Below are 57,406 nucleotides of genomic sequence, written 5' to 3'. Positions count from 1 at the left end.
CCACCCGCTGGCCGGGCAGACCGGCGAGCCGCTCATGGGCACGCCCGCGTACTTCGCCCCGGAACGGTTGTCCGCGGGGCCACCCGACCCGGCCAGCGACGTGTACGCCCTCGGCGCGCTGCTCTACCGCACGCTCGCCGGGCGGGCGCCGCTGCCCGTGCAGAGCTGGGAGGACGCCCTCGAGGTCCACGAGCGGCGTACGCCGGTGCCGCCACTGCGGATCGCCGGCCTGCCCGCCGACATCGCCGACCTCACGCTCGCCTGCCTGGCCGCCGACCCCGCCCGCCGGCCCACCGCCGCCCAGCTCGCCACCCGGTTCGGCGCCGTCGGGCCGGCCGACCCGCCCACCACCGTCGTGCCGCCCCGGCCGGCCGGGCGTGCGGCCGTCGCACCGCCGCAGCCGCCCACCCTCGTCGACCGCGCGCCGGTCACCCCGCGGCCGGCCGTCGTGCCCCGCCGCCCGCGCCGGCGGTCCCGTGGCCCGATCGCCGCGCTGGTGGCCGCCGGTCTGGTGCTCCTCGTCGGTCTCGGTGTGATGCTGAACCTCGGCGACCAGGGCGGGGGCACGCCGTCGGTGGCCGGCCCGACGACGGGGACGTGGACCCCGCCGCCCTCGACCGCGGCGCCCGACACCCCGCCCCCGACCAGCGCGGCACCGTCACCGACCACCGCGGAGCCCGGCCCGATCAGTCTGCAGCAGCTCGCCACCCAGTTCGTCGCGATCCTCGCGCAGGCCCAGGCGCAGGACGAGATCGACCGGCGCACCGTCGAGGACCTGCGGAACGACCTCACCGACCTGTTCCGGGGCAAGCCGAAGGACCGGGACAAGCGGGTCGAGGACCTGCGCGAGCGCATCGCCGAGGCCGTCGAGCGGGACCGCCTCTCGTCGGACGTCGGCGAGCGACTCGACGACCTCCTGGACCGTCTGGACGTCTCCTCAAGCCGCAACAACGGCTGACCCCGTTGCCCCGCCCCGGCCCGCCCCGCCCCCGGCTGCGTCGATCATGCAGTTGTGGTGCCCCGCAAAGGCCGTGGACGCGGACAGAACGGCCACCACGACTGCATGATCGGCGACGGGGTGGGGTTTTCCGCACCCCGCGCGCTGCGGTCTCGCCGTCGGACCGGGAGGACGGCCTCATGGTCGCCTCCCAGGTTCGGTTCGTAGCGTGGGGCCCATGATTCGTACCGCTCACGTCCTCCTCGCCATGGGTAACCTCCCCACGGGAAGCCTCGCGGCGGACGCCGAACCGCCGCAGGGCGGAGTGGTCGGCTACGTCACCGACCTGGTCGAGAGACTGGGTGGGCCGGGAGCCGGCCTCGCCGTGGCGCTGGAGAACCTCTTCCCGCCGATCCCGAGCGAGGTGATCCTGCCGTTGGCCGGGTTCGTCGCCGGTCAGGGGCGGATGAGCGTGGTCGGCGCGATCTTCTGGACCACCCTCGGTTCCCTCCTGGGGGCCCTGGCCCTCTACGGCATCGGCGCGACGCTGGGCCGCGACCGGATGCGGGCCGTCGTGTCCCGGCTGCCGCTGGTGAAGCTCAGCGACGTGGACCGGACCGAGGCGTGGTTCGTCCGGCACGGCGTCAAGGCCGTCTTCTTCGGGCGGATGATTCCGATCTTCCGGAGCCTGATCTCCATACCGGCCGGCGTGGAGCGCATGCCACTCGGCATCTTCGCCCTCTACACCACGCTCGGCAGCCTGATCTGGAACACCACGTTCGTACTCGCCGGCTACCTGCTCGGCGACAACTGGCACCTCGTCGAGGGGTACGTCGGCACGTTGCAGAACGTCGTCATCGTCGTCTGCGTGGCGGCCGTCGGCTGGTTCGTGATCTCCCGCCTGCGCCGGGCCCGCCGGGCCGCCGGGGGAGCGGAGCAGCCCACCGGACCCGGCGAGACCGGCACGATGGTCGGGCCGGACCCGAGCGGGCGGGGCACCCTCTACCGGAGTGGTGGCTGGGGCGACGACCACGGCGGGGCGCGTTGACCCTGCCCACCGGACGCGTCGTCCTCGGCGTCGCCCTCGGGGTCCTCACCGCCCTCGCCGACCTGGTCTTCCTGCTCGTCGCCGCCGTCGCCGGCGCCGGGGCCGCGCTCGTGCCGCCGGCCCGGCGCCGGCTTGGCGCCGCCGTCAGGGGGTACGCCGCGACGCTCGTCCGGCTCGAACGCCGCCGGCTCGCCCGGCTGCTGGGCGCCGGCGACGAACTGCCGCCGGGGCGTACGACCGGGGGGCGCGAGGTCGGCTACCTGGCGGCCCGGCTACTGCCCGGCCTGCTCGGGGCACTGGCGTTCGGGGTGCTGGCGATCGGCGTGGTGCTCGCCTGGATCCTGCTGTCCGCCGCGCTGCGCGGTGACGTGACCGTGACGGACTTCCTGCTCCAGGTGCTCATCGGCGCGATCCTGCTGCTGCTCAACGTGCAGGCCATCGCCAGCGTGGGCGCCCTGGACCTCCGGCTCGCCCGGTCACTGCTCGGCCGGGGCACCCGCGCGGCGCTGGAGGCGCGCGTCCGGGAACTGGCCACCACACGGGCCGGGGTCATCGCCGCCGTGGACGCCGAGCGCCAGCGGATCGAGCGCGACCTGCACGACGGGCTGCAACAGCGGCTGGTCGCACTCGGCATGCTCCTCGGGCGGGCCCGGCGCAGCCGGGACACCGAGCGGACGTACGCCCTCATCACCCAGGCCCACGAAGACGTCCAGCGGGCGGTCGAGGAACTCCGGGAGGTGGCCTTCCGGGTCTACCCGTCCGCGCTGGAGGACAGCGAACTCGGAGAGGTGCTCGGCATGGTGGCGCAGCGTTCCGCCGTGCCGGTGCGGATCCGGTGCGACCTGCCGACCCGCCCCGACCGGCAGACCGAGACGGTGCTCTACTTCGTGGCCTGCGAGGCGCTCACCAACGCCGCGAAACACGCCGCCGCTACCCTCGTCACCATCGAGATCGAGGCGGGGGAGGGGCAGGTCCGGATGCGGGTGCGCGACGACGGCGCCGGCGGCGCCGACCTCTCCGGGCGGGGCCTGTCCGGTCTGGCTCGCCGTGTCGCCGCGCTCGACGGTCGGCTCCACGTGGACAGCCCGGTCGGCGGACCCACGACCGTGACGGCGGAGCTGCCGTGCGGATAACGCTCGCCGAAGACTCGACGCTGCTGCGGGAAGGGCTGGTCCGGCTGCTCGCCGACGAGGGCCACCAGGTTGTGGCCGCCGTCGGCACCGCCGACGACCTCGTCGAGGCCGTCGACCGGGAGCCACCCGACGTTGTCGTCACCGACGTACGGATGCCGCCCACCCACACCGACGACGGTCTGCGCGCGGCGCTCGAGATCCGCCGCCGCCGGCCCGACGTCGGCGTCCTCGTGCTGTCCCAGTACGTCGAGAAGAGGTACGCGAGCCGACTGCTCGCCGACCGGCCGGAAGGCGTCGGCTACCTGCTCAAGGACCGGGTCGCGCAGGTCGACGACTTCCTCGACGCGCTGGACCGGGTGGCCGCCGGGTCCACCGCCCTCGACCCGGAGGTGGTCCGCCAGGTGGTCGCGGGCTCCGACCGTACGGACCCACTCACCCGGCTCACGCCGCGCGAACGGGACGTCCTGCACCACATGGCGCAGGGCCACACGAACGCGGCGATCGCCGAGCGGCTGCACGTGTCGCTCAGCGCCGTGGAGAAGCACGTCAACGCCATCTTCGACAAGCTCGACCTGTCGTATGCGGTGGGCTACAGCCGCCGGGTGCTCGCGATCCTCCGCTACCTGGGCACCTGAGACGTACGAGGTCACGCCCTCGCGCGCTTGATCGACTCCGTTTCGCCGATACGCCCGGGTCGAGGCGGCTGGGACACCGCCATATCGGCGATCTGGTGGGGATCATGCCTTTCATGGCCGGCCCCCGGCCTCCCTGCGCGCTTCGGCTCGTCTGCGCGCGCCGGCATGTATGCGCGCCGGCCTGCATGCGCCCCGCCGCTGTGGGCGCCCCGGCTCGCCGGCTCGCCCGGGGGTTCGCTGGGGGCCGGCCGGCTGCGTGAGGGCCATGATCGACACGGGTTGCGTGTATGTCGCGGTGTCCGGATGCGGTGGACACCGCGACTTCCAGGATGTCGAGTCGATCACCGGTTCCGTGCGGCGGGTTTGGGGCGTGTGCCCGGTTAGCGCGCCGACGGCGAGGCATCTCCGGCCGTGAGGCGATGCCTCAGAGGCATATGTATGCCTCTGAGGCATCACGCTCGTGAGGAGATCGGCGGCCGCGCGCGTGCGACCTGGGCGCGGCGGGCGGGCCGATTGCCGGTCGGTGGCTCGTGGCGGGCTGGGTGGTGTGGGTGGTTTGTGGGTGTGACCGGTGGCATCCCGGGGCCGGAATCGTCGGCGGGTCGGGGGCGTTGACTATGCCCGACGGCTGAGGAACCACCCCGCCAGGACGCCGGGCCGAGCACATGGCCCCGGGAATGATGGCGGGCCGCCGGTCGTTAGACACGGACCCGGCCGCATGAGGGCCTGCGGAATGATCGCGGAGCCCCGGTCGTTAAACGTGGACCCGGCCGGAGTGCATGGCCCCGGGAATGATGGTGGGCCGCCGGTCGTTGCAGACGGACCCGGCGCGGTGGAGCACCCGCCCACCCGTTGCGCCGGAACCCCCGGGCGCAGGCCAACCCCCCTATGGCCGCCCCGGAACCCCCAAGACCTTTCCCCCCTTTTCGTTTGGGCGCCTGTTGGTGCTCGCACCCGCTCGCCGTCCCCCGACGGCGTGGCGGGTGTCTCACCCCCGAGGAGCTTTCGATGAACACCATGCTGCGTAAGAGCGTGCTCGGTATCGCTGGTCTGGCGTTCGCCGGTGGTGTCGCCTCCGGCCCCATCGCCGCCCACGCCGCCACCCCCACCCACGACCTGAAGCCCGTTGCCGTCGTGCAGTCGGACAAGCCGACCGTGGACAAGGCCAAGCTCATCCCCCACGGCACGCAGGGCAACCAGTCGCACATCACCCTGAACGACGAGCAGACCGCGAACGTCAAGGCGATCATCGCGGCGACGAAGAAGTCGGGCCTGGACGAGCGGGCCGCGGTCATCTCGATCGCCACGAGCCTGCAGGAGTCGAAGCTGGAGAACCTGGGTCACCTGGGTGACGCCAACGACCACGACTCGCTGGGCCTGTTCCAGCAGCGCCCGAGCTCGGGCTGGGGCACCCCGGAGCAGATCACCGACCCGATCTACTCGACCATGGCGTTCCAGAAGGGCCTCAAGCAGGTCGACGGCTGGCAGAACATGCCGCTGACCGACGCCGCGCAGACGGTGCAGGTGTCGGCCTACCCCGACGCGTACGCGCAGTGGGAGCAGCAGGCCGCCGACCTGGTCGCCCAGCACTGGAACAGCTGACAACCACACACATGAACAACACGCTGGCCGGCACCCCACACACGGGGTGCCGGCCAGCGGCGTATCCGGGCCCGGCTTGAGGTGGGAACAAGGCGGTACGCGGGTACGTTGTGTGGGGTGTCGGTGTGTCCAGTGTCCCCGGGCCTCACCTATAACTGCCGTCGCGGAATACCGTTCGGCTGGAGCCGCGTCGCGCCACTCGCCGAGAGGCGACCTGCACACCGACACCCCAGCGCCGCCCCCGGCCACCCGGCCGGGGGCGGCGCTGTTTGTGTGGAAGCCGGAGCGGCCGGACAGACAAGGGGCCGGACAGACAAGGGCCCGCACCGGCAGAATGCCGGGATGAGCGCGGAGTCGTCCTGGGCGGAGCAGCCTGGTGTGGTCGTCCTTCCGAGCGGCGCGACGGTACGGGGTCGACGGATCGCTGATGCGTCGTCTCCGGCCGACTTCGCACTGTTGCTGGCGCCCGGCCCGGAGCCAACCTGGCCGCACCGGCGGATCCGGTGGCCGGACTTCTGGGTCCCCGTGGACCGCGACGACGCGCTGGACGCCCTCCGCGAGGCCCTGCAACGGGCGCGGGCCGGCGAGCGGGTCGAGGTGGCGTGCCGTGGCGGGCAGGGCCGGACCGGGACGGCGCTGGCCGCTCTCGCCGTGCTCGACGGGATGCCCGCCGAGCGGGCGGTCAGCTGGGTGCGCTCCAGCTACCGGCCGCGCGCCGTGGAGACGCCCTGGCAGCGGTGGTGGCTGCGGCGCCTGCCGGTCTGACCCGCCTCACCCGATCGGCAGGGCAGCGCCAGCCGGCCCGCGAGACGTCACCCGCCCGCGGGACCGGCCCGGCTGCCGGCGGTGGTCAGCCGCCGACGTACTCGCGCAGGTGCCGCGCGGTGAGGGTGTCGCCGCGCGCGACCAGCTCGGACGGCGTACCGGTGAAGACGACCTGACCGCCGTCGTGCCCGGCGCCGGGCCCGAGGTCGATCAGCCAGTCGGCGTGTGCCATCACCGCCTGGTGGTGCTCGATGACGATCACCGTGTTGCCGGAGTCGACGAGGCGGTCGAGCAGCGCGAGCAGTTGGTCGACGTCGGCGAGGTGCAGGCCGGTGGTCGGCTCGTCCAGGACGTACGTGCTGGTCTTATCGGCCATGTGGATGGCGAGCTTGAGCCGCTGCCGTTCCCCGCCGGAGAGTGTGGTGAGCGGCTGGCCGAGGCTCAGGTAGCCCAGCCCGACGTCGGACAGCCGGCCGAGGATCACGTGGGCGGGCCCGCCGGGGAAGAACTCGTACGCCTCGGTGACCGACATGGCGAGCACCTCGCTGATGTTCTTCCCGCGCAGCGTGTAGCGCAGCACCTCCGGGGTGAAGCGCCGCCCCTCGCACTTTTCGCAGACGGTGGCCACGCCGGCCATCATGGCCAGGTCGGTGTAGATCAGGCCGATCCCCTTGCAGGCCGGGCAGGCGCCCTCGGAGTTGGCGCTGAACAGGGCCGGCTTCACCCCGTTGGCCTTCGCGAAGGCCGCCCGGATCGGGTCGAGCAGCCCGCTGTAGGTGGCCGGGTTGCTGCGCCGCGAGCCGCGGATGGCGGACTGGTCCACGATCACCACCCCGTCGCGCCGGCGCAGGGAGCTGTGGATCAGTGAGCTCTTGCCCGAGCCGGCGACGCCGGTGACCACGGTCAGCACGCCGAGCGGGATGTCGACGCTCACGTCGCGCAGGTTGTGCAGGTCGGCGTTGCGGATGGGCAGGTGGCCGGCCGGTGTGCGTACCGCGGAGCGGAGGGCGACCCGGTGGTCGAGGTGCCGGCCGGTGAGGGTGCCGGAGCGGCGCAGGCCGGGGACGTCTCCCGTGTAGCAGACACGCCCGCCGGCCGCCCCGGCGCCCGGCCCGAGGTCGACCACGTGGTCGGCGATGGCGATGGTCTCCGGCTTGTGCTCGACCACCAGCACCGTGTTGCCCTTGTCGCGCAGGCGCAGCAGCAGGCCGTTCATCCGGGCGATGTCGTGCGGATGCAGGCCGACCGTGGGTTCGTCGAAGACGTACGTGATGTCGGAGAGGCTGGAGCCGAGGTGCCGGACCATCTTCACCCGCTGCGCCTCACCGCCGGAGAGCGAAGCGCTCTCGCGGTCGAGGCTGAGGTAGCCGAGGCCGATCTCGACGAGTGAGTCGAGCAGGTCGCGCAGGTTGCCGATCAGTGGCGCCACCGAGGGGTCCTCGATGCCGCGGACGAACGCGGCGAGGTCACTGATCTGCATGGCGGAGCACTCGGCGATCGTCCGGCCGTCGATCCGCGAGGAGAGGGCGGCCTCGTTGAGGCGGGTGCCGCCGCAGGCCGCGCAGGTGGTGAACGTGACGGCCCGGTCGACGAACGCTCGGATGTGCGGCTGCATCGACTCCCGGTCCTTGGCGAGGAACAGCCGCCGGACCTTCACCGCGAGGCCCTCGTACGTCCAGTTGTTGCTGCCCATCTTGATCTTCGTGGCCGGCTTGTGGAGGAAGTCCTCCCACTGCTGGGGTGTGTAGTCCTGCAGTTTGGCGGCCGGGTCGAACAGGCCGGACCCGACGATGGTCTGCCAGTACCAGGAGTCGACGGCGAAGTTGGGCACCTTGATGGCGCCGTCGTTGAGGGAGCGTTCGACGTCGACCAGCTCGTGCACGTCGAGGTCGGACACCCTGCCCAGCCCTTCGCACGTCGGGCACATGCCCTCGGCGAGGTTGAAGCTGAATGCTCCCGCACCGCCCACGTACGGGGTGCCGAGCCGGCTGAACACGATCCGCAGCATGGCGTACGCGTCGGTGGCGGTGCCCACGGTGGAGCGGGAGTTGACGCCCATCCGCTCCTGGTCGACCACGATGGCGGCGCTCAGGTTGCGCAGCGAGTCCACGTCGGGCCGGTTGAGGCTCGGCATGAAGGACTGGAGGAACGCACTGTAGGTCTCGTTGATGAGGCGCTGCGACTCGGCGGCGATGGTGCCGAAGACCAGTGACGACTTCCCCGAGCCGGAGACACCGGTGAAGACGGTGAGCCGGCGCTTGGGGATGTCGACCGAGACGGAGGCGAGGTTGTTCTCCCGGGCCCCCCGTACCTCGATCATGTCGTGACTGTCGGCGGCGGACCGTGCTGGCTGCGACATGCGAACCCTTCGCGAGATCGTGGGCAGGCGTACGCCCACCCTGGCACCGAGGTCTGACACCTTCAATTCTCCCATTCACGTCCCTATGGAGTGTTTCGCGAAAATGGAAGCGAGGCAGCGGGGGAAAGGGGCGGGAAAGTCTCAAACGACGTGTCAACCGGTACGGTGGTCGTCGTGGCAACGGGTGAGCGGCTGCGCGCGGTCGACCTCGCGGCGACCGCGGGGATGTCGGTGCAGCAGGTCCGCAACTACGTGGACCTCGGCGTGCTCCCTCCGGTGCGCCGCACGGACAGCGGCTACCGGATCTTCACGACCGAGCACGCCCGGGCGCTGGCCGTGGCGCGGCGGATGGCCGAGGGACACGGCTGGGTACGTACCCGCGAGATCATGGCCGCGGTGCACCGCGGCGACCTGCCGGCGGCGCTGGCGGCGCTCGACGGCGGCCACGCCGAACTGGACCGTGAACGCGCCGACATCCAGCGGGCACTCGGCGCCTTCGAGACCGTGGTCGCGAGCCCGGCCGCGGCCGGGCCGGCGCCGCGTCGCCCGGCCCGGATCGGGGAGGTCGCGCGCCTGGTCGGTGTCCGCACGTCCCAGCTGCGGATCTGGGAGGCGCGCGGGCTGCTGAGGCCGGAGCGGGCACGCGGCACCGGCTACCGCGTGTACGACGAGGCCGAGCAACGGGCCGCGCAGGTGGTGGCGCTGCTGCGCCGCGGTGCGTACCCGTTCGACATCATCGCCGCGGTGCTCGCCGAGCTGCGCACCACCGGCAGCCCGCAGCGGGTCCGGGCTGAGCTGGCCCGCCGCGAGCAGGACCTGCACCGGCGTAGCCTGCGCCGGCTACGGGCCTCCGCGGCCCTCCACGACTACCTGCGCCACCGCGAGTCGCTCGACTGACCGAGCGGGACGGGCCGTCAGCGCAGCGCGAGCAGGTCGAGGTGGTGGACGACGGGCCGACGGTCAGCCGGGTCGGGGAGGGCGCCGGCGTCCGTGCCCGGGGCGCTTCCGGCCCCGACTAGGGTGCGGGGAATGAGAGATCGGCTGCTGGCCGCGACGGCGGCCGCCGTCCTGCTCGCGACGGGCGCCGCGGTCCCGGCGTCGGCGGCGTCCGGCCCGGGGCGTACGGCCCGGACGGGCGCGGCGACCGTGCCGTGCCCGCGGGTGGCGGCCCCGAAGGTCTCCCGACCACCACGTCCGTCACCGCCGCCCGTGGGGCCGGAGGAACGGACAGTGGGCGGCCCCGACCTGGCCACCCCTGGTCTCGTGATACCGCCCGGCGTGCCCGCGCCGCCCGGGATCACGGCCACCTCGTGGATCGTCGCCGACCTGGACACGGGACAGGTGCTCGGCGGCTGCGGCCCGCACGAGCCCGGCACCCCGGCGAGCGTGCAGAAGCTGCTGCTGGCCGCCACCATGCTTCCCCGGCTGGACCCGAAGCAGGTCGTCACGGTCACCGCCGAGGACATGGACATCGAGCCGGGCTCGTCGGCCGTCGGCCTGGTGGAGGGCGGCCGGTACACCGTCGAGACGGTCTGGCTCGGGCTGCTGCTCAACTCCGGCAACGAGGCGGCCAATGTGCTGGCCCGGCTCGGTGGTGGCGCCGACGGCGCGGCCGGAGGGGTCCGCGCCATGAACGAGTACGCCCACCGGCTCGGCGCGCTGCAGACGCACGCCGTCACGCCGTCCGGCCTCGACGGGCCGGGGCAGTTCACGAGCGCGTACGACCTGGCGCTGATCGCCCGGGGCTGCTTCGCCGATCCCACCTTCCGCCGGTACGCGCTGACCGAGGCGACCCAGATCCCCGCCCAGCCGGGCCGGAAGACCAAGGGCTTCCAGATCCAGAACGAGAACCAGCTCATCTACCGCTATCCGGGCGCGCTGGGCGGCAAGACCGGCTTCACCGACCTGGCGCGGCACACGTACGTGGGCGCGGCGGAACGGGGTGGCCGGCGGCTGGTGGCCACACTGCTCGGGGCCGAGCCGCAGCCGATGCGAGGCTGGGAGCAGGGGGCCGCGCTGCTGGACTGGGGCTTCTCGCTGCCCCGCTCGGCCAGCGTCGGCCGCCTCGTCGAGCCGGGGGAGCTGACGGCCACTCCGACGGCCAGCCCGTCTCCGCCGGAGGCCTCCGACGAGGCGCGGCCGGCCACGGCGAGCCGTCCCGCCGCCGACCGGGTGACCCGCCCCTGGACGGTGGGGGCGGCGGCGGCCGGGGCGGGCGTCCTGCTGCTGGCCGGGCTGCTCCTGCGCCGCCGGTCCAGCCGCCGCGGCCGGCCCTGACCCGGCTGGTTCCGGAACGTGATCACGCTCGATCGTGGAAACAGGGGCCTCCGGACCGCCGCGAGGGCACTACTTCCAGGATCGAGCACGATCTCGCACTGCCGTACGCATCGACAAGCGCCGACGGGATCCATAGACTCTGGTCGCTCCGGTACCACGAGTCCCAGGAGGAAACCCGATCGCCTCACCGCGTACCCCACGTTGAGCGTGTTGCAGTGCGGCGACCCGATCTTCGGGTCCGTGGACGCCGCCGGGCTGGCCACCCTCGACCGGATCGCCGCCGGGGGAGTGGCACCCACCGCGGACGACCCGGCCCCGGTCGACGGCGCTCCCGCCCTGCCGGTCCGGATCCACAGGGCCCTTCGGCACCACCACTGACGGCGGGCGGTGGGAGATCGGCGGGATCTCCCACCGCGCCGCGGTCGAGGTCGCATGACCCGCGCGGAAGCGGGGATCACCCTCGTCACGGCGAGGAGGTGGGACCATGGCGGCACCGGTGCGGCACCGACGGGTCGCGGTGGACGGCGTCGACGTCTTCTACCGCGAGGCCGGGCCGGCGCAGGCGCCGGTCGTGCTGCTGCCGCACGGCTACCCGTGCTCGTCGTTCCAGTTCCGGAACCTGATGGCCGCCCTCGGTGACCGGTGGCGGCTCGTCGCACCGGACCTGCCGGGCTTCGGCTACAGCGCCACGCCCGACCCGGCCGACTTCGACTACACCTTCGCCGGCTACGGGCGGTTCCTGCGTCGTTTCGTGGATACGCTCGACCTCCGGCGGTACGCCATCTACCTGCACGACTACGGTTCGCAGCACGGGTTCCGGCTGGCCATGTCGGCCCCCGACCGGGTCGCCGCGCTGATCGTGCAGAACGGCGACGTGTACGCCGACCAGTTCGGCCCGAAGTACGCGCCGCTGCGGCGGTACTGGGCGGACCCGACGCCGCAGGGCCGCGCGGAGCTGGCCGCCACCGTGAGCGAGGCGGGCTTCCGCGACGAGTTCGTCGGGGAGCTGCCGGAGCGGCTGGTCGACCGGGTGAGCCCGGACCTGTGGACGCTCGCCTGGGCGCAGCTGCGTACGCCGCCCCGGCCGGAGATCATCGTCGGGCTCGTCACCGACCAGGCGAACACGCTGGCCGACTTCCCGCGCATCCAGGCTTACCTGCGCGAGCACCGGCCACCGACCCTCGTCGTCTGGGGACCGCACGACGGGTACATGCCGGCCGGTGCGGCCCGCGCCTACCTGCGCGACCTGCCCGACGCCGAGGTGCACCTGCTCGACGGCGGGCACTGGGCGCTGGAGACGAACCTCGACGAGATCGTGGCCCTGGCCGGGGACTTCCTGCGCCGCGTCCACCCCGCCGGCTGACCGCCGCGGTCCCGCCGCTGACCGCCGCCCGCCGGCTGACCGCCGCCCGCCGGCTGACCGCCGCCCGCCGGCTGACCGCCGCCCGCCGGCTGACCGCCGCCCGCCGGCTGACCGCCGCCCGCCGGCTGACCGCCGCCCGCCGGCTGACCGCCGCCCGCCGGCGGAGGGCCAGTCGGCTCAGGCGCCACCCGTCGCGGCGGGGGCGGACAACGGCCGCCGCTGCCGCGGAGGGCACGGGGCGCAGGACGCCCGGACGACCAGCTCGGTGGGCAGCCGGACGTGCGTGTCGCGCTCGACGCCACCGATCAGGTCGATGAGCAGCCGCAGCGCCTCGGCGCCCATCTGCTGCAGGGGTTGCGCGATGGTGGTCAGCGGCGGGTTGACCAGCGCCGACTCGGGAACGTTGTCGAAGCCGATCACGGACAGGTCGTCGGGCACCCGGAGACCCATGCTCCGGGCGACGTCCACTGTGGAGATGGCGGAGAGGTCGTTGCCCGCGAAGATCGCCGTCGGCCGGTCAGGGAGCGCGAGCAGTTCGGCGGCCGTGGCGGCGGCGCTCTCGATCCGGAACCCGCCGACGCGGACGAGCCGCTCGTCCACGGTCACACCGGCGTCGGCCATGGCCCGGCGGAATCCCGCCTCGCGCAGGCGTGCCGACTCGAGGTCCGGGCGTCCGCTGATGTGCGCGATGCGGCGGTGCCCGAGCGACAGCAGGTAGTCGGCCGCGAGCATGGCGCCCGCGAAGTTGTCGGAGTCGACGGTGGGCAGGCCGGAGGGGCCGGTGTGGGGGTCGACGGCCACGACGTGGAAGCCCTGCTTGGTCTCGACCACCGTCGGCGTGACGATCACGGCCCCGTCGATGAGCGTCCCGGACAGGCGGGCCAGCGACCGGCGCTCCCAGCCGATGGCCGTGTCGCCGTCGCCGCCGGAGTAGGCCAGCAGCTGGTACCCGGTGCCGGTGACCTCCCGGGACGCCCCCTTGAGCAGTTCGGTCGAGAACGGCTCGAACTCGGCCACCAGGATGCCGAGCACGTTCGTGCGGTGACTGCGCAGGCTCTGCGCCCCCAGGCTGGCCTCGTAGCCGAGCTGGTGGATGACCTGCTGGACGCGTTCCACGGTCGCCTGTGCCACGCCGTACCGACCATTCACGACCTTGGACACGGTCGCCACGGAGACGCCGGCCGTCCGGGCCACGTCCGACATCTTGACACGCTGCGGAAACGCCACGCCGACGATGATAGAGGGCCCCCGGCAGGCCGTCATCGGAGTTTCGAAAACGTTATCGATATCGATTGACACTGCGTTACGGGGCTGTAAAACTCCCCGGCAGGCCGAGTACCGCGACCGCTAGTCGAGGAGACGTGTCGATGGCGATGAAGCGCCGCGCAGGCGCCGTCCTGGCGCTGTTTGTGACCAGCGCACTCCTCGTCGCCGGATGTAACGGCGGCGACGGCGAGGCACAGAGCGAGCAAGAGCTGTACAAGAACCCGGTGACCCTGACCTGGTGGCACAACGCCTCGCAGGACGGGCCCGGCAAGACCTACTGGGAGAAGGTCGCCAAGGACTTCTCCGCGTTGCACCCGACCGTCACGATCCAGATCGAGGCGATCGAGACCAACCAACTCCAGCGCACCCGGCTCCCCGCCGCGCTCCTGACCAGCGACCCGCCGGACATCTTCCAGGCCTGGGGCGGCGGCGAGATGCGCGAGCAGGTGGAGGCCGACTACCTGAAGGACATCACCGAGCAGGTCAAGACCGAGGTCGAGAACATCGGCAGCGCGGCCGAGATCTGGCAGGTGGACGGCAAGCAGTACGGCCTGCCGTTCCGGATGGGCATCGAGGGCATCTGGTACAACAAGGACATGTTCGCGCGAGCGGGCATCACGACTCCCCCGACCACGTTCGACGAGCTCAACGACGCGGTCACCAAGCTGAAGGCGATCAACGTCGTCCCGATCGCCCTGGGCGCCGGTGACAAGTGGCCCGCCGCACACTGGTGGTACAACTTCGCGCTGCGTGCCTGCTCGGTCGAGACCCTGAAGAAGGCGTCCGTCGACCTCGTCTTCGACGACCCGTGCTTCGTGAAGGCCGGCGAGGACCTGAAGACGTTCATCGGCACCAACCCGTTCCAGCCCAACTTCATCGCCACCCCGGGCCAGAACGACCCGACCAGCGCGAACGGTCTGGTGGCCAACGGCAAGGCCGCCATGGAGCTCATGGGGGACTGGAACCGGGGCACCCTGGAGACCGCCGCCGAGGACCCGGAGGCGCTCAAGAAGTTCCTCGGCTGGTTCCCCGTACCGGCGATCGCCGGTTCCGCGGGTGACCCGAAGGCGGCGCTCGGCGGCGGCGACGGGTTCTCCTGCGCCAAGAACGCCCCGGCCGAGTGCGTCGAGTTCCTCAAGTACCTCGTGAGCCCCGAGGTGCAGAAGGGCTACGCCGAGACCGGCACCGGCCTGCCCGTCACCAAGGGCGCGGAGGCCGGCATCACGGACCCGGCGCTCAAGTCCATCCTGGAGGCGACCGCCGGCGCGACCTACGTGCAGCTCTGGCTGGACACCGCCTTCGGCAGCACCGTCGGCAACGCGATGAACGACGCGATCGTCGCGATCTTCGCCGGCAACGGCACCCCCGAACAGGTCGTCTCGGCGATGAAGGCGGCCGCGAAGAAGTGACCTCCACCCTGAACCCCGCCGGCGGCGCCTCCGCGCCGCCGGCGGGCCTCCCGCCCGCCCGGCGCTCGTCGATCCGCGCGGCGCAGACCAGGCGCAAGTGGTACGAGATCATCGGACTCACCACGCCGGCGGTCATCGTCTACGTGATGTTCGTGCTGGTCCCGATGGGCTTCGCGGTCTACTACAGCCTCTTCCGCTGGCGCGGGGTCGGGCCGCCGACCGAGTACGTCGGCTTCGACAACTACGTCCTGGCCTTCCAGGACCCGATCTTCCTCGACGCGCTGCGCAACAACGCCATCATCGTGGTCGGGTCGCTGATCGTGCAGGGTCCCATCGCCCTGGCCGTCGCCCTGCTGCTCAACCGCCGCTTCCGCGGGCGTGCCGTGTTCCGCCTGCTGGTGTTCGTGCCCTACGTGCTCGCCGAGGTCACGGTCGGCATCATGTGGAAGCTGCTCCTGACCGGCGGCGGCACCGTCGACGCGCTGCTGAAGGAGATCGGCCTCGGCGGCCTGGTGCAGGCCTGGCTCGCCGACCTCGACGTCGTGATCTGGACGATGCTGTTCGTCCTCACCTGGAAGTACGTCGGCTTCGCCATCATCCTCCTGCTCGCCGGCCTGTCGAACGTGCCGCACGAGCTCACCGAGGCCGCCGCCATCGACGGTGCGAGCTGGTGGCAGACCCAGCGTCACGTCACGCTGCCGCTGCTCGGCCCCACGATCCGGATCTGGATGTTCCTGTCGATGATCGGTTCGCTCCAGGTCTTCGACGTCATCTGGGTGACCTCGGCGCCCGCCGTACGGTCGCTCGGCGCCTCGGCAACCATGGCGACCTACATGGTGGACAACGGCTTCTTCGCGCGGCTGTGGGGTTACGGCAACGCGGTCGCCGTGATCCTGTTCGTCATCTCGTTCATCGCGGCGGTGCTGTTCCAGCGCTTCCTTCTCCGCCGCGACGTCGAGGGCGCCATCACCGGAAGGACGAACTGACCGTGGCCACCAACGCCGTTCCGTCCCCGTCCTCCGCGCGCCGCCCGATCGCCTGGGGCACACCGTTCACGTACGCGCTGGCGCTCGCGGTGGCGGCCGTGTCGATCGTTCCGGTGGTCTACGTGATCGTCGGCGGCTTCCGCACCACCCCCCAGATCATCGCGGACCCGGCCGGCCTGCCTGACCCGTGGGTGTGGGACAACTACCAGCGGGTGCTGACGCAGAGCGACTTCTGGCGGCAGGCGTTCAACAGCGCGGTGATCGCCCTCGGTACCACGGCCGGCGTCGTGGTGCTCGGCGTCTGCGCGGCGTTCGTGCTCGCCCGGTACACCTTCCGCGGGCGGGAGGCGCTCTACACCTTCTTCACCCTCGGCCTGCTCTTTCCGGCCGGTGCGGCGATCCTGCCGCTCTACCTGATGCTGCGCGACCTCAGCCTGATCAACTCCTACTACGCGGTGATCCTCCCGCAGGTCGCCTTTCAGCTGCCGCTCACGATCGTGATCCTGCGGCCCTTCCTGTCCGCCGTCCCTCGCGAGCTGGAGGACGCCGCGGCGATCGACGGCGCCGGCCGGCTGGGGTTCCTCTGGCGCATCATGCTGCCGCTGTCGCGGCCCGCGCTCGTCACCGTCGGGGTCCTCGCGTTCGTGGCGAGCTGGAACGCGTTCCTCCTGCCACTGCTCGTCCTCGGTGACGTGGACCTGCACACCTTGCCGCTGGGTGTCCAGAACTTCTCCAGCCAGTACACCTCCGACACCGCCGGGATCCTCGCCTTCACGTCGCTGGCGATGCTGCCGGCCCTCCTCTTCTTCACCCTGGCGGAGAAGCAGATCGTCGGCGGACTGCAGGGCGCGGTGAAGGGCTGAGCGGCACCGGTACGAGCCGGAGAAGGGGAGGCACAGCATGACCGTCTACCTGTTCGCCCGACGGGCCCTGGGGCCGATGGGCGTCGGAGGAAAGTGACCGACAACGTGACCGTGGACATCGATTCGACCACCGCCATCTGGAACGACCCCTCGTACGACCTCGACACGCGCGTCGACGCGCTGATCGCCGCGATGACCCCGGCCGAGAAGGTCGCCCAGCTCTACGGCGTCTGGGTCGGCGCCTCCGCCGACGGCGGCGAGGTCGCGCCGTACCAGCACGAGATGGAGGAGCCGGTCGATCTGGAGTCCCTCCTGGAGACCGGCCTCGGCCAGCTGACCCGGCCGTTCGGCACCGCGCCCGTGGACCCGGCGCTCGGCGCGCTCTCGCTGCTGCGTACCCAGCAGCGCATCGTGGCCGCGAACCGGTTCGGCATTCCCGCGGTGGCCCACGAGGAGTGCCTGGCCGGCTTCGCCACGTGGGGCGCCACCGCGTACCCGGTGCCGCTGTCCTGGGGGGCGACATTCGACCCGCCGCTGGTCCGGCGGATGGCCGCCGCCATCGGCGCCGACATGCGCCGGCTCGGCGTGCACCAGGGGCTCGCGCCGGTGCTCGACGTGGTCCGCGACGCCCGCTGGGGCCGGGTCGAGGAGACCGTCGGGGAGGACCCGTACCTGGTCGGCACGATCGCCACCGCGTACGTCCAGGGGCTGGAGTCCGAGGGGGTGGTGGCCACGCTCAAGCACTTCGCCGGGTACTCCGCCTCCCGGGCCGGCCGCAACCACGCCCCGGTCAGCATGGGCCCCCGCGAGCGGGCCGACGTGATCCTGCCGCCGTTCGAGATGGCGGTACGCGAGGGTGGCGCCCGGTCGGTCATGCACGCCTACACCGACACCGACGGGATGCCGTCGGCGGCCGACGAGGAGCTGCTCACCGGGTTGCTCCGCGACACCTGGGGGTTCACCGGCACGCTGGTGGCCGACTACTTCGCCATCGCCTTCCTGCACGCCCTGCACGGGGTGGCCGGCAGCTGGGCCGAGGCCGCCGGCACGGCCCTCGCGGCCGGCGTCGACGTCGAACTGCCCACCGTGAAGACGTTCGGCGCCCCGCTGCGGGCGGCGCTCGCCGCCGGTGAGGTGCCCGAGGCGCTGGTCGACCGGGCGGTGCGCCGGGTCCTGCTGCAGAAGGCCCAGCTCGGGCTGCTCGACGCCGGATGGGACCCGGTGCCCCCGGCGCTGCGCGGTGTCGACCTCGACGACCCGGAGGCGGTGCGCGGTTCCGTCGACCTCGACGCGCCGGCGAACCGTGCCCTGGCCCGGCAGGTGGCCGAGGAGGCCGTCGTCCTGCTGCGCAACGACGGCACCCTGCCGCTGGCCGCCCCGCCGCGGATCGCGGTGGTCGGGCCGCAGGCCGAGAGCGCGACCGCGGGCCTCGGCTGCTACTCGTTCCCCGTGCACGTCGGGTCCCGGCACCCCGAGTTGCCGGTCGGGATCGGGCTGCCCACCCTCGCCGAGGCGCTGCGTGCCGAGTTCCCCGGCAGCGAGGTGCGGGTCGTGGCCGGCGCGAGCGTGGACGGGCCCGACACCGGCGGTTTCGCGGCGGCGGTCGAGGCGGCCCGCGACGCGGACGTGGTGATCGCCGCCCTCGGCGACCGGGCCGGCCTGTTCGGCCGCGGCACCAGCGGGGAGGGCTGTGACGTCGAGTCGCTGGCGCTGCCCGGGGTGCAGCAGCACCTGCTCGACGCGTTGCTCGACACCGGCACGCCGGTGGTGGTGACGCTGGTCGCCGGCCGGCCGTACGCGCTGGGCCGGGCCGTCGACGAGGCGGCCGCCGTCGTCCAGTCGTTCTTCCCGGGCCAGGAGGGATCGCCGGCCATCGCCGGTGTGCTCAGCGGCCGGGTCGAGCCGCAGGGACGCCTGCCGGTCAGTGTGCCCCGCCGGCCGGGCGGGCAACCCGGCACGTACCTCACGGCCCGGCTCGGGCAGGCCACCGACGTCTCGAACCTCGACCCCACCCCGGCGTACGGGTTCGGGCACGGGCTCACGTACACCCGTTTCGACTGGTCGGAACTGACCGTCGACCGGCCGGAGGCGCAGACCGACGGCGAGGTGCGGCTGGCCTTCACGCTGCGCAACACCGGCGAGCGGTGGGGCAGCGAGGTGGTGCAGCTCTACGCGCACGACCCGGTGGCCTCGGTGGTGCAACCGGTGCAGCGGCTCGTCGGCTACCGACGGGTGCCGCTGGACCCCGGCGCCTCCTGCCGGGTCGAGGTGACCGCGCCGGCCGACCTCTTCTCGTTCACCGGGCGGGACGGGCGGCGCGTGGTCGAACCCGGCGCGGTGGAGCTGCGGCTCGCCGCGTCCAGCACCGATCCCCGCCTGGTGGCCACCGTCGAGCTGCGCGGCCCGGCGCGGCACGTCGACCACACCCGGCGGATGCACCCCGAGTTCACCGTCACGCTGGGTGCCGGCGAGCCGGGGGCGCCGAGCGGCCGCGTGGCCTGACCGGCACCGGAGGGCATCGCGTCGTCGCAGGGCGGCGCCTGGTAGACAGGACGGGTGCGTAGCTCAGGCCGGGTGGGCGCTCCGGTGAGGTCCGGCGCGCCGCCCGGCGGCCCGGGCCCGGCACGGGCCGTCGCGGCCCTGCTGGCCGCCGTCGTGGTGTTCTCGGGCTGTTCGCGGCCGGAGCCCCGGCCGGCGCCGACGCCGCCCCCGCCGACGTCGGCCGGCCCCACGCCGTCCGCCTCACCCACGCCGTCCGCCTCGGCCGCGCCGTCGGGCAGCCGCCCGGCGGCGCGGCTGCCCGGCTTCGTGGTGCTCACCGACGCGGATCCGCGCATCCTCCAGGACATCCGGTACGCCACGCCCCACAACTTCGTGGGCCGTCCGATCGCCGGTTACCGGGAACCGCTCTGCCTGCTCACCCGGCAGGCGGCGGCGGCGCTGCGCCGCGTGCAGGACGCCGCGCTCGCCGGCGGACACAGCCTCAAGGTGTACGACTGCTACCGCCCGGTGCCGGCCGTGAACGACTTCGTCGCCTGGGCCCGGCGTTCGGGCGAGCAGCAGATGAAGGCCGAGTTCTATCCGCGGGTGGCCAAGTCGCGACTCTTCGACGACGGGTACATCGGGGTGCCCTCCGCGCACAGCCGCGGCAGCACCCTGGACCTCACCCTCGTCGACGTGCCCGCCCCCACCCAGCCCCCGTACGCGCCAGGGCAACCGCTCCAGTCGTGCACCGCGCCGCGCGCTCAACGCTTCCCGGACAACAGCGTCGACATGGGCACCGGCTTCGACTGCTTCGACACCCTGGCGCACACCGCCGACTCCCGCGTCACGGGCGCGGCGCGCGACAACCGGATGCTGCTCAGGCGGCTCATGACCGAGGGCGGGTTCGTCAACTACGACCGGGAGTGGTGGCACTACCGCTACGCGAAGGAGCCCTACCCGGACCGCTACTTCGAGGCGCCGGTGGCCCGGTCGTCGGTGGGGTGAGCGGGGCGCCGCGCGCGTACGGCATGATCAGCCGTACCGTCGGCGTGACGTGGCGCGGCGGACATCACGGCAGGGGAGACGACAGTGACGACGGAGCGGATCAGCCCACCGCTGACCGGCGGGGAGCGGGAGATGCTCCGGGCTTTCCTCGACTACCACCGGGCGACGCTCGCCCTGAAGTGCGACGGGCTCTCCGACGAGCAACTGCGCGAGCAGTCGTCGCCGCCGTCGACGCTGTCCCTGCTGGGGCTGGTCCGGCACATGGCCGAGGTGGAGCGCACCTGGTTCCGGCGGGTCATCGGCGGAGAGGACGTGCCGCTCGTGTGGTCGTCCACCGGCGACTTCCAGGAGGCGTACGACGCCCGCTCCGCGACCCGGACGGAGGCGTTCGCGGCGTGGCGGCGGGAGGTGGAGCACTCCCGGCGGATCGAGCGGGAGGCGGAGTCGCTCGACGTCACGGGCCACAACGCGCGCTGGGGCGAGGATGTGTCGTTGCGGCTGGTGATGCTGCACCTGATCCACGAGTACGCCCGGCACAACGGGCACGCCGACTTCCTCCGCGAGGCGATCGACGGCACCGTCGGCGCCTGAGCGCGTCAGCCGGTGGCGTCGGCTCCCGGATCGGCGGCGACGGCCGTCGCGGCTGGGAGCGGCAGCCAGGCGAGCACGTCCCGGATCTTCGCGTCCCAGTACGCCCAGTCGTGGGCGCCGGGGGAGAAGTCCACGGTGAGCGGCACACCCCGCTCGCGGGCGGCGGCCACGAAGCGCAGGTTGTCCTCGTACAGGAAGTCCTCGGTGCCACAGGCCACGTAGAGCGCGGGACGGTTTTCGCCGGACGCCCGGTCCAGCAGCGCCACGGTGTCGTCGTCCGTGCCTGCGACCGCGCGGTCGCCGAAGACGGTGTGCCAGACCGCGGGGTCGACCGGGTGGTCGCGGTGCTGCGCCCGGTGCGCGAGGTCCAGCGCGCCGGAGAGGCTGGCCGCCGCGGCGAACCGTTCGGGTTCGCGCAGCGCCCACTTCACGGCGCCGTAGCCGCCCATCGACAGGCCGGCCACGAAGGTGTCCTCCCGGCGGTCCGACAGCCGGAAGAACGACCGGCACAGCTCGGGCAGCTCGGCGCTGAGGAACGTCCAGTACCGGTTGCCGTGCGTCTCGTCGGTGTAGAAGCTGCGGCCGACCTGGGGCATCACGACGGCGAGCCCGAGCGGCGCCACGTACCGTTCGATGGCCGTGCGGCGCAGCCAGATCGTGTCGTCGTCGGTGAGGCCGTGCAGCAGGTAGAGCACCGGCGGGTCGCCGGCGGTCGCGCCGCCGGCCATCCCGATCTGTGACGACGTCCGCTGCGGCAGGATCACCGTCATCGAGGTGCTGAGGGTGAGCGCCTCCGAGTAGAAGTCCACGCGCATCAGGGCCACGGTCGTCGACGGTAGCCCCCGCGTCGGGCGCCGGCCCGGGCGGGCGGTCGTCGTGCCCGATGCGGCCGACGGGCCGGGGCTCAGCGAGCCGGCGGTACGCCGCCGACCGCGGCGGCGTACCGGGCGGCGAGCCGGCGCAGCAGGTCGCGCAGCTCGGGCGGGTCGAGCACCTCGAACGGCACGTCGAGGGTGCCCAGGAACGCGGCGAGGTTGGCCAGCGACTCGCCGCCGGTGTGCAGCAGGCAGGACCGCTCGTCGACCGCCTCCAGCAGCCCGGCGGTGGACGGCATCCGCTGCGCCATGGCGGTCGCCGGGAGGTGCAGGCGTACCGTCGCGGGGTGCGGCCATGCCGTGGAGCCGACGCCGCGCAGCACGTGGGCGACGGCGTCGCCGCCGGGCGGCTCCCGGGGCGTGAAGCGCGGGCCGGTCGGCACGCGCGGCGTCATCCGGTCGGCGCGGAACGTGCGCCAGTCGGCGCGTTCCGGGTCCCAGCCGAGCAGGTACCAGCGCCGGCCGGTGTACACCAGCCGGTGCGGCTCGACGCTGCGTACGCTGCCGGCGCCGTCGTGCCCCACGTAGTCGAAACGCAGCCGCTCGTGACGCTGGATGGCCGCCGCGACGGCGGTCAGCGTGGCGACGTCCACGGTGGGGCCGCCGGCGGCGGCGGAGACCGTGGCCGCCCGCAGCGTGTCGACCCGGTGCCGTAGCCGGGACGGCAGCGAGCGCTCCAGTTTCGCCAGCGCGCGCAGGGACGTCTCCTCGATGCCCGCCACCGAGCCGGCCGCGGCCGCGCGCAGGCCGACCGCGACGGCGACCGCCTCGTCGTCGTCGAGCAGCAGCGGTGGCAGCGCGGAGCCGGCACCGAGGCGGTAGCCGCCGCCGGCGCCCGGCCGGGAGTCGACCCGGTAGCCGAGGACGCGTAACCGCTCGACGTCGTTGCGGACGGTGCGGGTGGTGACCCCGAGCCGGTCGGCGAGATCCGCTCCGGCCCGGTCCCGCCCGTCCTGCAGGAGGGCCAGCAGTTTCAGCAGCCGGACGGACGTCTCCAACATGCCGACAAGTCTGCCAGCCATTGCGGAAGCTGATGTTCCGCAATGGTCCGTAGCGTCGGGGGCAGTGGTACCGACGAGGGGAGAGACCGATGCAGCTTCGAGGACTGGCCACCGTGAGTTTCTGGGCCGCCGACCTGACCGCCGCGAAGACCTGGTACGCGGACCTGTTCGGCGCCGAGCCCTACTACGAGGTACGCGACGCCGAGGGCCGGCCCGCGTACTGCGAGTTCCGGCTCGGCGACCACCAGCACGAGCTGGGCCTGATCGACAGCCGGTACGCCCCGGCCGGAGCGCCGGCGGACCCCGGAGGCGCGATCGTGTACTGGCACGTGGACGACGTCGACGCCACGTACGCGGCGCTGCTCGCGGCCGGCGCCCGCGTGCACCAGCCGCCCACACCACGCGGCGCCGGGGACTTCGTGACCGCCTCGGTCGTCGACCCGTTCGGCAACATCCTCGGCGTCATGCGCAATCCGCACTACCTGGAGATGCTGGAATCGATGCGGCGGGGATGAATATCCATTGCGGCCGTTCGGCGGGCCGCATACCGTTCTCGTCGCGAGGTCAACAGACCGAGGACCCAGGGAGTACGCCGTGTCGCAGCGCACCGAGACCCGCACCGGGCGGCCCGTGCCGTGCCGTGGCGCGTGGGTGCCCGCGGGCGAACCAGCCCTGGGGCGGCGCCGGTACGTGGGGGACCGGCATCGGGGGAGGCGGCGCGACTGACGCGCCCGCGCGCACGCGCAGCCGCCCACCCCCGCCGGGGTCCGGGCGGCTTTTTCGTCCGTGACCCCGGCACCGGGCGGGGCGGGGGGTCGCCCGCCCGGGCTCGGGCCGTTGGAGCAGCGGAAGCTCACCCGGTTCTCACCCGGGAGGTCACGGGTTCGAATCCCGTACGGCCTGCACGACGACGCGACGGAGCGTCGTAGATATCGCGCACGAGGAGACGACGATGGGCTTCACCCCGCTGGCCGGTACCCGGGCACCGGTCCGGGTCTGGACGGACCCGTACGGCATCGAGCCGCAGGCCGCCCGGCAGCTGCGTAACATCGGCGCGCTGCCCTGGGTGGACGGCGTGGCCGTGATGCCGGACGTGCACTTCGGCAAGGGCGCCACGGTCGGCTCGGTGATCGCGATGCGGCAGGCCGTGTCGCCGGCGGCGGTCGGGGTGGACATCGGCTGCGGCATGTCGGCGGTACGCACCACGCTCACCGCCGCTGACCTGCCCGATGACCTGGCTGGCCTGCGGTCGGCGATCGAGGCGGCGATCCCGGTCGGCTTCGCGCAGCGGAAGGAGGCCGTCGACCCGCGCCGGGTACGCGGCCTGGAGCAGGGCGGCTGGATCGACTTCTGGCGCCGGTTCGCCGACCTCGACCGGACGGTGGCGCAGCTGGAGGTGCGGGCTCAGCGGCAGCTGGGCACCCTCGGCGGCGGGAACCACTTCATCGAGGTCTGCCTGGAGCAGGGTGGCCCCGACGACGGGCGGGTGTGGCTCATGCTGCACTCCGGTTCGCGCAACATCGGCAAGGAGCTGGCGGAGCGGCACATGGCCGTGGCCCGGCGGCTGCCGCACAACGCCGACCTGCCCGACCGGGACCTCGCGGTGTTCCTCGCCGGCACGCCGGAGATGGACGCGTACCGCCGGGACCTGTGGTGGGCGCAGGAGTACGCGCGGCGTAACCGGGCGGTGATGCTGGCCGTGCTCTGCGAGGTGGTGCGGGAGCGGTTCCCGCAGGTGGGCTACGACGAGCCGATCTCCTGCCACCACAACTACGTGGCGGAGGAGAGCTACGGGGGCGTGGACGTGCTGGTGACCCGCAAGGGCGCGATCCGGGCCGGCCGGGGCGACCTGGGCATCATCCCGGGATCGATGGGCACCGGCTCGTACATCGTGCGTGGCCGGGGAAACCCGGACGCGTACTGCTCCGCCTCACACGGGGCGGGGCGGCGGATGTCGCGGGCGCAGGCGAAGCGGACGTACAGCACCGCCGACCTCGCGGCGCAGACAGCGGGTGTGGAGTGCCGCAAGGACGCCGGGGTGGTGGACGAGATCCCGGGCGCGTACAAGGACATCACCGAGGTGATGGCGCAGCAGGACGACCTGGTCGAGGTGGTCGCGCACCTGAAGCAGGTCGTCTGCGTGAAGGGCTGAGCGCGACCTGCGTCAGCGGTGCAGGTGGGTCTTCCAGTCCTGCGGCACCCGGCCCTGCGGCCCGGGGGCGGGCTGGTCGGCCGGATGCGAGTCCGGTGCGGCCAGCTCCGGTCCCTCGGCGTAGAACTGGTCGCTGGAGTAGTCCCAGAACCACGACTCGCCAGGCTCGAAGCTCTGGATGACGGGGTGGCCGGTGGCGGCGGCGTGGGCGGTCGCGTGCTGGCTCGGCGAGGAGTCGCAGCAGCCGACGTGGCCGCACGCGGCGCAGCGGCGCAGGTGGAACCACCACCCGCCGGAGGCGTCGCACTCCACGCAGCCCGGGCCGCTGGGCGGCACGGTGGGATCGATCGCCGCGGACACGTCCCGCGGCTCCGGCTCGGGCCCCATCTGTTCGCTCACAGTCCGCAGTCTGGCACGCGACCGCGCCGACCCCCCACTCCGCCTCCGTAGGTGTGCCGGCCGGCACTCTCGCTCAGAAGGTCGACTTCGGCGCGGTCACCCCCTGCTTGATCTTCGTCGGGCCGCCGGCCGAGGGCCGGACGTCGAAGTCGAACATCTCCGTGGGGAGGTAGACGGTCGCGCAGGAGTTCGGGATGTCCACCACCCCGGAGAAGCGGCCCTCGATCGGCGCCGCGCCCAGGATGAGGTACGCCTGCTCGGGGCTGTAGCCGAACTTCGTGAGGTAGTCGATCGCGTGCAGGCAGGCGCGCTGGAAGGCGAGCTGCGAGTCCAGGTAGCGCTGCTCCCCGTCGAGGGTCACCGAGATCCCGGAGAAGGCCAGCCACTGGGAGTACTGCGGGTTGACGTTGCCGGGCAGGAAGATCACGTTCTCGGAGACCCCGTACGTGCGCATCCCGTCCTTGATCAGGTCGACGTGCAGGTCGACGAAGCCGCCCATCTCGATCGCGCCGCAGAACGTGATCTCCCCGTCGCCCTGGGAGAAGTGCAGGTCGCCCACGGAGAGGTTGGCGCCCGGTACGTAGACCGGATAGAACACCCGCGACCCCTTGGTGAGGTTCTTGATGTCCTGGTTGCCGCCGTTCTCCCGTGGTGGCGCGGTCCGCGCGGCCACGGCCGCCGCCCGCTCGTAGTCGGAGCCGGTGAGCGTGCCGAGGACCGCGTCCTGCGGCAGCGGCGGCAGCGCCAGCGGCGGGACCCGGTCGGGGTCGGTCTCCGCGAGCGCCTTCTCCCGCCGGTTCCACCGGTCCAGGAGGTCGGCCGACGGCGCGGTGCCCATCAGACCGGGGTGGATCATGCCGGTGAAGGAGACCCCGGGGACGTGCCGTGAGGTGGCCCGCTGCCCGCTGAAGTCCCAGATCGCCTTGTACGCGTCGGGGAACTGGTCGGTGAGGAACCCGCCGCCGTTCTGCTTGGCGAAGATGCCCGTGTACCCCCAGCCCTGGCCGGCGAGCGGGCCGGAGTCCTCCTGGGGGATCGGGCCGACGTCGAGGATGTCGACCATCAACAGGTCGCCCGGCTCCGCCCCCTGCACGGCGAACGGGCCGCTCAGGGCGTGCACGATGGACAGCGGGGCGTCGCGGACGTCGTCCGCCGAGTCGTCGTTGTGGATCTCGCCGTCGAACCACTCGCGGCAGTGCACCCGGAAGGTGGCGCCCGGCTTCACCGTCGCCACGGGCGGGATGTCGGGGTGCCACCGGTTGTGGCCGATCTTCTCCTGCTCGGTGAACTTCTTGGTCGAGTCCAAGGCAAAGATGACCTCGGGCATCTGCGCTTCCCTTCGTCACACCGTCGGCCACGGTGGGTGGTCTTCTGTCTACGTCGGCGGAGCCCCGTGCGAGCGGACCGCCGGTGGCGTCACAGGCGTGGCAGCCGGGCGTGCGCCGGATGCGCCGGCGCCGCCGCCGCGGGTCGCCGCCCGGGGACACGCGACACCACCTCGGGTGTCTCGGCGCTCCTCGCGGCCCGGTCGAGCGCCGCGCCGAGCGCCCGGGGCGTCCTCGCGAGCGACGGCGCGGACCAGACCCGGTCGGCCGTGCCGTGGCAGTCGGGGCAGCGGGTCGCCGCCCCGGCCTCGCCGAGCGGAAGCCGCACCTCGAAGGCGCCGTCACGCGGACACCGGTACTCGTACGTCGCCACGTGATCTCCTCGTGCCCCGCCACCGTCTTCCTGCGGCCGGCGCGAACCTCGGACGTGCCGGCCAGGTCAAGAATCGGCCGCATCGGGGCGCTCCGCAGGCCAACGTCGGAGGTCGGTCGCGCGGACGCCCGATCGGGTGACGGGGCCGACCACACCGCGGACACGGACGGTGCCGCGCCGTCAGGTGAGTCGGGTCAACCCATGTGCACCGCGCCCCCGGACGGGACGTCCTGCCGGCGCACCCGGATCAGCACCAGGGTGGCGAGGCCGGAGAGCAGGATCAGCCCGGCGCCCCAGGCGAAGGCCACCGAGTAGCCGTGCACGAGCGCCTTGACCTGGGTGGCCGGGCCGGGTGCCCGGGACGCCAGGTAGCCGGTGACCGCGCTGGTGTACATGGTGTTGAGCAGGGCCGTTCCGAGCGAGCCACCGACCTGCTGGGTGGCGTTGAGCGTGGCGCTCGCCGCGCCCGCGTCGTGCTCGGGCACCCCGTACAGGGCGAGGCTCGACAGCGGTACGAACGTGAAGCCGAGGCCCATGCCGAGGACGATCTGGGCGGGCAGCAACTGGGCGGCGAACGAGGTGTCGACGTCCACCTGGGTGAGGACCACCATGCCGACCACCGCGAGCACCGCGCCGGTCAGCATGAGCGGCTTCGCGCCGACCCGGGGCAGCAACTGGCTGGCGCCGGCCGCGGAGATCAGTACGCCGGCGGTCACCGGCAGCGAGGCCAGTCCCGCCTCCAGCGGCGTGTACCGGAGCACCACCTGGAAGTAGATGGTCAGGAAGAGGAACGCCCCGAACAGGCCGGCGCCGATCAGCGTGGAGGTGAGGTACGCCCCGCCGCGGTTGCGGTCGAGCAGGATACGCATCGGCAGCAGGGGATGGCTCGACCGCAGTTCTATCAGCACGAACGCGGCGAGCAGCGCCACGCCGACCCCGATGAGGGCGAGCGTCCCCGCGGCGTCCCAGCCGTTCTCGGCGGCCTGCGTGAAGCCGTACACGAGGCAGACCAGCCCGGCGGTGACCACGACGGCGCCCGGCACGTCGTACCGGGTGTCGCCGTGGGCCCGGCTCTCCGGAACCAGCGGGAGCGCGGCGATGACCGCCACGGCGGCGACCGGGATGTTCACGAGCAGGCACCAGCGCCAGGACGTGTACTGCGTGAGCACGCCGCCCAGGAGCAGGCCGACGGCCGAGCCGCCACCGGCGATCGCGCCGTAGACGGCGAACGCCCGGGCCCGCTCGCGGGTCTCGGTGAACATTACGGTGAGCAGCGCCAGCGAGGCCGGGGCGAGCAGCGCCCCGAACGCGCCCTGCAACGCGCGGGCGGCGAAGAGCATCTCGCCGCTGCCCGCGAGGCCGCCGACGGCGGAGGCGAGCGCGAAGCCGACCATGCCGACGAGGAACGCGCGCTTGCGGCCCCAGTAGTCGGCGATCCGTCCTCCCAGCAGCAGCAGACCGCCGAAGGCCAGCGTGTACGCGGTCACCACCCACTGCCGGTCGGCGTCGCTGATGCCGAGGTCGGCCTGGGCGTGGGGGAGCGCGATGTTCACGATGGTGGCGTCCAGCACCACCATGAGCTGGGCGATCGCGATGACGGCCAGGACGGCCCAGCGCCGGGGGTGGGCCCCGGCCGCCGCTCCGGCGTCGGGGGTACCGGGCGTGGTCGAGGTGGTTCCGGGCATGGCGGAGCCTTCCGTGCGGACTCGGTACCGGCTGCTGCGTGTGCTCGGGACGGCAGGGCGGGACGGCGGGGACGATGGCCTGCATCGCCGGCGGTCGGGCCGGTGTGCCCGCCGCCGAACCCGGCGTCGTGCCGGGCTCGCCGTGAAAAGGCCTCGCGTCCGACGCTAACGGCCCGGGTCGGGTCCGCGCAGCGGCTTGGGAGATCCGTCCCGACATGGGGCCGTGGCGCGGGTCACCGGCCCGGTACGAGCGTCACGGGCACCCGCACCACGTTCACCCGGGCGCCGTCGCGCGCCGACACCTCGTACGCCTCGATCGTGCCGGGTTGTTCGCGGCCGACCCGCCAGGTGACCGCCGCGCGGTAGTCCCCCCGGCAACCGCTGCCGCAGCTGGCCGTGGTGAACGTCGTCGCGATCTCCCGGCCGCCCGCGTCCAGGACGCGCAGGCTCACCGTGGCCTCGAACACGTCGGCGGTCCCGGCGACGGTCAGCGGGCTGCTGACCCGCTGGCCGACGGTCGGGCTGGTGACCACGATTGGCGGCAGCAGGTCGGCGTAGTCGGCGCGGCCGACCGGGCCGTCGGGCGCCCCGGCCGGCGGGTCGAAGCGCACCTGTCGCACGGTGGGGAACTGGGTGAGCGTCCAGACCACCTGGGCCTGACGCAGTCGCACGGTGGCCGCGTCGCCGGCCGTCGCGCCGAGCCTCACGGTGGCGACGCCGCCGGCCACGGCCAGTGGTTCGCTGCCGGCCGGTACGAGCGTGGTGAGCCCGGTGGCCGCCTCGGCGTGGGTCGGGCCGGCGGCCAGTTCGGTCAGCGCCAGCCGCGAGGTCGCCAGGGTGCTCGGCCGGGTGCGCCGGGTGGGCGTCAACCGCCCGTCCCGCACGAACCACAGGTCGACGGTGACCGTGCCGGTCGGCACCGGCGCACCCGTGGAGGGCGGCGTCTCCGGCGCCGGGCGGGACCCCGAGGTGGCCGGCGGCGGGGCGGCCGTGGTGCCGCCGCCGGTGGTGGGGGAGGCCGTGGCGGGACCCGCGGCGGTCGGCGCGGACGTGGGGGCCGGGCCCAGCGAGCCGGACCGTGGCGGGGCGCAGCCCGACAGTACGGCGGTGACCAGGAGCAACGCGGCCAGGTGTCGTCTCATGGCGTCTCCTCCCGCCGGGCCGCCGCCGGCTCGTACGGTTCGCTGCCGGTGGCCGGGCCTGCCGAGGGCAGCGTGAGCCGGAAACGGGTGCCGAGGCCGGGCTCGCTGCGCACGGTGAGGTGGCCGCCGAGCAGCCGGGTGTTCTCGTGGGCGATGGCCAGGCCGAGCCCGCTGCCCGGCCCGGAGCGGGCCGCGTCGACCTTGTAGAAGCGGTCGAAGATCCGGGGCAGGTGAGCCGCGGGAATTCCCGGCCCGTGGTCGGTGACGTCGAAGACCACGTCCGGGCCGTCCCGGCCCACGGTGGCCCGGACGTCCCCGCCGCCGTGCTCGACGGCGTTGCCCACCAGGTTGGCCAGCACCCGCTCCAACCGGCGCGGATCGGTGCGCAACGGCACCGGCTCGCCAGCCACGCTCACCCGGTCCGCCCAGCCACGGGACGCCACGAGGGCGTGCAGCAGGGCGAGCGGGTCGACCGGCCGCAGCGCGAGCGGCTCCTCCCCGGCGTCCAGCCGCGAGATCTCCATGAGGTCCTCGACGAGCCGGCGCAGCCGGATCACGTCAGCCACCAGCAGCTCGGCGACTCGGCGGGCGTCGGCGGGGAGCTGGTCGGTGTGGTCGCGCAGCAGCGAGGCCGCGGCCACCAGGGCGGTCACCGGCGTACGCAGTTCGTGCGCGACGTCGGCGGTGAACCGCCGCTCCCGGGCCTGAGCCCGGGACAGCGCCTCGATCTTCGCCCCGAGCGCCTCGGCCATCCCGTTGAACGAGGCGGCCCAGTCGCTGAACTCGTCGCGTCCGCGTACCGGGAGGCGTGTGGCGAGCAGCCCCTCGGCGACGGCCCGGGCGGCCCGGCTCGCCCGGCCGACCGGCTCCAGGGTGCGCCGCGCCAGGTGATGGCCGATCCCGGCGGCGGCGAGCACCACGAGCGCCCATCCGGCCAGCAGCGCGGTGCGGAGCTGGTCGAGGTCGGCGAGCAGGTCCTCCTCGACGGTGACCACGTACAGCTCGCTGGTCGACCCGGGGATCCGGCCGCCCACCACGAGCAGCCGTGGCCCGGCCGACGGCGCGGACCGCTCGTACCCCAGCTGGCCGCCGGCCACGGTGGCCCGCAGCGCCGGGCCGAGCGCGGGCGCGAACGCCGGGTTGGAGGCCCGTACGTCCTCGTCGCCGGCCAGCAGCACGTGCCGGCCGCTGCCCTCGAAGCTGCGCAGCAGCTCGGCGCGGCGCTGCTCGGTCAGCGGCGCGAACTGCCCGGCGAGGACGAGCTGGTAGCGGGCATCCGCGGCGGCCTGCTGCACCGAGGCGTCCAGCCGGGTCTCCCGCAGCAGCAGGTACGACCCGCCGGCGAGGACCCCGGCGGACACCCCGGCCACGAGCACGAACGCGATGGTGAGCCGGCGTCGGAGCCGACCCGGGGGCACGCGGTCCGCCGCCATCGCGCCACGCTCACGCGGTCGACAGCTTGTAGCCGGCCCCGCGCACGGTGCGCACCAGCCGGGGGTGGGCGGGGTCGTCCTCGATCTTCGCGCGCAGCCGCTGCACGGCCACGTCCACGAGACGGGAGTCGCCGAGGTAGGTGTGGTTCCACACCCGGTCCAGCAGCAGTTCGCGGGTGAACACCTGGCCGGGGCGGCGGGCCAGTTCCAGCAGCAGGCGGAACTCGGTGGTGGTGAGCGGCAGGTCCCGGCCGGCCTTGCGGGCCACGAAGCTGCCCGGGTCGATCTCCAGGGGGCCGACGGTGAGGACGGCCCGCTCGGCGGGCGCGGTGCCCCGGCGCAGCACGGCGCGGACCCGGGCCACGAGTTCCGGCAGGTCGAACGGCTTGCGCAGGTAGTCGTCGGCGCCGCATTCGAGGCCCACCACCACGTCGATGGTGTCGGTGCGGGCGGTGAGCATGAGGATGGGCACGGCGCTGCTGCGTCGCACCTCGCGGCACACCTCGAGACCGTCGAGGACGGGCAGCATCACGTCGAGCACGATGAGGTCCACCGGCTGCGCCCGCCAGACCGCGAGCGCCTCCCGGCCGTCGACGGCGGTGGCGACCCGGAACCCGGCCCGGCGCAGGCCGAGGGCGGTGACCTCCCGAATGGAGGCATCGTCCTCGACCACCAGCACGCGGCCGTCCATGACGTCACCAGCGTAGTGCCGCGCGACGCGGCGGAACCCCGGCGCAACGGACGGTGACGAGGGTCCGGCCGGTGCCGGACCCTCGTCCGTGCGGTGTGTCACTGCTGCCACTGGTGGGCCACGTCGAGCACGATCCGGCTGTGCGCGCCGGGGCCGTCGAGGACGAACACCCGGAACGGCAGGCGCGCGCGGACGCCGACCGCGAACGTGGTGTAGCCCTCGAAGCTGCCGCCGAACACCACGTCCCGCAGCGTCCGGTACCGCAGCACGGTGGCCGCGTGTTCACCGGCGCGGTACGGCACCGTGGCGGCGTGCTCGCCGTCGTACGCCGGTGCCCGGAGGGAGACCCGCAGCAGCGCGTCGCCCGCGGTGTACGGCGACAGGGCCAGCCCCTCGCCCTCGGTCCACGTCTCGCCGTAGGTGACCGAGTAGCCGTTCACCGGCCCGGCGAACTCGAACACCACCCGGTCGTAGCACTCGTGCCGGCCGGTGCGGACCTCGACCAGCGGGTCGGTACGGAACGCGCCCGCCTCCTTCGTGCCGCTGCCCCAGGTGATCCCGCAGTACGGCGACCCGGTGGCCGCCGCCCGCGTGGTGGTGGCCGCCGTGCCGGTCCCCGCGCCGGCCGCCAGCCCGGCCAGCAGGACGGCCAGCGCCGCCAGTGCGCTCCTGATCCTCATCGTCGTCTCCCGTCGGGTCGCTCCTCGACGGCCCCGCCGGTCGTGTCGCCGTGCGGTGGCCTCGACGTCGACGGTCGGCGCGTACGGCCACCGTGGCTTCGCCGTGGGGTAACGGCCGGGCAACAGACGGGAGGGTCAGAGGGCCCGCCGGACGGCGGTGGCGAAGAAGCGGTGCGGCGGGTCGTCGTAGGTGGTGACCGTCCACCCCGTCCGGTCGGCCGAGGCGCGCAGGGGAGTCTCGGCCAGGGGCTCGTCGGGGCGCAGCGCCCGGCCGTGGCGGGCGGCGAGGGCGGCCCGCCCGGACGGATGGAAGAGCACGAGCGTGCCCCCGGGCCGGGTGATCCGGGCGAGTTCGCGTAACCCGGCCTCGGGGTCGGGCAGGTGGGTGAGCAGCCCCGCGGCGAAGACGGCGTCGACGCCGCCGTCGGGCAGGGCCCGGCCGGTGCCGCATCCGACGTCGACGACGACGGCGCCGGCGGGAAGCGCGGCCTCGGCGACGGCCGCGGCGTACGCGGGCAGGTCGTCGCCGAACGTCGTGTCCCACGTGGCGGCCGCGTCGCCAGCGCGGACCGTCGGCGCGAGCCACCGTGTCGGGGGCGTGCTCGGCGCGCCAGGCGTCCTCGTCGGCGAGCGGTGTGACGTCGGTCAGGCGGGCACACGGGCGGCCGGTCGCGCGCAGGGCGTCGGCGAGACTGTCCGCCACCACGTCCGCGTGCGTGCCGCCGTCGACGACCACCGTTATGCGCCCCGGCGGCACGGCCGCGACGAGGTGGTCGAGAACGTCGGCCCACCTGCGCACCTGCTCGTCGGTCAGGTCTCCCACCCCGGCCCCACGCCACCAGCCATCCTCCCGTCATGCAGATGCGGCCTCGATAAGGGAACAGTCATCGTGGATACGGCGCGTTCGGCCCCTTCAGAGCCGCAGGTGCGGTCGGCTAGGGTGGCGTCCGTGACGGTGTTCCGGATGAGTGAGGCGGCCGAGCTGCTCGGCGTCAGCACGGACACCGTGCGGCGCTGGGTGGACGCGGGCCGCCTCGCCGCCGCACGCGACGACCAGGGGCACCGGCTCATCGAGGGAGCCGACCTGGCCGCGTTCGTGCGGGCGCAGGCCGCCGACCCGGAGGAGCGTGCCGAGGAGTCGTCGGCGCGCAACCGGCTGCGGGGCATCGTGACCGCCGTCCTGAAGGACGCGGTGATGGCGCAGGTGGACATCCAGGCCGGCCCGTTCCGGATCGTCTCGCTGATGAGCCGGGAGGCCGTCGACGAGCTCGGCCTGGCGGTGGGTTCGGTGGCGGTAGCGGTGATCAAGTCGACCACGGTCGTGGTGGAGAAGCCCGCGACGACCGCCGGAAACAGGGGAAGGACCAGCCCGTGAGCGCACCACGATTCCGCGCCGCCCTGGCGGTGGTCGTCGCGCTCGCGGTGACCGGCCTGGCCGGTTGCGGCGGCGACGATCCGGCCGGCCCTCAGCCGGGTGGCAGCGGCGGCGCGACGACGGTGAGTGGCAACCTGACCGTCCTCGCCGCCGCGTCGCTGACCGAGTCGTTCACCCGGATCGGCAGGGACTTCGAGGCGGCCCATCCAGGCACGACGGTCACGTTCAGCTTCGCCGGAAGTTCCGCCCTGGCCACCCAGATCAACCAGGGCGCTCCGGCCGACGTCTTCGCCTCCGCCGCGCCCGCCACCATGAGGACCGTCACCGACGCCGGCAACGGCGCCGGCAGCCCGACCACCTTCGTGCGGAACCAGCTCGTCATCGCGGTGCCGAAGGGCAACCCGCACGGGGTGACCGGCCTGACCGACCTCACGAAGCCCGACGCGAAGGTCGCCCTCTGCGCGGAGCAGGTCCCGTGCGGTGCGGCCGCGACGAAGGCGCTCGACGCGGCCGGCGTGACGCTCACCCCGGTCACCCTTGAGCAGGACGTCAAAGCGGCCCTGGCCAAGGTGAAGCTCGGTGAGGTGGACGCGGCGCTGGTCTACCGCACCGACGTGAGGGCCGCTGCCGCGGACGTCGACGGCGTCGAGTTCCCCGAGTCGTCCGGGGCCGTCAACGACTACCCGATCGTCGTGCTGAAGAACGCGCCCAACAAGCCGGCCGCGCGGGCGTTCGTCGACCACGTGCTCTCCGACACCGGGCGGGCCGTCCTCACCGAGGCCGGATTCCAGGTGCCATAGCCGTGACCCTGCTCGACGACGTGGCGTCGCCCGCGCCGGCGGCGCCACCACGCCGGCCCCGACGCACCGGCCGCGTACCCGTGGCGCTGCTGCTGCCCGCCGCGCTCGGCCTGCTCTTCCTCGTCCTGCCGCTGGCCGGGCTGCTCGTCAGGGCCCCGTGGAGCACGCTTCCGCAGCGTCTCACCGAGCCCGGCGTGCTCACCGCGCTGCGCCTGTCGGTGGTCACGGCCACCGCCGCCACGCTGCTGTGCCTGGCGCTCGGTGTGCCCCTCGCATGGCTCCTCGCCCGCGTGGACTTCCCGGGCCGTCGCGTCGTACGCGCCCTCGTGACGGTGCCGCTCGTGCTGCCCCCGGTGGTCGGCGGCGTGGCGCTGCTGCTCGTCTTCGGCCGCCGGGGGCTGCTGGGCGGCTGGCTCGACTCGACGTTCGGCGTCACGCTTCCGTTCACCACGACCGGCGTCGTCCTCGCCGAGGCGTTCGTCGCCATGCCGTTCCTCGTGATCGCGGTCGAGGGTGCGCTCCGCGGCGCCGACGGCCGGTACGAGGAGGCCGCCGCCACCCTCGGCGCGAGCCGGTGGACCACGTTCACCCACGTCACGTTGCCGCTCGTCGCGCCCGGCATCGCGGCCGGCGCCGTCCTGTGCTGGGCCCGCGCGCTGGGGGAGTTCGGCGCGACCATCACGTTCGCCGGCAACTTCCCGGGCCGTACGCAGACCATGCCGCTCGCCGTCTACCTGGCGCTGGAGACCGACCTGCAGGCCGCCATCGTGCTCAGCCTCGTCCTGCTCACCGTGTCGGTGGTCATCCTCGCGAGCCTCCGCGACCGTTGGATCAGCGGCCCGTGACCGCCGACCTCACCGTACGCGGCGCCACGCCCCGGGTCGGCGCCCCGCTGCTCGACGCGCGCCTCGTGGTGGAGCGGAGGTCCTTCCGCCTGGACCTGCCGCTCGCCGTCCACGCGGGCGAGGTCGTCGCGCTCCTCGGCCCCAACGGCGCCGGCAAGACCACGGCGCTGCGGGCGCTCGCCGGGCTGCTGCCGCTCTCGGACGGGCACCTCACGCTCGCCGGTCGCGACCTCGACCGCCCCGGCCGCCGGCTCTGGAGCCCGCCCGAACGGCGGCCGATCGGTGTGGTCTTCCAGGACTACCTGCTCTTCCCGCACCTGACCGCGCTGGACAACGTCGCGTTCGGCCCGCGGCGGCAGGGTCTGCGCCGCCGCGCGGCCCGCGAGCGGGCGGCCGGCTGGCTGGACCGGATGGGCCTGGCCGACCATGCCCGCAGCAGACCGCGACACCTCTCGGGCGGCCAGGCGCAGCGGGTCGCGCTGGCCCGCGCCCTCGCCGTCGAGCCGGCGCTGCTGCTGCTGGACGAGCCGCTGGCCGCCCTGGACGCCCGCACCCGGCTCGACACGCGGGCCCAGCTCCAACGGCACCTCGCGGCGCACCCGGGCGCCACGCTGCTGGTCACCCACGATCCGCTGGACGCTCTCGTCCTGGCCGACCGGCTCGTCATCGTCGAGGACGGCCGGGTCGTGCAGGAGGGCGACGCGGCCACCATCACGGCCCAGCCGCGCACCGACTACGTGGCCCGCCTCGTGGGGCTGAACCTGTACCGGGGGCACGCGACCGGCCACACCGTGGCGCTCGCCGGCGGGTTCGAGCTGACCACCGGCGACGCGCACGACGGCGACGTCTTCGTCGCGTTCCCGCCGTCGGCCGTGGCCCTGCACGCCGCCCGCCCGGACGGCAGCCCCCGCAACACCTGGCCGACCACGATCGGCGGCGTGCAGCGGCACGGCGACAACCTCCGGGTCCAGCTCGCCGGGCCGATCGAGGTGGCCGCGGACGTCACCCCGCTGGCGGCGGCCCACCTCCGCCTCGCGCCGGGACGGCCCGTCTGGGCCGCCGTCAAGGCCACCGAGACGCGCGCCTACCCGGCGGCGCCTCCGGCCCGCGACGCCCGCACCGACCGCTGAAGGCTGTGGCGGCCCCGGTCCCGCGCGGCGGCTGACCCGGGCCGGTTCGCGGTATGACGTTTCCGGTATGTCGCATTTCGGGGACCGGGCATCTGCATCCACGTGCATCAATGTCGGCGACGCTGCCGGCGAGGGACCAGGGGAGTACGTGATGTTCCGACGACAAGTGCTGCGCGCCGCGACGGCCGCCCTGGCGGCGATCCTGGCGGCGGCCGGGATGCAGGTCGCCACCGCGGCCGGCGCCTCCGCCGTGCGGACGGTCCACTACGGCGCCAGCCGCGTCGGCGAGTTCCGCACCAACTTCGACCAGGCCGCGCAGATCTGGAACAGCCGGGTCACCACCGTCCGGCTCCTGCCCGGCACACCGGCCAGCAACTGGCCGGCTCGGTGAGCCACGCACTGGCGCCGATCCCGACCACGTCGGGCGCGGTGGGCACGGCGACCCGGATCATCGGCTGGGGTCAGACATGCCCGACCCGGGGCTGCGGTTCCGCGCCGACCGTGGCGTACGAACTGGACACCTCCATCGTGGCCCGGTCCTGGATCAACAGTCAGGTCGGTGGTCTGCCGTCCTGACCGGACGGTGCGCGCCCGGCGCGGGGGATGTGGCGGCATTCCCCGCGCCGGTCCGCGCGACCTCGACGGAGTCGTGCGGGCGGGCGTGCCGCACGTCGGGCACACCGGGGGGTCATCCCGCGGTGGCTCAGCGTGCGGTACGGTGCCTCACATATCGACCCCTTCAGAGGTGAACCATGCCGGTCGTGGCCGCGCTCGCCCTGACCCTCGCGCTGGCGCCCGCGCCCGCGCCGTCCCCGACGCCGTCTGCCGGGCCGGTCGGTAGTCTGCTCGGCGGTGTCGGAAGCCTCGTCGACGGCCTGCTGGGCGCGGGGGGTGGTGGCACGCCGACCCCGACCCCGACGCCCACTTCACCGACGGCGGGCCCCTCCGTCACGGCGGTTCCCTCGTCCGCCCCGGTGGTGCCGCCGGCGGGTACGCCGAGCGGCGTGCCGACCAGCGCACCGGCCGGGGTGCCGGGCCCTCCGGGCGCTCCGGGGCCGGCGGGGCCCCGCGGTGGGCTGGGTGACCCGGTGGTCGTGGTGACGGGCACGCCGCCACCCGCGGTCGGCGTTCCGGGCGACCCGACCACGTCTCAGGGGCTCGCCGCGCCCGCCGCCGTCCAGCCGGACCCGCTGATGCGGTGGGCCGCCATGATGCTCGCGGTCGGCGTGCTGGCGGTGCCGGTGGCCCTGATCGTGCGCCGTCGCCGCCCGGCGGTCGCCCCGTCGCCCGCCACGCCGTCGACCGGCGGCGCGCCGGTGCCACCGGCCGAGGTCGACGAGACCAGCGGGAACGTCACCCGCCTGCCCACCAACCTGAACGCGATCTACGAGCTGGGCCGCCTCGACGAGCGGCTCGCCCAGGAACGCGAACGCCGCTCCTGAGCCTCACTCCCCCCGGGGGCGGCGCTGACCACGCAGCATGGCGGAGGCGCTGTCCCCTATCGGGGCGCGCCGACCGCGCATCATGGCGGCGGCCCCGGCCCTCGACCCTTGCGCCGGCGACCGCGTCGCGGCCGTCCTGACTCTCCACGCCGCGGCCCCGCCGCCCGGCGCCCCGGCCACGCCCCGCCGCCCGCCGCCCGGCGCCCGGCCACGCGGCGCCGTCGCGACTCTCCGCGTCCCTGCCGTGGTCGGCCTGCCCGTGAAGGCGGCCGTCGAGAGCGGTTGACGGCCGCAACCTGCGCATACTCGTCGCCGACCCGTGCGTGACGGCGTTGGAAACGTTTTCGTAACGAGCCCTTGACCTCTCCCGGGAGACCGGCGCAGACTCCCCGGAAACGTTTACAGAATCGGGTGGAGGTGCCAGGACGTGGGGCGTAAACGTTTACAGGAACCGGCCGACGGCCGGCCCACGGTGCACACCGTCGCGGCCCGCGCCGGCGTCTCGATCGCGTCCGCCTCCCGCGTCCTCAACGGCGTCGGCGGCAGCGCCGAGACCATCCGCAAGGTCCGCGCGGCGGCCGCCGAGGTCGGCTACGTCCCGAACGCCATCGCCCGCTCCCTGCAGTCGCAGCGCACCGGCCTCGTGGCGCTCGCCGTCGAGGACATCGGCAACCCGGTGTACGTGGCCATGATGCGGGCCATCGAATCGGTCGTCGCCTCCTCCGGCCGGCAGCTGCTCGTGCACGCCACGGGCGGGCGCATCGACAACGAGACCGCACTGCTGCGGCGGCTCGCCAACCGGTACGTCGACGGGATGATCATCTCGCCGATCCGCGTCACCGCCGACCACCTCGCGGCCCTCGTGGACAGCCCGGTGCCGGTGGTGGTGGTCGGCCAGCTCGGCGCGGACGCGCCGGTCGACAACGTCCGCACCGACTCCCGGCACGGCGTGGCCCTGGCCGTGGACCACCTGGTCGCGGGCGGCCGGCGGCGGATCGGGTTCGTCAACGGCCCCCTCGACACGGTCCCCGGCGCGGCCCGCGACGCCGGCTTCCGGGCCGCCCTGGCCCGGCACGACATCCCGCTCGACGAGGACCTGGTCGAGGTGGGCGACTTCCAGTACGCGGCCGGCCGGGCCGCCACCGAACGGCTCCTCGCCCGCACCGAACCCGACGCCCTGCTCTGCGCCAACGACCTCATCGCGGTCGGCGCGCTGCACGCCCTGCTCGCCGCGGGGCGCCGGGTGCCCGAGGACGTCGCCCTCGTCGGCATGGACGACACCGAGCTGGCCCGGATGATGTTTCCCCAGCTCTCCAGCGTCTCGCTCGGTTCGGCCGAGCGCGGCCGGCGGGCCGCCGAACTGCTCCTGCAACGCATCGCCGACCCGGCCCTGCCGCCCCGACGCGAGCAGGTGCCACCCGGCCTCGTCGTCCGGGCCTCCAGCGCCGGGCCGTCGCCGACCGCCGACAGGGCGCCGACCGCCGGCGAGCCGCTGACCGCCGGCGAGGCCGGGCAACCGGCGCCGCCGGCGCCCCGGCCGTCCACTGACCCGCTCGCCGGGCCGATCACCGACCCGTTCGCCGGGCCGGCGGGTCCGGCGCCGACCCACCCGTCCAGCGAAGGGGCGAGCTCATGACCACGCTGGCCGAGCGGCCGGACGTCGAACGGGCCGGGCGGACGCGCCGCCGGACCCGGTCCCGGTCCGACCGGACCGCCATCTACCTGCTGCTGCTGCCGTCGCTGCTGCCGATCCTCGTGCTGTCGGTGTTCCCGCTGCTGCGCGGCATCTACCTCGGCTTCACCGACGCCCGGGCCGGGCGCAACGTCGAGGTGTCCTTCACCGGCCTCGCGAACTACCGGGAACTCCTCGGCGATGAGCTGTTCTGGAACTCGTTCAAGATCGGTCTGCTCTGGGCCCTCGGGGTGACCGTGCTGCAGTTCCTGCTCGCCCTCGGCCTGGCCCTGCTGCTCAACCAGCAGCTGCGGTTCCGGGGCGTGGCGCGGGTGCTCGCCGTGGTGCCCTGGGCGATGCCGCCGGTCGTGGTCGGCATCCTCTGGAAGCTCGTCTACCACCCGGACGCCGGCCTGCTCAACGAGTTCTTCCACCGGATCGGGGCCGACGGGCTGCGGACGAACTGGCTCGGCGACTTCAGCACCGCCCTGCCCGCGGTGATCATCGTGGGCGTCTGGGCCGGCATGCCGCAGACCACCGTCGTCCTGCTGGCCGGTCTCCAGGGCGTGGCACGCGAGCTGCACGAGGCGGCGGCGGTGGACGGGGCGAGCACCTGGCACCGGTTCCGGCACGTGACGTTGCCCGCCCTGGCCCCGGTCATCGTGGCGATCACCTCGCTGGACTTCATCTGGAACTTCAACTCGTTCGGCCTGGTCTACGTCCTCACCGCGGGCGGGCCGGGCGGCAAGACCATGCTGCCGATGCTCTTCGCCTACGAGGAGGCGTTCCGCTACGGCAACTACGGCTACGCGGCGGCGCTCGGCAACGTCATGGTCGTGATCATCGTGGCGCTGCTCGCCGTCTATCTCCGGCGCCGGCTGAGGGAGGCGAACTGACATGTTTGGCAGGCCGAGCCGCACCGGTCGGGCGTTGCAGTACCTGGCCCTCGCCGGCTACCTGATCTTCCTCGGGTTCCCGCTCGTCTGGCTCCTCTCGACGGCGTTCAAGCCGCCGCGCGAGCTGGTGCAGCTGCACCCCTCGCTCATCCCGAGCAACCCCACCGTGCAGAACTTCGTCCAGGCCTTCACCGAGCAGGATCTGGGCCGGGCCGCGCTGAACAGCCTTCAGGTGTCGCTCGCCTCGGCGGTGCTCACCGTGCTGGTCGCCATGCCCGCGTCGTACGCGCTCGCGCGGTTCCGCTCGAAGCTCGGCACCGCGGCGCTGGGCTGGGTGCTGCTGTCCCAGCTGTTCCCGTTCGTGCTGCTGATCATTCCGATCTTCCTGATCCTGCGGCAGGTCGGGCTGGCCAACACGCACGCCGGGTTGGTGCTCATCTACGTGGTCTGGGCGCTGCCCTTCGCGCTGTGGATGCTGCAGGGCTTCGTCCGCAACATCCCCCGCGAACTGGAGGAGGCGGCCAGCGTCGACGGCGCCAGCCGCCTCCAGGTGCTGCGCCGGGTGGTGTTCCCGCTGCTCGCCCCGGGCCTCGTGGCGACCGCGCTGTTCTCCTTCATCTCCGCCTGGAACGAGTTCTTCTTCGCCCTGGTGCTGGTCAAGACACCCGAGCTGGCGACCCTGCCGGTCGCCCTGGCCCGGTTCGTCGGCATCGAGGGCACCGCCCGCCTGGGCCCCCTGGCGGCCGGTTCGCTGCTGGCCACCCTGCCCAGCCTGATCTTCTTCGCGTTCATGCAACGCCGGCTCTCGTCCGGGTCGCTCGCCGGCGCGGTCAAGGGTTGAACCGTCCCCCACCACCATCGAGGAGGTAATCCCCCATGCTCCGTACCCGATTCCGCCGACTCGCCGCGGCCGCCGCGGTCGCGGTCGTCGGCCTCGGCGGCCTCACCGCCTGCGGTGACGGCGGCGACGACGAGGCCACGTCCGGCCCGGTCAAGCTGCGGTTCCTCAGCCTCGCCTGGCAGAAGGAGTCACTGCAGGCCAACAAGGACCTGGTCGCCAAGTGGAACGCCGAGCACCCGGACATCCAGGTCGAGTACGTCCAGGGTGACTGGAACTCGGTCCACGACCAGCTGGTCACCTCGTTCGAGGGCGGCGACGCACCCGACATCGTGCACTACGAGGCGTCGGCGATCGGCGAGTTCAGCAAGCAGGGCTACCTGGCCGACCTCTCCGACCTGATCTCCGGTGACCTGAAGGGCCAGATCGACCAGGGCGTCTGGGACACCGTGACCTTCGACGGGAAGGTCACCGGCGTGCCGTTCCTGCTGGAGTCGCAGGTCGTCATCGCCAACAAGAAGCTGCTCGACGCCGCGGGCGTCGCGGTGCCGCCGGCCGACGGCGGGTGGACCTGGGACGAGTTCCAGGCCAACGCGCAGAAGCTCACCAAGCCCGGCCAGTACGGCGTGGCCTGGGCGCTGAAGTCGCCCACCAACCGGGTGCTGAACCTCGCGCTCAACTACGACGGGAAGTTCTTCTACACCGACGGCGGCCGCACCGAGGTCAAGGTCACCGACGCCGAGAAGGAGATCCCCAAGCGGATCCACGACATGCTCTACACGACGAAGACGGCCTCCCCGGAGGCGCTCGGCATGAGCGGCGCGGACACGCTGCCCGGCTTCTTCGGCGGCAAGTACGCGATGCTGCCCGGCTCGGTGTCGCTGCGCCAGCAGATGGTCGAGCAGGCCCCGGCCGGCTTCGAGTGGGTCACCCTGCCCCCGATCAAGGGGCTGTCCAGCAAGCAGGCCGCCAACCCGCAGACGCTGTCCGTCTCCGAGGACTCGAAGCACAAGAAGCAGGCCGCGCAGTTCCTCGAGTACTTCCTCAACCCGACCAACATGGCCGCCCTCGCCAAGGGTGACTGGCTCGTGCCCACAGGCAAGCAGGCCAACGAGGAGCTGGTCAAGCTCACCGGCGGCAAGCAGGGCTGGGACGTCGCCGCGGACAGCGCCGCGGACCTGACGGTGGCGCCGTTCCAGATGGCCGACGGCTACCCGGAGTGGAAGACCAAGTACGCCACCCCGGCCCTCCAGCAGTACTTCGCCAACAAGATCACCCTGGACCAGCTCGCCACGCAGCTGGTCGACGGTGGCAAGCAGGTTCTGAGGTAAGACAATGTCACTCTTGCTCGACACATCGGTCGGATGCCTGGTCGGCGCGGCGGTCGGTGACGCCCTCGGCGGCGCCACCGAGACGGCCCTACCGGAGCAGATCCGCGTACGCTTCGGCGGCTGGGTCGAGGGCATCGTGCCCCCGTACCACGCCGACTGGGCCACCGCGCGGCCGCTCGCGCCGTACCACAAGGGCGACGGGCACATCACCGACGACACCCTGATGACCCACGCCCTGGTCCGTGCCTACGCGGCCAAGCGCGACCACCTCGACGCGTACGACGTGGTGGAGCTCCTGGTCCCCGATCTGATCGAGCGGGTGGTCTACATCCCCGACCTGGAGCGGGAGGGGGTGACCTTCCACCGTCTCGCGGCCGCCGAGCGGTGGCTGGTCACCCGCCTGCACCACGCGCACGCGGACCCGCGTGAGGCCGGGGTGGGCAACATCGTCAACTGTGGCGCGGCCATGTACATGGCGCCGGTCGGCATCGTGAACGCGGGCGATCCGGCCGGGGCGTACGCCGAGGCGGTCGAGATCGCCGGGGCGCACCAGCACAGCTACGGGCGGGAGGCCGCGGCGGTGTTCGCCGCCGCGGTCGCCGCGGCGGCCGCCTCCGGCGCGACCGTCGACGACGTGGTCGCGGCCGCGCTCGACCTGGCCCGCGACGGCACCCGGGCCGCCATCGACGCGGTCGTCAAGGAGGCCCGGGGACACCACGACTGGAAGACCGCGATCCCCGCGCTGCGGGCCGCGGTGGCCCCGTACGACACGGTGGGCGAGGAGTACCGCAGCCCGGGCCTGGGCGCCCGCCGGCCCAGCCGGCTGCACGCCATCGAGGAACTGCCGGTGGCGCTGGGCATGCTCGTGGTGGCCGGCGGCGCGTACCGGCCGGCGGTGCTGGGCGCGGTGAACTACGGCCGGGACGCCGACTCCACGGCCACCATGGCCGGTGCGATCGCCGGGGCGCTCGGCGGCGCGGCGGCCGTGCCGGCGGAATGGTCCGAGGCGGTGGCCACGGCCTCCCGCACGGACCTCACCGAGCCCGCCCGGATGCTCGCGGCGGTGGCGGGCGAGGTGTTCGAACGCGACCGGGCCCGCTTCGCCCGCCGGGCCGAGCGCTTCGCCGGGCTGACCGGCGACGCGTCGCGGCAGGCCGGCGACGTGCCACGCCAGCCCGGCCCCGCGGGCGGGGAGCGGGACGGGGAGCCGGCCCGGTGAGGATCACCTGGGTGCAGCCGGAGGACCTGCTGCCGCACGAGCTGGCGGCCAGCCGGGACGAGGGACGCGACGTCACCGCCCTCGCGGATCGGTGGGCGCGGGCCGGCGGGGACCTCACCCCGCCGGTCAGCGGCGCCTCGCCGACCCCGGCGTCGCCGGAGCTGCGGGCGCTCGCCGCCGAGCTGCTGGACGCCGCCGACGCGCTGCCCGCCGTGGCGGCCGACGACGAACCCGACGACCTGGCCGCGATCCGCGCGAGCTGGCCCGCGGACTTCGCGCTGCCGACCGCCGCGACGTACGACCGGGTCCACGGCGCCTGGCTCGGCCGGGCGGTCGGCTGCCTGCTCGGCAAGCCGGTCGAGAAGATCCCCCGGGAGGGGATCCGCGAGATCCTCACCGCGACCGGCCGCTGGCCGCTGCGGGACTGGTTCACGGCGCAGGGCCTGCCGGCCGACATCGCGGCCCGTTGGCCATGGAACCGGCGCAGCGCGCCGACCAGCCTCGCCGAGAACATCGACGGCATGCCCGAGGACGACGACCTGAACTACGCGCTGCTGGCGCTGCGCGTGCTGGAGACGCACGGGCGGGACTTCACCAGCGCCGACGTCGCGCAGGCGTGGCTGGACTGGCTGCCCGGCGGGCGGGTCTTCACGGCCGAGCGGGTGGCGTACCGGAACCTGCTGCTGGGGCTCGCGCCGCCGGAGAGCGCCCGCCGGCACAACCCGTTCCGGGAGTGGATCGGTGCGCAGATCCGCACCGACGTGTACGGCTGGGTCAACCCCGGCCGTCCGGACCGGGCCGCAGAGCTGGCGTACCGGGACGCGACGGTCAGCCACGTCCGGGGCGGGGTGCACGGTGCGATCTGGGCCGCGGCGCTGGCCGCCGCCGCGCCGGTCGCCGCCGACGTGGACGAGGTGCTGGACGCCGCCGAGTCGGTGCTGCCACCGCGCAGCCGGTTCGCGGCGACGGTGCGGGAGGCGCGGGCGCTGGGCGCCGACGGCGACGACTGGGAACGCGTCGTGGACGCGATCTACGCCCGCCACGGCCACCTGCACTGGGTGCACGTCCGCAACAACGCGGCACTCGTGGCCGCCGCGCTCGCGTACGGGCGGGGCGACTTCGAGCGGTCGATCTGCGCGGTGGTCAGCGGGGGCTGGGACACCGACTCGACGGGCGCGACCGTCGGCGCCGTGGCCGGGGCCCTCGCCGGCGCGTCCGGGCTGCCCGGGCGGTGGGTGGCCCCGCTGCACAACCGGCTGGCCAGCAGCATCGCCGGCTTCGACGGGATCGGCTTCGACGAGCTGACGCGGCGCACCCGGGCGCTGGCCGAGCCGGGTGCCGGGTCGTGACCGGGCGACGCGCGCCCGCCGGCGACCGGCGGACGGAGGGAGACAGGGAATGAGCGCACGCGTGGTGGTGGTCGGCAGCGCCAACCTCGACCTGGTGGTGACGGCCCCGCAGCTGCCCCGGCCCGGGGAGACGGTGCTCGGCGAGGACTTCCGCACCGTGCCGGGCGGCAAGGGCGCCAACCAGGCGGTCGCGGCGGCCCGCGCCGGGGCGGCCTGCGACTTCGTGGGGGCCGTCGGCGACGACGCGTTCGGCGTCCAGCTCCGGGACAGCCTGGCCGGTTCGGGGGTGGGCGTGCGCGGCCTGCGTACGGTGCCCGGCCCGTCCGGCGTGGCGCTGATCGCCGTCGACCGGTCCGCCGAGAACTTCATCGTGGTCGCCCCCGGCGCCAACGGCGCGGTCACCGACCTGGGCGCCGAGGACCGGGCGACCATCGCGGGCGCCGAGGTGCTGCTGCTCCAGCTGGAGGTGCCGCTGTCCACGGTGGTCCAGGCCGCCGACTGGGCCCGGGCCGAGGGCACCACCGTCGTGCTCAACGCCGCGCCGGCGGCCACCCTGCCGGTCGAACTGCTCGACCTCGTCGACGTGCTCGTCGTCAACGAGCACGAGGCGGCCACCGTGGCCGGAGCCGCCTCGGCCGACCCGGCCGTGCTGCTCGACGCCCTGCTCGCGCTGGTGCCACGGGTGGTGCTGACGCTCGGGGCGCGCGGCGCCGCGTACGCCGACCGGCGCGGCCTGCGGCTGGAGATCCCGGCGCCGCGCATCGAGGCGGTGGACACCACAGCGGCGGGCGACGCGTTCACCGGCGCCCTCGCGGTCTCGTGGGCCGAGCGCGGCGGTGCGATCAGCGAGGAGACCGTCGCCGCGAGCCTGCGCTGGGCGTGCGCGGCCGGCGCGGCCTGTGCCCAGCGCCCCGGCGCGTCCACCGCGCTGCCCGAGCGGGCGGCCATCGACGCCCTCCACGACGCGACCTACCGAGGTACCCCGTGAGCTTCAACCCGTACGTCCCGCGCCCGATCGACCGTCCCACCGAGGTGCCACTCGACGAGCGGGCCGACCTCGGCGTGCTCGACGAGGCGAAGATCTTCGCCGCGCCCGACGACCCCGCGGACTGGCCCGCCTGGCGCGAGCAGCTGACCCGCTGGCGGGCCGACGCGCGCACCCGGCTCGGCTACACCGGCGCGCACTACGACGAGATCACCGGCGACTGCTTCACCGTCTGTCTCGCCTGGCTGTGGGACGAGACGCTCTACGACCACGAGCGCGGCGTCTTCACCGTCGACGCGTTCCTCGACGCCGCCGAGCGGGACTTCGGCGGCTTCGACGGCGTGGTGCTGTGGCACGCGTACCCGGTCATCGGGCTGGACGACCGCAACCAGTTCGACTGGTACCGGGACGTGCCGGAGCTGCCCGACGTGGTGCGCGCGTTCCAGGCGCGCGGGGTGCGGGTGTTCGTCGACTACAACCCGTGGGACACCGGCACCCGCCGCGAGGCGGGCACCGACGCCGAGGAGGTCGCGGCCCTCGCCGGCAAACTCGGCGTCGACGGGGTCTTCCTCGACACCCTCAAGGAGGGCGCGGGCGAGCTGCGCGCCGCGCTCGACGCCGTACGCCCCGGCCTGGTGCTGGAGGGGGAGAGCCGCGTCCCGCTCACCCGCATCGGCGACCACGCCATGTCCTGGGCGCAGTGGTTCGCGGACTCGACGGTGCCCGGGGTGCTGCGGGCCAAGTGGTTCGAGCGGCGGCACGTCCTGCACCACACCCGCCGCTGGCACCGCGACCACCTCGAGGAACTGCACTCGGCCTGGCTCAACGGCGTGGGTGTGCTCGTGTGGGAGAGCGTCTTCGGCGTCTGGGTCGGGTGGAACGAGCGGGACCGCGCGGTGCTGCGCGCGATGCGCCGCGTTCAGGCCACCCACGCCGCGTGGTTGCGCGCCGAGGACTGGGTCCCGCTCGCCGACCACCCCGGCACCGGCCAGGTGTACGCGTCCCGCTGGACGCACGACGGCGAACCGCTGTGGACGGTCGCGAACCTCGGCGGGGACCACGACGGGCCGTGGGTCGTCACCGACGCCCGGCCCGGCGCGCGCTTCGTCGACCTGGTCACCGGCGCCGAGCTGACCGTCACCGAGGCCGGCGACGGCCGCGTCGCCGTGGGCGGTCCGTTGCCGGCCGGGGCGATCGCCGCCGTGGTGGTCACCGACGCCACCGTGGCCCGGCACGCACCGCCGACCGGCGACCCGTCCTTCCCGGCGCGGGCCGCCGTGCGTACCCGCACCCCGTGGGCGCCCGCGGCCGCGGTGCCGGCCGGCATGGTGGAGGTCGCCGCGGGCCGGCGGGATCTGGTGGTCCGGCACCGGGTGCGGGAGACCGGGCTGTACGGCGAGACGCCGTACGTCGACGAGTGGAAGCCGCTGCCGCCGCGGCTGCACCACACCGCCACGCTGCGCCGCACCGTCACGCTCGGCCGGTTCGCGATCGCCACGCACGAGGTCACCCACGGCGAGTACGCCGAGTTCCTGCGCGCCACCGGCTACCGGCCCGTGCGCCCCGAGCGGTTCACCGCCGGGCGGGGGCCCGCCGACGCCCCGGTCACCGGGGTGGACCTGGCCGACGCGCGGGCGTACGCGGCCTGGGCCGGCCTGCGACTGCCCACCGAGGACGAGTGGCAGGTGGCCGCCGAGGCGGGGCTGCTCACCCGGCGGGCGCCGCTCGTGTGGAACCTGACCGAGAGCGAGCACTCCGACGGGCGTACGCGGTTCGCCATCCTCAAGGGCGGCGCCGCGTACCGGGCCGAGGGCTCCGACTGGTACCTCGACGGCGGCCCCCAGCCACCCGAGGTCTCGGTGAAGCTGCTGCTCACCGGGGCCGGTCTCACCCGCTCCGACCAGGTCGGCTTCCGCTGCGTGGCCGACCTCCCCACCCCCGAGGAGTGATCTCATGAGCAGACGCTGGCGGATCGGCGGCGGTGTCGCCGCCGTGGTCCTCGCGCTCGGCCTGGCCGGCGCGGTGCCCGGTACGGCGGGCGCGGAGAAGACCCGCGCGGGCACGTTGACCACCGCCGCGGCGCCGTCCCCCGCGCTCGGCGGCAGCATCGACTACACCGTCTACCTGCCGTACGGCTACGCCACGCAGACCGAAACCCGCTACCCGGTGCTCTACCTGCTGCACGGGCGCGGCGACACGATGCAGGCGTGGACCCGCGTGAAGGCCGACCTGGACCGGATGATCGCCGACGGCGAGGTCCCGCCGGTCATCGCGGTCCTGCCCGACGCGCCGTGGAGCAGCCGCGGCAACTGGTACGTGGACTCCGCCTACACGGGCGCGGACGATCCCGGCCGCCCGGTCGAGACGGCGCTCACCCGGGACCTGGTGGCGCACGTCGACGCCACGTACCGCACGGCGGCCCACCGGGGCGCGCGGCTGGTCGGCGGCTACTCGATGGGCGGCGCGGGCGCGCTGCGCTACGCGCTCGCCCACTCCGACCTGTTCGCCAACGCGCTGGTGCTCAGCCCGGCCGTGTACCGGCCGCTGCCGCCGGCCGACTCGTCGGCGCGGGAGTACGGCGCGTTCGGCGCGGGGGAGCAGCGCTTCTCCGACGAGGTGTACCAGCGGTTGAACTACCCGGCCCTGCTGCCGGGGCTGGACCCGGAGTCGCCGGTGCGGATGTACATCGCGGTCGGCGACGACGAGTGGGCCAACCCGGACCCGGCCGACGCCGTGCACGACCTCGACTACGAGGCCGCCACGCTCTACAACACCGTCCGCCGTGCCGACGGGGTGGCCGCCGAGTTCCGCGTGCTCGACGGGGGGCACGACTGGGACGTCTGGCGTCCGGCCTTCGTGGACGGTCTGAAGCACCTCGCGGGCACGCTGAGCGTCACACCGCCCGCGGGGCTGCCCGGCCCGCCGCACGGCACCGCCGGCGCCGACTGGGCCGGTGGGGTGGCGGCCCACGCCGACGGCGCCACCACCATCGGGTACGCGGCCTCCGGCCCGGTGGCCGGGCAGCCGTACGCGGGCGGGCTGGACGCTGTGGTGAGCCGGCTCGGCGCGGACGGCGCCACCCGGTGGGTCAGACAGTTCGGCACCGCCGCCAACGAGCGGCTGTACGGCGTGGTGCCCCTCGCCGACGGAGGGGTGCTCGCGGCCGGGTACACGCGCGGCGACCTCGACGGCGGCCACCCCGGCAGCCCCGCCGACGACGGTTTCGTGACCCGGTTGAGCGAGACCGGCCAGCGGGTCTGGCTCACCCAGGCCGGCGACCCGGCGAAGGCGGACCGCTTCTACGCGCTCGCGGCGGCCCCGGACGGCGGCGCCTACCTGGCCGGCTACACGAGCGGCTCCTTCGCGGGTGAGGCGGCGGCCGGGGACAAGGACGCCGTGCTGGTCCGGGTCGCCCCGGACGGGCAGGTCGTCTGGAGCCGCCAGTTCGGCGGGCCGGGCGAGGACAAGGCGTACGCCGTGGCGGCCGACGCGCAGGGCGTCTACGTGGCGGGCGGCAAGTCGGCCGGGCTGCCCGGCACGACGTCGCTGGGCGGCGCCGACGGTTGGCTGGCCGCTTTCGACCCGGCCGGCACCCGCCGCTGGGTGAACGCGGCCGGCGGCGCCGGCGACGACCTGCTCGGCGGTGTGGCCGTCGCCGCGAACGGCACGGTGGTCGCCACCGGGTCCACGGGCGGCGAGGCGACCGCCGGCGGCACCGACGTGCTGACCGTGGCGTACACGACGGCGGGCCGGCAGCGCTGGCGGACGGTGACCGGCGGCACGGGCGCCGACGCCGGCGCGGACGTGGTGCCGCTGGCCGACGGCGCGGTGGCCGTGGTCGGCTTCACCGGCAGCCGGCTCGGCCTGCCGGTCGGCGGCGCCGACGTGCTGACCCTGCGGCTGGACGCGCGCGGCCGCCAGCTGGGCGTCGCCCAGTACGGCACCGCCCGCGACGACGCGGCCGACGCGTTCGGCGAGGAGAACGTGTACGCGACCCGCGCGGCCGACGGACGGCTGCTGGTCAGCGGGCTCACCGCCGGAGCGCCGCTGGGCGGCGACGCGCTCGGCAACGGTGACGTCTTCCTCGCGACGATCGAACCGACGAAGGGAACGCCATGACGGTGACATCGGGCGCGGGCCGCGGCCCGCTCGACGGAGTGACGGTGGTCGACCTGGCCACCCTCTTCGCCGGGCCGCTCGCCGCGGCGTTCCTCGGCGACTTCGGCGCCGACGTGATCAAGGTGGAGCACCCGGCGAAGCCGGACCCGTCGCGCGGGCACGGCCCGGCGAAGGACGGCGTCGGGCTCTGGTGGAAGGTGCTCGGCCGCAACAAGCGGACCGTCACCTGCAACCTCTCCGACCCCGAGGGCGCCGAACTGCTGCGCCGGCTGCTCGCCGACACCGACGTGCTGGTGGAGAACTTCCGCCCCGGCACGCTGGAGCGGTGGGGGCTCGGCCCGGACGAGCTGCACGCGGTCAACCCGCGACTGGTGATCGCGCGGATCAGCGGGTTCGGGCAGGTCGGCCCGTACGCCCGCCGGCCCGGCTTCGGCACGCTCGCGGAGGCGATGAGCGGCTTCGCGGCGGCCACGGGGGAGCCGGACGGCCCGCCCACCCTGCCGCCGTTCGGGCTGGCCGACTCGGTGACCGCGCTCGCGGCCGCGTACGCGGTGATGCTGGCCCTGCGGTCCCGCGACCTCACGGGCGCCGGGCAGGTGGTCGACCTCGCCATCATCGAACCGATCATGGCAATGCTCGGCCCGCAGATCACCTGGTACGACCAGCTCGGCTACATCCAGCCGCGGCTGGGCAACCGGTCCAACAACAACGCCCCGCGCAACACCTACAGGTGTGCGGACGGGCGTTGGGTGGCGGTCTCCACCAGCGCGCAGAGCATCGCCGAGCGGGTGATGCGCCTGGTGGGGCGCCCGGAACTCGTCGAGGAACCGTGGTTCGCCACCGGCACCGGCCGGGCCGGGCACGCCGACGAGCTGGACGCCGCGGTGAGCGCCTGGGTGGCGAAGCGGGACCGGGACGAGGTGGTGGCCGCGTTCGAGGAGGCGCAGGCGGCCGTCGCTCCCGTCTACGACGTGCGCGACATCCTCGCCGACCCCCAGTACGGGGCGCTCGGCACCGTCCGTGCCGTCCCCGACGAGGAGCTGGGCGAGGTGCGCATGCAGAACGTGCCGTTCCGGCTCTCCGCCACGCCCGGGGAGATCCGGCACGCCGGTCGCCGGCACGGCCAGGACACCGACGCGGTGTTCGGCGCGTTGGGGCTGAGCGCCGACGAGCTGGCCCGGCTGCGCGAGCGCGGGGTGGTCTGAATGCTGCTCACGTGGCTCTACGTGCCGGGCGACCGGCCGGACCGGTTCGCCAAGGCGGTCGCCTCCGGGGCCGACGCGGTCATCCTCGACCTGGAGGACGCGGTGGTGGCCGGCCGCAAGGCGTACGCCCGCGACGCGGTCGCCGACTTCCTGGCGCAGGAGCACGCCGTACCCGTGCAGGTACGGGTGAACGAGCTGACCGGCCCCGACGTCGCCGCTGACCTCGCGGCGGTGACCGATCGGCCCGGGCTGGCCGGGCTGCGGCTGCCGAAGGTCGAGTCGGCCGCCACGGTGGCGTCCCTTGCCGGCCGGGCCGAGGTGCCGCTGCACCCGCTGGTCGAGTCGGCGCTCGGCCTGGAGGCCGCGTACGCCATCGCCACCGCCCACCCCGCGGTGGCGTCGATCGGGCTCGGCGAGGCCGACCTCCGCTCCGACCTCGGGGTGAGCGACGAGGAGGGGCTCGCGTGGGCGCGCGGGCGGGTGGTGGTGGCGGCCCGCGCGGCCGGCCTCGCCCCGCCCGCGATGTCGGTGTACGCCGACGTGGCCGACGCCGACGGGCTGGCCGCGTCCTGCCAGCGGGGGCGACGGCTCGGCTTCCTCGGTCGGGCCGCGATCCACCCGCGGCAGCTGCCCGTCATCGTCGAGGCGTTCCGGCCGGCCGAGCGCGAGGTGGCACGCGCCGCCGAGCTGCTGGCCGCGGTCGCCGACGCGGAGCGGCGGGACTCGGGCACCGTGGTGCTCCCCGACGGGCGGTTCGCCGACCGTGCGATGGTGGCCGCGGCCCGGCGTACCGTCGATCTCGCCGCCCGCTACGCCGCCTGAGCGCGGGCCGGCGGTCCGCCGGCGCTCCGTTGCGCCGCCTGGCGGCGTCCCACCGCGAGGGACGCCGCCGATCCGGTGTCGATCACGCAGCCGGGACCGGCGCGGGGACCCGCCGGCGGGCCAGGGCCGCCACGGCGCCGAGCACGGCCGTGAGCGTGCCCAGCAGCAGGACCGCGTCCGCGCCGTGCGCCGAGAAGCCGCCGTGGTGGCCAGCCGGGAGCAGGCTGGACGCCACCGTGATGCTGGCGGCCACGCCGAGCGCGGAGCCGACGTAGCGGGCCGTGTTGTTGGCCCCGGAGCCCATCGCGACCCGGTCCGCGGGGACGCTCGCGACGGCGAGCCGGGCGAGTGCCGCGTTGAGCAGCCCGCTGCCCGCGCCGGAGATGAGCAGCCCAGGGACGGTGCGGGCCCACGAGTGCGCGTCGGCGTAGCCGAGCATGGCCAGGTAGCCGATGGCGGTCAGGGCGAATCCGACGGTGAGTTGCCGGGTGGGCGTGTGCCGCGTACCGAGGTGGCGCATCTGGTTGCTGACCAGGAACGACGCCCCCGCCCAGAGGAAGGCCAGGCCGGCGGCGCCCAGCGCGCTGACGCCGACCAGCGACTGCACGAGGGTGGGGAGCACGGTGCTCGGGCCGAGGGCGGCGAGCCCCGTGAAGAACGCGCCGAGCGTGGCGAGCCGGAAGTCCGGCCGGCGGAACAGGGCGAGGTCGAGCATCGGCGCCCGGCCCCGGGCCTCGATGGCCACGAAGGCGGCGAGCAGCAGCACCCCGAGGACCGCGGGAATCAGCACCGCGGGCCGGAGCCAGCCGGTGCGTCCGGCCGTGACGGCGACGAGCAGCAACGCGAGGCCGGCGCCGAGGGTCAGCACGCCCGGTACGTCGATGCGGGCCGCCCGTGCCGCGCGGGACTCGGCGAGCAGCCGCCCGCCGAACGCCGCCAGCAGCGCGGCCAGCGCCGCGACGACCAGGTACAACCAGCGCCAGCTGCCGACCGCGGTCAGGAGGGCCGAGGCGAGCGGCCCGATCGCGATGCCGGCGCCGAGCATCGAGGCCCAGCGGGCCGTGGCGTGCGCCCGCCCCTGGGCGGTGTGGAAGGCGTGCCCGAGCAGGCCCAGACCGGCTGCGAGGATCGCGGCGCTGGCCGCGCCCTGCACGACGCGGGCGGCCACGAAGGTGGCGGCGTCGGGCGCGACGGCGGCGCCGACGGTGCTGACGGCGAGCAGCGCCAGGCCGGACCGGAAGATCCGGCGACGCCCGAAGTCGTCGCCGAGGCTGCCGGCCACCAGCAGGGTGGCCGCGAGCCCCAGGGTGATCGCGTTGATCAGCCACGTCTGGGTCGTGAGGCCGGCCCCGAGGCTCCGCGCCGTCTGGGGCAGCACGGCCACCGGCGCGGTGTAGTTCATGAGGACGAGCAGCGTCGCGGCGCAGACCGCGAACAGGGCCCGGGCGTCGGAACGGGGCGCCTCCGAGGGCGGGGCCACGGCGGACGGCGCGCTGGCGTCGGCGGTTGTCGACATGCGGAAGGACCTCTCGGTTCGGTGAACGAACCGACAGTAGCAGGGATGGTTCGTTGAACGAACCTACGGGGGGTAGAATCACACTTATGCCGCTGGGGAAGAGCTACGAAAGGCAGAACTGCTCGCTGGCCACCGCGCTCGAACTGGTCGGCGAGCGCTGGACGCTGCTCATCGTCCGCGACGCCTTCTACGGCGTACGCCGCTACGGCGACTTCCTCGCCCACCTGGACATCCCGCGGGCCGTGCTCGCCGACCGGCTCGCCACCCTCGTCGACGCCGGCATCCTCGAACGCCGCCGCTACCAGGACGCCCCGCCCCGGGACGAGTACGTGCTCACCGACCGGGGCGGCGAACTCTGGTCGGTGATCTATCCGCTGATGAGCTGGAGCGAGCGGCACTTCGCGGTCGGCGAGTCGCTGCGCACCTTCCGGCACGCGGCCTGCGGCACCCAGCTCGACCCCGCCGGCCGCTGCCCGACCTGCGGAAACGTCGACGTGCCACCGGGCGACGTCGAGGCCCACCCCGGGCCGGGCGTCCCGGCCGAGCCGCGCCAGGACCCGGTCAGCGTCGCCCTGCGCCAGCGTCCGCACCGGCTGCTCCGGCCCCTGCTCTGACGCCACCCGGCGGCGGATCCACGCTGCCGCCACGTGCGGCCGGTGCGTGCGGCGGGCCCGCTCCTGATGAGCCCGGCTCCGGGCCGACCCGAGCCCGTGCCCGGCGTGTGCGCGGCCTGCTACGGCGCTCGCGCCGGTCGGTCGAGGCGGTCGAGCCGGGCCAGTTCTGCCGTGCCCTCCCGCACCGCGGCCGCGGCCAGCGCGATGGTCGCGGGGTTCGTGCCGGCCCCCTGCTCGGCCCGGGCGACCCGCACGGCCTGCCCGAGGTGCGCGCGCAGGTGCCCGGCGACCAGCCGTTCGAAGGCCGGTCCGTCCGCCACCCGCAGTGCCGCCAGGTCCTCGGCGGTCGCCATCCCCGGCATGTCGTGGCCCTCGTGGGGGTTGGTCGCGGGCGCGCCGGAGTCGGCCAGCAGTCGACGGGCGCGGCTCAGCTCACCGCGGTGGGTGTCCGCGACGCCGGCGGCCAACCCACGCCAGGCCGGGTCGCGGGTCCGGGCGGGCACCAGGTCGAGCACCGGAAGCAGCCGCTCGGCCATCGCCACGGTGAGCTGGAGCCAGGCCACGTCGGTCGCGCTGAACGCCCCGGCTGTCGTACCCCCGACGGGTGTGCCGGTGGTCGCGCCCGGCGGGGCGCTCGCGGCGGCCGGCGCGCGGCGGTCGTCGCTCGGGTCCGCGGAGCCGCCGGCCGCGGCGCAGCCCGCGAGGAGCAGCGCCGTGGCGAGAAGAGCGGACGGTACGGCGAGGCCCGCGCGCATCGCACCTCCTCCCCGCCGTGGGGAGCGGACCCCATGCCATCGGGTCCGCTCCCGTCCGGCGAACACGTCCGGTCAGAGCGGTCGCCCGTCGGCGCCGCACTTGATGACCGGGCGGATGCAGTCCCGGACCCGGCGCTCCATCTCCGCCACCGGCCAGGCGTTGAAGAAGTCGCCGTGCATGGTGTAACCCGGCCCGGAGGCCAGGCGGAGCGGCGACGGGTCACCGCTGACCGGGTACCGCAGCACCTGCCGCAGCTTTGGCACCGGCACCGGGTGGCTCGCCGGGCAGGCCTGGTTCACCGGGTACGCCATGTGGCTCTTGTGGTCCGGCGAGTCCAGGTCGCGGCCGTTCCAGCACTGGGGGAAGTCCAGGTACGACTCCAGCATCGTCCCGGCCGGGCAGGTCACGAAGTTCTTCGACGGCGGGACCTGCCCGGCGTGCAGACAGGACCAGCGGGCGATGCTGCCGTCGTCCGGGCTCGTCGCCCGGGCGTTGCCGGCGACGATGCGCAGCCCCTGCGGGATCGGCTCAGTACGGGCCACGATGTCGCTGCGTACGCCCTCGCCGAGGTAGTAGAACGTGACGATGGTCGGCTCCACCGGCACGTCGTTCCTGTAGAGCGTCGGCACCCAGTAGGACGACGTGTCCACCCGCGGGTTGCAGGTGCTCGTCGAGTTCACCAGGTCCGGCAGGGTGGTGTGGGCGTTGGTCACCGTGCTGCCGAAGAAGCTGTGCATGTGCGAGGCGCCGGGCAGCCCCGGAAAGATGATCGGGTCGTCCGGGAGCCGGTGGCTGTAGGGGCAGTCGGCGGGGAACTCCGCCACCCGGATCGCGTTGACACCCGGGGCGGCGTCGGCCCGGGTGGTGGTGGAGACGACGTACGTGCCGAGCAGTGCCAGCAGGGCGCCGATCGCCGTGGCGAGGCGCAGCCGGCGGCGGGTGCCGGAGAGGGTTGCGGCCCTGTCCATCTCGTACTCCTGTCGGGGTGGGTCAGGGAGGTTCCGGCGCCGCCGCCGAAAGGCATCGGGAGATCCCTGGCCAGGACGTGGTGGTGGTGTGCGCTGTGCAGGAGCAGTAAGAGAGCGCTCTCACGGACAGCGTCGGGCAGACGTCGACAATTGTCAATGCATGTCCGGCGTGCGAAGCGCGGACGGCGAAAAGGGCCGACCCCCGGGGATCGGCCCTTGATGCCACGAAGGGCCGACCCCGTGTGGGGGTCGGCCCTTCGTGTTGGTGCGCTTGCTCTGTTTGTGGGTCAGTTGGTGGAGTAGCCGCGGGTGGCGATCCAGTCGCCGAGGTGGTCGACGCTGACCCAGTAGGAGGCGGTGTCGGGGTTGGCCGAGTCGGCGATTTTCACCTGGTGGCCGTTGTCGCGGTAGCCGACGACGCTGATGTAGTGCCCGCCTTCGAAGGAGTGGGTGTTGCCGTCGGTGTCGGTGGTGGTGCCGGCGATGTTGGCGACCACGGCGCGGCCGTCGTCGATGGTGCGGACGATGTCGGTGCGCAGGGTGTCGGTCTGCTTGTCGTCGGCGTTGGGGGTGCTGATTTCGACGCTGTGGTAGGCGTTGTTACCGGTTTCCTTGTTCAGGACCGGGGTGATGTCGTTGATGGAGTTGGTGCCGGCCTCGGTGGTGCCCATTTCCTTGGCCATGGCGTCGACGTTGATGTCCTTGCCCTGGACGGAGAGGGCGTTACGGGTGGCGGCGGGGCCACAGTAGAAGAAGTTCGGCTGGGCCTCGTAGCGCACGTTGAGTTCCCGCTCGCTGTGGCCGCCGCTCTTGCGCTCGGTCTGGGCGCTGGCGGGCTTGGCGTCGGCGTGGGCGGCGATCGCCGGAGCGGCGATGCCGATGCCGGTGGCGGCGATGCCGGCGGTGGTCAGTGCGGTCTTGCGGATCAGATCGGTACGCATGATGAGGTACTCCTCTGGTCGGGGGTGGTGCCGTGCGCACGAAGGGGGGTGTGTCGCACGGGGAGGTTCGGGGGTTGGGTGCCTGGCGGCGTGGCCTGCTCGGG

At 74.0% G+C, this 57,406-nt stretch carries 52 protein-coding genes, 1 tRNA gene and 2 pseudogenes (1 of these 55 cut by a window edge); 37 read left to right on the top strand and 18 right to left on the bottom strand.

Features of this window, described 5'->3' with window-relative positions; translation table 11 throughout:
* The 6 genes from D7193_RS34675 to D7193_RS31005 form a co-directional block, all read left to right on the top strand.
* Window positions 1-958: the 3' portion of a serine/threonine-protein kinase gene (locus D7193_RS34675; RefSeq protein WP_120783223.1), read on the top strand. 503 nt of this gene lie to the left of the window's left edge; the window shows 958 of its 1,461 coding nt (coding positions 504-1,461); its start codon lies off the left edge, out of view; it ends in the stop codon at window positions 956-958.
* A 217-nt stretch (window positions 959-1,175) separates the two neighbouring features.
* The gene (locus D7193_RS31025) at window positions 1,176-1,985 is read left to right on the top strand and encodes a DedA family protein (RefSeq protein ID WP_120783222.1); all 810 of its coding nucleotides are present in this window, start codon (window positions 1,176-1,178) and stop codon (window positions 1,983-1,985) included.
* Window positions 1,982-3,118: a sensor histidine kinase gene (locus D7193_RS31020; protein WP_120783221.1), complete on the top strand. Its 1,137-nt coding sequence runs from the start codon at window positions 1,982-1,984 to the stop codon at window positions 3,116-3,118. The genes D7193_RS31025 and D7193_RS31020 overlap by 4 nt, the downstream gene beginning before the upstream one ends.
* Window positions 3,109-3,753 carry a response regulator gene (locus D7193_RS31015; protein ID WP_120783220.1) on the top strand — a complete coding sequence of 215 codons (645 nt, stop codon included), beginning with the start codon at window positions 3,109-3,111 and terminating at the stop codon, window positions 3,751-3,753. The genes D7193_RS31020 and D7193_RS31015 overlap by 10 nt, the downstream gene beginning before the upstream one ends.
* A gap of 1,008 nt (window positions 3,754-4,761) precedes the next feature.
* Entirely contained in the window at window positions 4,762-5,355 is a 594-nt protein-coding gene (locus D7193_RS31010; protein WP_120783219.1) for a hypothetical protein, read from the top strand.
* 342 nt (window positions 5,356-5,697) lie between these two features.
* Window positions 5,698-6,120 carry a protein-tyrosine phosphatase family protein gene (locus D7193_RS31005; RefSeq protein ID WP_120783218.1) on the top strand — a complete coding sequence of 141 codons (423 nt, stop codon included), beginning with the start codon at window positions 5,698-5,700 and terminating at the stop codon, window positions 6,118-6,120.
* 85 nt (window positions 6,121-6,205) lie between these two features.
* Here the strand turns inward: D7193_RS31005 and D7193_RS31000 are convergent, their stop codons facing one another.
* Window positions 6,206-8,479: an ATP-binding cassette domain-containing protein gene (locus D7193_RS31000; RefSeq protein ID WP_120783217.1), complete on the bottom strand. Its 2,274-nt coding sequence runs from the start codon at window positions 8,477-8,479 to the stop codon at window positions 6,206-6,208.
* Window positions 8,480-8,653: 174 nt separating this feature from the next.
* Between D7193_RS31000 and D7193_RS30995 the strand changes: the two genes are divergently transcribed.
* From D7193_RS30995 to D7193_RS30980, 4 genes are all read left to right on the top strand, one after another.
* A complete protein-coding gene (locus D7193_RS30995) occupies window positions 8,654-9,376 on the top strand; it encodes a MerR family transcriptional regulator (RefSeq protein WP_206612037.1) in 723 nt (240 codons plus the stop codon).
* A 132-nt stretch (window positions 9,377-9,508) separates the two neighbouring features.
* Window positions 9,509-10,756, top strand: coding sequence for a D-alanyl-D-alanine carboxypeptidase family protein (locus tag D7193_RS30990; RefSeq protein WP_120783216.1), 1,248 nt, complete (start codon window positions 9,509-9,511; stop codon window positions 10,754-10,756).
* Window positions 10,757-10,957: 201 nt separating this feature from the next.
* Window positions 10,958-11,134: a hypothetical protein gene (locus tag D7193_RS30985; RefSeq protein WP_241563678.1), complete on the top strand. Its 177-nt coding sequence runs from the start codon at window positions 10,958-10,960 to the stop codon at window positions 11,132-11,134.
* 106 nt (window positions 11,135-11,240) lie between these two features.
* Window positions 11,241-12,119: an alpha/beta fold hydrolase gene (locus tag D7193_RS30980; protein ID WP_120783215.1), complete on the top strand. Its 879-nt coding sequence runs from the start codon at window positions 11,241-11,243 to the stop codon at window positions 12,117-12,119.
* A 177-nt stretch (window positions 12,120-12,296) separates the two neighbouring features.
* Here the strand turns inward: D7193_RS30980 and D7193_RS30970 are convergent, their stop codons facing one another.
* Window positions 12,297-13,346 (bottom strand): LacI family DNA-binding transcriptional regulator, encoded by a 1,050-nt coding sequence (locus D7193_RS30970; RefSeq protein WP_241563676.1) that lies wholly within the window; start codon window positions 13,344-13,346, stop codon window positions 12,297-12,299.
* A 140-nt stretch (window positions 13,347-13,486) separates the two neighbouring features.
* Here D7193_RS30970 and D7193_RS30965 point away from each other — a divergent pair, with 140 nt between their 5' ends.
* The 6 genes from D7193_RS30965 to D7193_RS30940 all read left to right on the top strand — a co-directional run bounded on the left by D7193_RS30965 (window position 13,487) and on the right by D7193_RS30940 (window position 20,723).
* Window positions 13,487-14,794: an ABC transporter substrate-binding protein gene (locus D7193_RS30965; RefSeq protein WP_120783213.1), complete on the top strand. Its 1,308-nt coding sequence runs from the start codon at window positions 13,487-13,489 to the stop codon at window positions 14,792-14,794.
* Window positions 14,791-15,780 (top strand): carbohydrate ABC transporter permease, encoded by a 990-nt coding sequence (locus D7193_RS30960; protein ID WP_120783212.1) that lies wholly within the window; start codon window positions 14,791-14,793, stop codon window positions 15,778-15,780. Before D7193_RS30965 ends, D7193_RS30960 begins: the two co-directional genes overlap by 4 nt.
* Complete coding sequence (locus D7193_RS30955; protein ID WP_120783252.1) at window positions 15,777-16,643, top strand: carbohydrate ABC transporter permease; 867 nt, start codon at window positions 15,777-15,779, stop codon at window positions 16,641-16,643. The genes D7193_RS30960 and D7193_RS30955 overlap by 4 nt, the downstream gene beginning before the upstream one ends.
* 93 nt (window positions 16,644-16,736) lie before the next feature.
* Entirely contained in the window at window positions 16,737-19,145 is a 2,409-nt protein-coding gene (locus tag D7193_RS30950; protein WP_241563674.1) for a beta-xylosidase/alpha-l-arabinosidase, read from the top strand.
* Between the two features lie 54 nt (window positions 19,146-19,199).
* A complete protein-coding gene (locus D7193_RS30945; protein WP_338324149.1) occupies window positions 19,200-20,132 on the top strand; it encodes a M15 family metallopeptidase in 933 nt (310 codons plus the stop codon).
* An 84-nt stretch (window positions 20,133-20,216) separates the two neighbouring features.
* On the top strand, window positions 20,217-20,723 hold the full coding sequence (locus D7193_RS30940) for a DinB family protein (RefSeq protein WP_120783211.1): 507 nt from the start codon (window positions 20,217-20,219) through the stop codon (window positions 20,721-20,723).
* Window positions 20,724-20,728: 5 nt separating this feature from the next.
* On the opposite strand, the gene D7193_RS30935 is transcribed toward D7193_RS30940, so the two are convergent.
* Both D7193_RS30935 and D7193_RS30930 read right to left on the bottom strand, forming a co-directional pair.
* Window positions 20,729-21,547 (bottom strand): alpha/beta hydrolase, encoded by an 819-nt coding sequence (locus D7193_RS30935; protein WP_120783210.1) that lies wholly within the window; start codon window positions 21,545-21,547, stop codon window positions 20,729-20,731.
* An 80-nt stretch (window positions 21,548-21,627) separates the two neighbouring features.
* Window positions 21,628-22,599: a helix-turn-helix transcriptional regulator gene (locus D7193_RS30930; RefSeq protein ID WP_120783209.1), complete on the bottom strand. Its 972-nt coding sequence runs from the start codon at window positions 22,597-22,599 to the stop codon at window positions 21,628-21,630.
* 89 nt (window positions 22,600-22,688) lie between these two features.
* On the opposite strand from D7193_RS30930, the gene D7193_RS30925 reads away from it, so the two are divergent.
* The 3 genes from D7193_RS30925 (at window position 22,689) to D7193_RS30915 (ending at window position 24,751) form a co-directional block, all read left to right on the top strand.
* The gene (locus tag D7193_RS30925; protein WP_120783208.1) at window positions 22,689-23,114 is read left to right on the top strand and encodes a VOC family protein; all 426 of its coding nucleotides are present in this window, start codon (window positions 22,689-22,691) and stop codon (window positions 23,112-23,114) included.
* A 316-nt stretch (window positions 23,115-23,430) separates the two neighbouring features.
* Window positions 23,431-23,502: transfer RNA gene (locus D7193_RS30920), tRNA-Glu, on the top strand.
* Between the two features lie 49 nt (window positions 23,503-23,551).
* A complete protein-coding gene (locus D7193_RS30915; RefSeq protein ID WP_120783207.1) occupies window positions 23,552-24,751 on the top strand; it encodes an RtcB family protein in 1,200 nt (399 codons plus the stop codon).
* A gap of 12 nt (window positions 24,752-24,763) precedes the next feature.
* Here the strand turns inward: D7193_RS30915 and D7193_RS30910 are convergent, their stop codons facing one another.
* The 10 genes and pseudogenes from D7193_RS30910 to D7193_RS34440 all read right to left on the bottom strand — a co-directional run.
* A complete protein-coding gene (locus D7193_RS30910; protein WP_241563672.1) occupies window positions 24,764-25,150 on the bottom strand; it encodes a UBP-type zinc finger domain-containing protein in 387 nt (128 codons plus the stop codon).
* A 73-nt stretch (window positions 25,151-25,223) separates the two neighbouring features.
* Entirely contained in the window at window positions 25,224-26,477 is a 1,254-nt protein-coding gene (gene fmdA / locus D7193_RS30905) for a formamidase (RefSeq protein ID WP_120783205.1), read from the bottom strand.
* Window positions 26,478-26,566: 89 nt separating this feature from the next.
* Complete coding sequence (locus tag D7193_RS30900; protein ID WP_120783204.1) at window positions 26,567-26,848, bottom strand: FmdB family zinc ribbon protein; 282 nt, start codon at window positions 26,846-26,848, stop codon at window positions 26,567-26,569.
* A gap of 194 nt (window positions 26,849-27,042) precedes the next feature.
* Window positions 27,043-28,533: a DHA2 family efflux MFS transporter permease subunit gene (locus tag D7193_RS30895; protein ID WP_120783203.1), complete on the bottom strand. Its 1,491-nt coding sequence runs from the start codon at window positions 28,531-28,533 to the stop codon at window positions 27,043-27,045.
* Window positions 28,534-28,766: 233 nt separating this feature from the next.
* Complete coding sequence (locus tag D7193_RS30890; RefSeq protein ID WP_120783202.1) at window positions 28,767-29,675, bottom strand: Gmad2 immunoglobulin-like domain-containing protein; 909 nt, start codon at window positions 29,673-29,675, stop codon at window positions 28,767-28,769.
* On the bottom strand, window positions 29,672-31,108 hold the full coding sequence (locus D7193_RS30885; protein WP_120783201.1) for a sensor histidine kinase: 1,437 nt from the start codon (window positions 31,106-31,108) through the stop codon (window positions 29,672-29,674). The genes D7193_RS30890 and D7193_RS30885 overlap by 4 nt, the downstream gene beginning before the upstream one ends.
* A 10-nt stretch (window positions 31,109-31,118) precedes the next feature.
* Window positions 31,119-31,799: a response regulator transcription factor gene (locus D7193_RS30880; protein WP_120783200.1), complete on the bottom strand. Its 681-nt coding sequence runs from the start codon at window positions 31,797-31,799 to the stop codon at window positions 31,119-31,121.
* Window positions 31,800-31,897: 98 nt separating this feature from the next.
* Window positions 31,898-32,479 (bottom strand): AMIN-like domain-containing (lipo)protein, encoded by a 582-nt coding sequence (locus tag D7193_RS30875; protein WP_120783199.1) that lies wholly within the window; start codon window positions 32,477-32,479, stop codon window positions 31,898-31,900.
* Window positions 32,480-32,614: 135 nt separating this feature from the next.
* The gene (locus D7193_RS34445; protein WP_241563670.1) at window positions 32,615-32,797 is read right to left on the bottom strand and encodes a hypothetical protein; all 183 of its coding nucleotides are present in this window, start codon (window positions 32,795-32,797) and stop codon (window positions 32,615-32,617) included.
* Window positions 32,798-32,803: 6 nt separating this feature from the next.
* Window positions 32,804-33,004, bottom strand: a pseudogene (locus tag D7193_RS34440) (class I SAM-dependent methyltransferase); the annotation flags it as partial.
* 424 nt (window positions 33,005-33,428) lie between these two features.
* Here D7193_RS34440 and D7193_RS30865 point away from each other — a divergent pair.
* The 17 genes and pseudogenes from D7193_RS30865 to D7193_RS30780 all read left to right on the top strand — a co-directional run bounded on the left by D7193_RS30865 (window position 33,429) and on the right by D7193_RS30780 (window position 52,507).
* On the top strand, window positions 33,429-33,854 hold the full coding sequence (locus D7193_RS30865) for a TOBE domain-containing protein (RefSeq protein WP_120783249.1): 426 nt from the start codon (window positions 33,429-33,431) through the stop codon (window positions 33,852-33,854).
* Window positions 33,851-34,654, top strand: a complete 804-nt coding sequence (modA, locus tag D7193_RS30860) for a molybdate ABC transporter substrate-binding protein (protein ID WP_120783197.1) — start codon at window positions 33,851-33,853, stop codon at window positions 34,652-34,654. The genes D7193_RS30865 and modA overlap by 4 nt, the downstream gene beginning before the upstream one ends.
* Before the next feature lie 2 nt (window positions 34,655-34,656).
* A complete protein-coding gene (locus tag D7193_RS30855; protein WP_120783196.1) occupies window positions 34,657-35,499 on the top strand; it encodes an ABC transporter permease in 843 nt (280 codons plus the stop codon).
* Entirely contained in the window at window positions 35,496-36,629 is a 1,134-nt protein-coding gene (locus D7193_RS30850; RefSeq protein WP_174242780.1) for an ABC transporter ATP-binding protein, read from the top strand. Before D7193_RS30855 ends, D7193_RS30850 begins: the two co-directional genes overlap by 4 nt.
* Window positions 36,630-36,780: 151 nt before the next feature.
* Window positions 36,781-37,169 (top strand): annotated as a pseudogene (locus D7193_RS30845) (peptidase S1); the annotation flags it as partial.
* Window positions 37,170-37,381: 212 nt separating this feature from the next.
* Window positions 37,382-38,071, top strand: a complete 690-nt coding sequence (locus D7193_RS30840; RefSeq protein ID WP_120783195.1) for a hypothetical protein — start codon at window positions 37,382-37,384, stop codon at window positions 38,069-38,071.
* 427 nt (window positions 38,072-38,498) lie between these two features.
* A complete protein-coding gene (locus tag D7193_RS30830; protein ID WP_241563668.1) occupies window positions 38,499-39,707 on the top strand; it encodes a LacI family DNA-binding transcriptional regulator in 1,209 nt (402 codons plus the stop codon).
* Complete coding sequence (locus D7193_RS30825) at window positions 39,704-40,639, top strand: carbohydrate ABC transporter permease (protein ID WP_120783192.1); 936 nt, start codon at window positions 39,704-39,706, stop codon at window positions 40,637-40,639. The genes D7193_RS30830 and D7193_RS30825 overlap by 4 nt, the downstream gene beginning before the upstream one ends.
* A 1-nt stretch (window position 40,640) precedes the next feature.
* A complete protein-coding gene (locus D7193_RS30820; protein ID WP_120783191.1) occupies window positions 40,641-41,480 on the top strand; it encodes a carbohydrate ABC transporter permease in 840 nt (279 codons plus the stop codon).
* A 35-nt stretch (window positions 41,481-41,515) separates the two neighbouring features.
* Window positions 41,516-42,808, top strand: coding sequence for an ABC transporter substrate-binding protein (locus tag D7193_RS30815; RefSeq protein WP_120783190.1), 1,293 nt, complete (start codon window positions 41,516-41,518; stop codon window positions 42,806-42,808).
* 4 nt (window positions 42,809-42,812) lie between these two features.
* Complete coding sequence (locus D7193_RS30810) at window positions 42,813-44,027, top strand: ADP-ribosylglycohydrolase family protein (protein WP_120783189.1); 1,215 nt, start codon at window positions 42,813-42,815, stop codon at window positions 44,025-44,027.
* Window positions 44,024-45,376, top strand: coding sequence for an ADP-ribosylglycohydrolase family protein (locus tag D7193_RS30805; protein ID WP_120783188.1), 1,353 nt, complete (start codon window positions 44,024-44,026; stop codon window positions 45,374-45,376). The genes D7193_RS30810 and D7193_RS30805 overlap by 4 nt, the downstream gene beginning before the upstream one ends.
* Window positions 45,377-45,425: 49 nt before the next feature.
* Entirely contained in the window at window positions 45,426-46,364 is a 939-nt protein-coding gene (locus D7193_RS30800; RefSeq protein ID WP_120783187.1) for a ribokinase, read from the top strand.
* The gene (locus D7193_RS34435; RefSeq protein ID WP_120783186.1) at window positions 46,361-48,310 is read left to right on the top strand and encodes an SUMF1/EgtB/PvdO family nonheme iron enzyme; all 1,950 of its coding nucleotides are present in this window, start codon (window positions 46,361-46,363) and stop codon (window positions 48,308-48,310) included. Before D7193_RS30800 ends, D7193_RS34435 begins: the two co-directional genes overlap by 4 nt.
* Window positions 48,311-48,314: 4 nt before the next feature.
* A complete protein-coding gene (locus D7193_RS30790; RefSeq protein ID WP_120783185.1) occupies window positions 48,315-50,480 on the top strand; it encodes an alpha/beta hydrolase-fold protein in 2,166 nt (721 codons plus the stop codon).
* Window positions 50,477-51,685 carry a CaiB/BaiF CoA transferase family protein gene (locus D7193_RS30785; RefSeq protein ID WP_120783184.1) on the top strand — a complete coding sequence of 403 codons (1,209 nt, stop codon included), beginning with the start codon at window positions 50,477-50,479 and terminating at the stop codon, window positions 51,683-51,685. The genes D7193_RS30790 and D7193_RS30785 overlap by 4 nt, the downstream gene beginning before the upstream one ends.
* Window positions 51,686-52,507: an HpcH/HpaI aldolase/citrate lyase family protein gene (locus tag D7193_RS30780; RefSeq protein ID WP_120783183.1), complete on the top strand. Its 822-nt coding sequence runs from the start codon at window positions 51,686-51,688 to the stop codon at window positions 52,505-52,507. It abuts the gene before it with no gap.
* 82 nt (window positions 52,508-52,589) lie between these two features.
* Here D7193_RS30780 and D7193_RS30775 read toward each other — a convergent pair whose 3' ends face one another.
* A complete protein-coding gene (locus tag D7193_RS30775; protein WP_120783182.1) occupies window positions 52,590-54,023 on the bottom strand; it encodes an MFS transporter in 1,434 nt (477 codons plus the stop codon).
* A gap of 86 nt (window positions 54,024-54,109) precedes the next feature.
* Here D7193_RS30775 and D7193_RS30770 point away from each other — a divergent pair, with 86 nt between their 5' ends.
* Window positions 54,110-54,637 carry a winged helix-turn-helix transcriptional regulator gene (locus D7193_RS30770; RefSeq protein ID WP_120783181.1) on the top strand — a complete coding sequence of 176 codons (528 nt, stop codon included), beginning with the start codon at window positions 54,110-54,112 and terminating at the stop codon, window positions 54,635-54,637.
* Between the two features lie 119 nt (window positions 54,638-54,756).
* Here D7193_RS30770 and D7193_RS30765 read toward each other — a convergent pair whose 3' ends face one another.
* The 3 genes from D7193_RS30765 to D7193_RS30755 all read right to left on the bottom strand — a co-directional run bounded on the left by D7193_RS30765 (window position 54,757) and on the right by D7193_RS30755 (window position 57,302).
* Entirely contained in the window at window positions 54,757-55,392 is a 636-nt protein-coding gene (locus D7193_RS30765; protein ID WP_120783180.1) for a DUF305 domain-containing protein, read from the bottom strand.
* 72 nt (window positions 55,393-55,464) lie between these two features.
* Window positions 55,465-56,361, bottom strand: coding sequence for a DUF1996 domain-containing protein (locus D7193_RS30760; protein WP_120783179.1), 897 nt, complete (start codon window positions 56,359-56,361; stop codon window positions 55,465-55,467).
* A 287-nt stretch (window positions 56,362-56,648) separates the two neighbouring features.
* Entirely contained in the window at window positions 56,649-57,302 is a 654-nt protein-coding gene (locus D7193_RS30755; protein WP_120783178.1) for a C39 family peptidase, read from the bottom strand.
* Window positions 57,303-57,406 lie beyond the last annotated feature (104 nt).

Source organism: Micromonospora costi (genome assembly GCF_003626655.1).
GTDB classification, from domain to species: domain Bacteria; phylum Actinomycetota; class Actinomycetes; order Mycobacteriales; family Micromonosporaceae; genus Micromonospora; species Micromonospora costi.
Note: the sequence above shows the minus strand (reverse complement) of the source record. Positions and strands in the feature narration are given on the sequence as shown.

Coding starts and splice junctions, on each gene's coding strand:
- D7193_RS30815 (WP_120783190.1), top strand. CDS start 41,516: ATGCTCCGTACCCGATTCCGCCGACTCGCCGCGGCCGCCGCGGTCGCG.
- D7193_RS31010 (WP_120783219.1), top strand. CDS start 4,762: ATGAACACCATGCTGCGTAAGAGCGTGCTCGGTATCGCTGGTCTGGCG.
- D7193_RS30770 (WP_120783181.1), top strand. CDS start 54,110: ATGCCGCTGGGGAAGAGCTACGAAAGGCAGAACTGCTCGCTGGCCACC.
- D7193_RS30755 (WP_120783178.1), bottom strand. CDS start 57,302: ATGCGTACCGATCTGATCCGCAAGACCGCACTGACCACCGCCGGCATC.
- D7193_RS30785 (WP_120783184.1), top strand. CDS start 50,477: ATGACGGTGACATCGGGCGCGGGCCGCGGCCCGCTCGACGGAGTGACG.
- D7193_RS30930 (WP_120783209.1), bottom strand. CDS start 22,599: ATGTTGGAGACGTCCGTCCGGCTGCTGAAACTGCTGGCCCTCCTGCAG.
- D7193_RS30875 (WP_120783199.1), bottom strand. CDS start 32,479: ATGAGGATCAGGAGCGCACTGGCGGCGCTGGCCGTCCTGCTGGCCGGG.
- D7193_RS30775 (WP_120783182.1), bottom strand. CDS start 54,023: ATGTCGACAACCGCCGACGCCAGCGCGCCGTCCGCCGTGGCCCCGCCC.
- D7193_RS30965 (WP_120783213.1), top strand. CDS start 13,487: ATGGCGATGAAGCGCCGCGCAGGCGCCGTCCTGGCGCTGTTTGTGACC.
- D7193_RS30890 (WP_120783202.1), bottom strand. CDS start 29,675: ATGAGACGACACCTGGCCGCGTTGCTCCTGGTCACCGCCGTACTGTCG.
- D7193_RS30980 (WP_120783215.1), top strand. CDS start 11,241: ATGGCGGCACCGGTGCGGCACCGACGGGTCGCGGTGGACGGCGTCGAC.
- D7193_RS30885 (WP_120783201.1), bottom strand. CDS start 31,108: ATGGCGGCGGACCGCGTGCCCCCGGGTCGGCTCCGACGCCGGCTCACC.
- D7193_RS31005 (WP_120783218.1), top strand. CDS start 5,698: ATGAGCGCGGAGTCGTCCTGGGCGGAGCAGCCTGGTGTGGTCGTCCTT.
- D7193_RS30820 (WP_120783191.1), top strand. CDS start 40,641: ATGTTTGGCAGGCCGAGCCGCACCGGTCGGGCGTTGCAGTACCTGGCC.
- D7193_RS30760 (WP_120783179.1), bottom strand. CDS start 56,361: ATGGACAGGGCCGCAACCCTCTCCGGCACCCGCCGCCGGCTGCGCCTC.
- D7193_RS30780 (WP_120783183.1), top strand. CDS start 51,686: ATGCTGCTCACGTGGCTCTACGTGCCGGGCGACCGGCCGGACCGGTTC.
- D7193_RS30800 (WP_120783187.1), top strand. CDS start 45,426: ATGAGCGCACGCGTGGTGGTGGTCGGCAGCGCCAACCTCGACCTGGTG.
- D7193_RS30790 (WP_120783185.1), top strand. CDS start 48,315: ATGAGCAGACGCTGGCGGATCGGCGGCGGTGTCGCCGCCGTGGTCCTC.
- D7193_RS30915 (WP_120783207.1), top strand. CDS start 23,552: ATGGGCTTCACCCCGCTGGCCGGTACCCGGGCACCGGTCCGGGTCTGG.
- D7193_RS31025 (WP_120783222.1), top strand. CDS start 1,176: ATGATTCGTACCGCTCACGTCCTCCTCGCCATGGGTAACCTCCCCACG.
- D7193_RS30765 (WP_120783180.1), bottom strand. CDS start 55,392: ATGCGCGCGGGCCTCGCCGTACCGTCCGCTCTTCTCGCCACGGCGCTG.
- D7193_RS30825 (WP_120783192.1), top strand. CDS start 39,704: ATGACCACGCTGGCCGAGCGGCCGGACGTCGAACGGGCCGGGCGGACG.
- D7193_RS30810 (WP_120783189.1), top strand. CDS start 42,813: ATGTCACTCTTGCTCGACACATCGGTCGGATGCCTGGTCGGCGCGGCG.
- D7193_RS30840 (WP_120783195.1), top strand. CDS start 37,382: ATGCCGGTCGTGGCCGCGCTCGCCCTGACCCTCGCGCTGGCGCCCGCG.
- D7193_RS30895 (WP_120783203.1), bottom strand. CDS start 28,533: ATGCCCGGAACCACCTCGACCACGCCCGGTACCCCCGACGCCGGAGCG.
- fmdA (WP_120783205.1), bottom strand. CDS start 26,477: ATGCCCGAGGTCATCTTTGCCTTGGACTCGACCAAGAAGTTCACCGAG.
- D7193_RS30880 (WP_120783200.1), bottom strand. CDS start 31,799: ATGGACGGCCGCGTGCTGGTGGTCGAGGACGATGCCTCCATTCGGGAG.
- D7193_RS30990 (WP_120783216.1), top strand. CDS start 9,509: ATGAGAGATCGGCTGCTGGCCGCGACGGCGGCCGCCGTCCTGCTCGCG.
- D7193_RS31000 (WP_120783217.1), bottom strand. CDS start 8,479: ATGTCGCAGCCAGCACGGTCCGCCGCCGACAGTCACGACATGATCGAG.
- D7193_RS30925 (WP_120783208.1), top strand. CDS start 22,689: ATGCAGCTTCGAGGACTGGCCACCGTGAGTTTCTGGGCCGCCGACCTG.